53 protein-coding genes and 2 pseudogenes (1 of these 55 running past the window's edge) are annotated in these 55,728 nt (G+C 65.5%); 25 read left to right on the top strand and 30 right to left on the bottom strand.

What is annotated here, in order from left to right:
* Positions 1-182 precede the first annotated feature (182 nt).
* Positions 183-1,493 (bottom strand): lytic murein transglycosylase, encoded by a 1,311-nt coding sequence (locus HAP54_RS03285; RefSeq protein ID WP_166307364.1) that lies wholly within the window; start codon positions 1,491-1,493, stop codon positions 183-185.
* Positions 1,494-1,671: 178 nt separating this feature from the next.
* On the opposite strand from HAP54_RS03285, the gene HAP54_RS03280 reads away from it, so the two are divergent.
* The 3 genes from HAP54_RS03280 to htpX all read left to right on the top strand — a co-directional run bounded on the left by HAP54_RS03280 (position 1,672) and on the right by htpX (position 3,549).
* Positions 1,672-2,004 carry a hypothetical protein gene (locus HAP54_RS03280; RefSeq protein ID WP_414646181.1) on the top strand — a complete coding sequence of 111 codons (333 nt, stop codon included), beginning with the start codon at positions 1,672-1,674 and terminating at the stop codon, positions 2,002-2,004.
* Positions 1,959-2,351, top strand: a complete 393-nt coding sequence (locus HAP54_RS03275) for a response regulator (protein WP_312022752.1) — start codon at positions 1,959-1,961, stop codon at positions 2,349-2,351. The genes HAP54_RS03280 and HAP54_RS03275 overlap by 46 nt, the downstream gene beginning before the upstream one ends.
* Before the next feature lie 265 nt (positions 2,352-2,616).
* Positions 2,617-3,549: a zinc metalloprotease HtpX gene (gene htpX, locus HAP54_RS03270; RefSeq protein WP_166298742.1), complete on the top strand. Its 933-nt coding sequence runs from the start codon at positions 2,617-2,619 to the stop codon at positions 3,547-3,549.
* A gap of 58 nt (positions 3,550-3,607) precedes the next feature.
* On the opposite strand, the gene HAP54_RS03265 is transcribed toward htpX, so the two are convergent.
* Positions 3,608-5,428, bottom strand: a complete 1,821-nt coding sequence (locus tag HAP54_RS03265) for a carbamoyltransferase family protein (RefSeq protein ID WP_224741395.1) — start codon at positions 5,426-5,428, stop codon at positions 3,608-3,610.
* A 78-nt stretch (positions 5,429-5,506) separates the two neighbouring features.
* Positions 5,507-6,457, bottom strand: a complete 951-nt coding sequence (locus HAP54_RS03260) for an aldo/keto reductase (RefSeq protein WP_166298741.1) — start codon at positions 6,455-6,457, stop codon at positions 5,507-5,509.
* Positions 6,458-6,738: 281 nt separating this feature from the next.
* On the opposite strand from HAP54_RS03260, the gene HAP54_RS03255 reads away from it, so the two are divergent.
* Positions 6,739-7,182: a GYD domain-containing protein gene (locus HAP54_RS03255; protein WP_224741396.1), complete on the top strand. Its 444-nt coding sequence runs from the start codon at positions 6,739-6,741 to the stop codon at positions 7,180-7,182.
* Positions 7,183-7,439: 257 nt separating this feature from the next.
* Here HAP54_RS03255 and HAP54_RS03250 read toward each other — a convergent pair whose 3' ends face one another.
* Positions 7,440-7,853: a nuclear transport factor 2 family protein gene (locus tag HAP54_RS03250; RefSeq protein WP_166298740.1), complete on the bottom strand. Its 414-nt coding sequence runs from the start codon at positions 7,851-7,853 to the stop codon at positions 7,440-7,442.
* Between the two features lie 386 nt (positions 7,854-8,239).
* On the opposite strand from HAP54_RS03250, the gene HAP54_RS03245 reads away from it, so the two are divergent.
* A complete protein-coding gene (locus tag HAP54_RS03245; RefSeq protein ID WP_166298739.1) occupies positions 8,240-8,494 on the top strand; it encodes an iron oxidase in 255 nt (84 codons plus the stop codon).
* Positions 8,495-8,496: 2 nt separating this feature from the next.
* Here HAP54_RS03245 and HAP54_RS03240 read toward each other — a convergent pair whose 3' ends face one another.
* Positions 8,497-9,939: a helix-turn-helix domain-containing protein gene (locus tag HAP54_RS03240; protein WP_166298738.1), complete on the bottom strand. Its 1,443-nt coding sequence runs from the start codon at positions 9,937-9,939 to the stop codon at positions 8,497-8,499.
* A gap of 480 nt (positions 9,940-10,419) precedes the next feature.
* Between HAP54_RS03240 and HAP54_RS03235 the strand changes: the two genes are divergently transcribed.
* The 3 genes from HAP54_RS03235 (at position 10,420) to HAP54_RS03225 (ending at position 12,273) form a co-directional block, all read left to right on the top strand.
* Positions 10,420-10,629 carry a DUF4170 domain-containing protein gene (locus HAP54_RS03235; RefSeq protein WP_029083693.1) on the top strand — a complete coding sequence of 70 codons (210 nt, stop codon included), beginning with the start codon at positions 10,420-10,422 and terminating at the stop codon, positions 10,627-10,629.
* A gap of 213 nt (positions 10,630-10,842) precedes the next feature.
* A complete protein-coding gene (locus tag HAP54_RS03230) occupies positions 10,843-11,415 on the top strand; it encodes a hypothetical protein (protein ID WP_166298737.1) in 573 nt (190 codons plus the stop codon).
* A gap of 99 nt (positions 11,416-11,514) precedes the next feature.
* Positions 11,515-12,273, top strand: a complete 759-nt coding sequence (locus HAP54_RS03225) for a glycine-rich domain-containing protein (RefSeq protein WP_166298736.1) — start codon at positions 11,515-11,517, stop codon at positions 12,271-12,273.
* Between the two features lie 2 nt (positions 12,274-12,275).
* Here the strand turns inward: HAP54_RS03225 and HAP54_RS03220 are convergent, their stop codons facing one another.
* On the bottom strand, positions 12,276-13,163 hold the full coding sequence (locus tag HAP54_RS03220; RefSeq protein ID WP_166307354.1) for a metallophosphoesterase family protein: 888 nt from the start codon (positions 13,161-13,163) through the stop codon (positions 12,276-12,278).
* A gap of 232 nt (positions 13,164-13,395) precedes the next feature.
* On the opposite strand from HAP54_RS03220, the gene HAP54_RS03215 reads away from it, so the two are divergent.
* The 3 genes from HAP54_RS03215 (at position 13,396) to HAP54_RS03205 (ending at position 14,783) form a co-directional block, all read left to right on the top strand.
* Positions 13,396-13,800, top strand: a complete 405-nt coding sequence (locus tag HAP54_RS03215) for an NUDIX domain-containing protein (RefSeq protein WP_249817843.1) — start codon at positions 13,396-13,398, stop codon at positions 13,798-13,800.
* 39 nt (positions 13,801-13,839) lie between these two features.
* Positions 13,840-14,352 (top strand): GNAT family N-acetyltransferase, encoded by a 513-nt coding sequence (locus HAP54_RS03210; protein WP_029083698.1) that lies wholly within the window; start codon positions 13,840-13,842, stop codon positions 14,350-14,352.
* A gap of 113 nt (positions 14,353-14,465) precedes the next feature.
* Complete coding sequence (locus tag HAP54_RS03205) at positions 14,466-14,783, top strand: EthD family reductase (RefSeq protein ID WP_029083699.1); 318 nt, start codon at positions 14,466-14,468, stop codon at positions 14,781-14,783.
* Between the two features lie 59 nt (positions 14,784-14,842).
* Here HAP54_RS03205 and HAP54_RS03200 read toward each other — a convergent pair whose 3' ends face one another.
* From HAP54_RS03200 to HAP54_RS03175, 6 genes are all read right to left on the bottom strand, one after another.
* Positions 14,843-17,221, bottom strand: coding sequence for a TonB-dependent receptor (locus HAP54_RS03200; protein WP_166298735.1), 2,379 nt, complete (start codon positions 17,219-17,221; stop codon positions 14,843-14,845).
* Positions 17,222-17,332: 111 nt separating this feature from the next.
* Positions 17,333-17,755: a DUF2946 family protein gene (locus HAP54_RS03195; RefSeq protein ID WP_166298734.1), complete on the bottom strand. Its 423-nt coding sequence runs from the start codon at positions 17,753-17,755 to the stop codon at positions 17,333-17,335.
* 160 nt (positions 17,756-17,915) lie between these two features.
* A complete protein-coding gene (locus HAP54_RS03190; RefSeq protein WP_166298733.1) occupies positions 17,916-19,973 on the bottom strand; it encodes a hypothetical protein in 2,058 nt (685 codons plus the stop codon).
* Positions 19,974-20,049: 76 nt separating this feature from the next.
* The gene (locus tag HAP54_RS03185) at positions 20,050-22,851 is read right to left on the bottom strand and encodes a DUF4159 domain-containing protein (protein WP_166307351.1); all 2,802 of its coding nucleotides are present in this window, start codon (positions 22,849-22,851) and stop codon (positions 20,050-20,052) included.
* The gene (locus tag HAP54_RS03180; RefSeq protein ID WP_166298732.1) at positions 22,851-23,792 is read right to left on the bottom strand and encodes a DUF58 domain-containing protein; all 942 of its coding nucleotides are present in this window, start codon (positions 23,790-23,792) and stop codon (positions 22,851-22,853) included. The genes HAP54_RS03185 and HAP54_RS03180 overlap by 1 nt, the downstream gene beginning before the upstream one ends.
* Positions 23,792-24,796, bottom strand: a complete 1,005-nt coding sequence (locus HAP54_RS03175) for an AAA family ATPase (RefSeq protein WP_166298731.1) — start codon at positions 24,794-24,796, stop codon at positions 23,792-23,794. Before HAP54_RS03175 ends, HAP54_RS03180 begins: the two co-directional genes overlap by 1 nt.
* 239 nt (positions 24,797-25,035) lie before the next feature.
* Here HAP54_RS03175 and HAP54_RS03170 point away from each other — a divergent pair, with 239 nt between their 5' ends.
* From HAP54_RS03170 to HAP54_RS03150, 5 genes are read left to right on the top strand one after another with little or no spacing between them, the layout of a single operon-like run.
* Positions 25,036-25,677: a DUF1285 domain-containing protein gene (locus HAP54_RS03170; protein WP_166298730.1), complete on the top strand. Its 642-nt coding sequence runs from the start codon at positions 25,036-25,038 to the stop codon at positions 25,675-25,677.
* 32 nt (positions 25,678-25,709) lie between these two features.
* Positions 25,710-26,345 (top strand): CoA pyrophosphatase, encoded by a 636-nt coding sequence (locus HAP54_RS03165; protein WP_371261233.1) that lies wholly within the window; start codon positions 25,710-25,712, stop codon positions 26,343-26,345.
* Positions 26,342-26,605 (top strand): DUF6111 family protein, encoded by a 264-nt coding sequence (locus tag HAP54_RS03160; RefSeq protein ID WP_166298729.1) that lies wholly within the window; start codon positions 26,342-26,344, stop codon positions 26,603-26,605. The genes HAP54_RS03165 and HAP54_RS03160 overlap by 4 nt, the downstream gene beginning before the upstream one ends.
* Positions 26,602-27,858, top strand: a complete 1,257-nt coding sequence (locus HAP54_RS03155) for a CCA tRNA nucleotidyltransferase (protein WP_166298728.1) — start codon at positions 26,602-26,604, stop codon at positions 27,856-27,858. Before HAP54_RS03160 ends, HAP54_RS03155 begins: the two co-directional genes overlap by 4 nt.
* The gene (locus HAP54_RS03150; protein WP_166298727.1) at positions 27,855-28,619 is read left to right on the top strand and encodes a sulfite exporter TauE/SafE family protein; all 765 of its coding nucleotides are present in this window, start codon (positions 27,855-27,857) and stop codon (positions 28,617-28,619) included. The genes HAP54_RS03155 and HAP54_RS03150 overlap by 4 nt, the downstream gene beginning before the upstream one ends.
* Before the next feature lie 71 nt (positions 28,620-28,690).
* Here the strand turns inward: HAP54_RS03150 and HAP54_RS03145 are convergent, their stop codons facing one another.
* The 6 genes from HAP54_RS03145 to HAP54_RS03120 form a co-directional block, all read right to left on the bottom strand.
* Positions 28,691-28,960, bottom strand: coding sequence for a YodC family protein (locus tag HAP54_RS03145; protein ID WP_166214382.1), 270 nt, complete (start codon positions 28,958-28,960; stop codon positions 28,691-28,693).
* Between the two features lie 115 nt (positions 28,961-29,075).
* Positions 29,076-29,813, bottom strand: a complete 738-nt coding sequence (locus HAP54_RS03140; RefSeq protein WP_166298726.1) for an HAD family hydrolase — start codon at positions 29,811-29,813, stop codon at positions 29,076-29,078.
* The gene (gene hemF, locus HAP54_RS03135) at positions 29,804-30,700 is read right to left on the bottom strand and encodes an oxygen-dependent coproporphyrinogen oxidase (RefSeq protein WP_175619357.1); all 897 of its coding nucleotides are present in this window, start codon (positions 30,698-30,700) and stop codon (positions 29,804-29,806) included. Before hemF ends, HAP54_RS03140 begins: the two co-directional genes overlap by 10 nt.
* 2 nt (positions 30,701-30,702) lie before the next feature.
* The gene (locus tag HAP54_RS03130) at positions 30,703-31,068 is read right to left on the bottom strand and encodes a 6-pyruvoyl trahydropterin synthase family protein (RefSeq protein ID WP_166216830.1); all 366 of its coding nucleotides are present in this window, start codon (positions 31,066-31,068) and stop codon (positions 30,703-30,705) included.
* 31 nt (positions 31,069-31,099) lie between these two features.
* Positions 31,100-31,732 carry a 7-carboxy-7-deazaguanine synthase gene (gene queE / locus HAP54_RS03125; protein WP_166298725.1) on the bottom strand — a complete coding sequence of 211 codons (633 nt, stop codon included), beginning with the start codon at positions 31,730-31,732 and terminating at the stop codon, positions 31,100-31,102.
* 10 nt (positions 31,733-31,742) lie between these two features.
* Positions 31,743-32,213: a tRNA (cytidine(34)-2'-O)-methyltransferase gene (locus HAP54_RS03120; RefSeq protein WP_166298724.1), complete on the bottom strand. Its 471-nt coding sequence runs from the start codon at positions 32,211-32,213 to the stop codon at positions 31,743-31,745.
* A gap of 277 nt (positions 32,214-32,490) precedes the next feature.
* Here HAP54_RS03120 and petA point away from each other — a divergent pair, with 277 nt between their 5' ends.
* The 4 genes from petA to HAP54_RS03100 all read left to right on the top strand — a co-directional run bounded on the left by petA (position 32,491) and on the right by HAP54_RS03100 (position 37,159).
* Positions 32,491-33,021 (top strand): ubiquinol-cytochrome c reductase iron-sulfur subunit, encoded by a 531-nt coding sequence (gene petA / locus HAP54_RS03115; protein ID WP_029083716.1) that lies wholly within the window; start codon positions 32,491-32,493, stop codon positions 33,019-33,021.
* A 72-nt stretch (positions 33,022-33,093) separates the two neighbouring features.
* Positions 33,094-35,166, top strand: a complete 2,073-nt coding sequence (locus HAP54_RS03110; protein ID WP_166298723.1) for a cytochrome c1 — start codon at positions 33,094-33,096, stop codon at positions 35,164-35,166.
* Positions 35,167-35,346: 180 nt separating this feature from the next.
* Positions 35,347-36,021 carry a dienelactone hydrolase family protein gene (locus HAP54_RS03105; protein ID WP_166298722.1) on the top strand — a complete coding sequence of 225 codons (675 nt, stop codon included), beginning with the start codon at positions 35,347-35,349 and terminating at the stop codon, positions 36,019-36,021.
* 191 nt (positions 36,022-36,212) lie between these two features.
* Positions 36,213-37,159 (top strand): IS630 family transposase gene (locus HAP54_RS03100; protein WP_166293531.1). Its coding sequence is split into 2 segments (ribosomal slippage): positions 36,213-36,552 and positions 36,552-37,159, totalling 948 coding nucleotides; the frame shifts between segments, so codons are not numbered across the junction.
* Positions 37,160-37,245: 86 nt separating this feature from the next.
* Here the strand turns inward: HAP54_RS03100 and HAP54_RS03095 are convergent.
* The gene (locus tag HAP54_RS03095) at positions 37,246-38,244 is read right to left on the bottom strand and encodes a VOC family protein (protein ID WP_224741398.1); all 999 of its coding nucleotides are present in this window, start codon (positions 38,242-38,244) and stop codon (positions 37,246-37,248) included.
* A gap of 339 nt (positions 38,245-38,583) precedes the next feature.
* Between HAP54_RS03095 and HAP54_RS03090 the strand changes: the two genes are divergently transcribed.
* Together HAP54_RS03090 and HAP54_RS03085 are read left to right on the top strand one after the other, a co-directional pair.
* Positions 38,584-40,749, top strand: a complete 2,166-nt coding sequence (locus HAP54_RS03090; RefSeq protein WP_166298720.1) for an anthranilate synthase component I — start codon at positions 38,584-38,586, stop codon at positions 40,747-40,749.
* 14 nt (positions 40,750-40,763) lie between these two features.
* Positions 40,764-41,303: an adenine phosphoribosyltransferase gene (locus HAP54_RS03085; protein WP_029083721.1), complete on the top strand. Its 540-nt coding sequence runs from the start codon at positions 40,764-40,766 to the stop codon at positions 41,301-41,303.
* Between the two features lie 147 nt (positions 41,304-41,450).
* Here HAP54_RS03085 and HAP54_RS03080 read toward each other — a convergent pair whose 3' ends face one another.
* Both HAP54_RS03080 and HAP54_RS03075 read right to left on the bottom strand, forming a co-directional pair.
* Positions 41,451-42,119, bottom strand: a complete 669-nt coding sequence (locus HAP54_RS03080) for a hypothetical protein (protein ID WP_166298719.1) — start codon at positions 42,117-42,119, stop codon at positions 41,451-41,453.
* Between the two features lie 150 nt (positions 42,120-42,269).
* Positions 42,270-43,033, bottom strand: a pseudogene (locus tag HAP54_RS03075) (hypothetical protein).
* A 198-nt stretch (positions 43,034-43,231) separates the two neighbouring features.
* On the opposite strand from HAP54_RS03075, the gene HAP54_RS03070 reads away from it, so the two are divergent.
* Positions 43,232-44,296: an IS630 family transposase gene (locus HAP54_RS03070; protein WP_166204319.1), complete on the top strand. Its 1,065-nt coding sequence runs from the start codon at positions 43,232-43,234 to the stop codon at positions 44,294-44,296.
* An 82-nt stretch (positions 44,297-44,378) separates the two neighbouring features.
* On the opposite strand, the gene HAP54_RS03065 is transcribed toward HAP54_RS03070, so the two are convergent.
* The 8 genes and pseudogenes from HAP54_RS03065 to HAP54_RS03030 all read right to left on the bottom strand — a co-directional run bounded on the left by HAP54_RS03065 (position 44,379) and on the right by HAP54_RS03030 (position 53,313).
* Positions 44,379-45,614: a M48 family metallopeptidase gene (locus HAP54_RS03065; protein WP_166298718.1), complete on the bottom strand. Its 1,236-nt coding sequence runs from the start codon at positions 45,612-45,614 to the stop codon at positions 44,379-44,381.
* A gap of 152 nt (positions 45,615-45,766) precedes the next feature.
* Positions 45,767-46,327 carry a LemA family protein gene (locus HAP54_RS03060; protein WP_166298717.1) on the bottom strand — a complete coding sequence of 187 codons (561 nt, stop codon included), beginning with the start codon at positions 46,325-46,327 and terminating at the stop codon, positions 45,767-45,769.
* 259 nt (positions 46,328-46,586) lie between these two features.
* Positions 46,587-47,555 (bottom strand): small ribosomal subunit Rsm22 family protein, encoded by a 969-nt coding sequence (locus HAP54_RS03055; protein ID WP_166298716.1) that lies wholly within the window; start codon positions 47,553-47,555, stop codon positions 46,587-46,589.
* A 122-nt stretch (positions 47,556-47,677) separates the two neighbouring features.
* Entirely contained in the window at positions 47,678-51,142 is a 3,465-nt protein-coding gene (gene smc, locus HAP54_RS03050; protein WP_166298715.1) for a chromosome segregation protein SMC, read from the bottom strand.
* A 334-nt stretch (positions 51,143-51,476) separates the two neighbouring features.
* The gene (locus HAP54_RS03045; RefSeq protein ID WP_166298714.1) at positions 51,477-52,133 is read right to left on the bottom strand and encodes a DsbA family protein; all 657 of its coding nucleotides are present in this window, start codon (positions 52,131-52,133) and stop codon (positions 51,477-51,479) included.
* Positions 52,134-52,254: 121 nt separating this feature from the next.
* Entirely contained in the window at positions 52,255-52,734 is a 480-nt protein-coding gene (locus HAP54_RS03040; RefSeq protein WP_166298713.1) for a DUF721 domain-containing protein, read from the bottom strand.
* Positions 52,735-52,767: 33 nt separating this feature from the next.
* Positions 52,768-53,091: a HigA family addiction module antitoxin gene (locus HAP54_RS03035; protein WP_166298712.1), complete on the bottom strand. Its 324-nt coding sequence runs from the start codon at positions 53,089-53,091 to the stop codon at positions 52,768-52,770.
* A pseudogene (locus tag HAP54_RS03030) lies at positions 53,063-53,313 on the bottom strand (type II toxin-antitoxin system RelE/ParE family toxin). The gene HAP54_RS03035 and the pseudogene HAP54_RS03030 overlap by 29 nt, the downstream one beginning before the upstream one ends.
* A 95-nt stretch (positions 53,314-53,408) precedes the next feature.
* On the opposite strand from HAP54_RS03030, the gene mutY reads away from it, so the two are divergent.
* Together mutY and HAP54_RS03020 are read left to right on the top strand one after the other, a co-directional pair.
* Positions 53,409-54,503, top strand: coding sequence for an A/G-specific adenine glycosylase (mutY, locus tag HAP54_RS03025; protein WP_166298711.1), 1,095 nt, complete (start codon positions 53,409-53,411; stop codon positions 54,501-54,503).
* A 71-nt stretch (positions 54,504-54,574) separates the two neighbouring features.
* Positions 54,575-54,994 carry a PaaI family thioesterase gene (locus HAP54_RS03020; RefSeq protein WP_166298710.1) on the top strand — a complete coding sequence of 140 codons (420 nt, stop codon included), beginning with the start codon at positions 54,575-54,577 and terminating at the stop codon, positions 54,992-54,994.
* A 142-nt stretch (positions 54,995-55,136) separates the two neighbouring features.
* On the opposite strand, the gene HAP54_RS03015 is transcribed toward HAP54_RS03020, so the two are convergent.
* Positions 55,137-55,728, bottom strand: partial view of a flavin-dependent oxidoreductase gene (locus tag HAP54_RS03015; RefSeq protein WP_166298709.1) — the final stretch only. It continues 674 nt past the right edge of the window; the window shows 592 of its 1,266 coding nt (coding positions 675-1,266); its start codon lies beyond the right edge, outside the window; its stop codon occupies positions 55,137-55,139.

The following is a 55,728-nucleotide window of genomic DNA, read 5'->3' as shown; positions in this document are numbered from 1 at the left end:
TAACACTTGGTCAAATATTTCCCGAGGGGCCCTCGTAATCCGTCATCCTGAGGAGCCGCGAAGCGGCGTCTCGAAGGATGCACGGCCCCACTGGTGGCCGTCGACCCTTCGAGACGCGCTGCGCGCTCCTCAGGGTGACGGTTCAAGCGCACTGCTCGCTACGCAGAAAGCTCAAGGACGTCCTACCGCATCCCCGGCATCGCGGCTTCCGCCGGCTGCGCCCGCGGTCCGCGTATCCGGGCCAAGAGCTCCGTGGTCGGCCAGGAATCCGCGGGCAGGCCATACTTCATCTGCATCGCCTTGACCGCGCTGCGGCTCGCCTGTCCGAGCACGCCGTCGACCTTGCCGACGTCGTAGCCGGCGCGCGCCAGCAGCGACTGCAGCTCCTTGATCTCGTTGAACGGCAGCTGCGCGACCGGCGCGTGCGGGCGCTGCATCGGCGGCGCGCCCGCGATGCGGCCGGCGAGATAGCCGGCGGTGGTCGAATAGATCAGCGAGTTGTTCCACTCGGTGTAGGCGGCGAAATTCGCGTAGGCGAGGAATGCCGGGCCCATCCGGCCCATCGGCAGCAACAGCGAGGCCGGCATCTCGTCATTGGCAAGCGGCTTGCCGTCGGTGGTGGTGACGCCGAGCGCAGCCCATTTCGAGCGCGGCAGCTTGATGGTGAGGTCGGCCTGGTCCCAAGGGAAGTTCGTTGCCTGCGGCACGCGCACCTCCTGCAGCCACGGCTCGCCGCGCCGCCACTTCAATCCGTTGGCGATGTAGTTCGCGGTCGAGCCGATCACGTCGGGGCCGCTGGCAAGCAGATTGCGATGGCCGTCGCCGTCATAGTCGACGGCGTAGTTGAAATAGTGCGTCGGCAAGAATTGCGTCTGGCCGAGCTCGCCGGCCCACGAGCCGATCATCTCGTCGGGCGTCAGGTCGCCGCGCTCGATGATCTTCAGCGCCGCGATGGTCTCGCCCTGGAACATCTCCGAGCGGCGGCAATCATAGGCCAGCGACACCAGCGATTTCAGCGTCGGCAGATTGCCCATCTGGACGCCGAAGTCGCTCTCCAGTCCCCAGAACGCGGCGATCACCGCCGGCGGCACGCCATACTCCTTCTCGGCGCGCGCGAACGCGGCCGCATATGTCTTGATGTATTGCTGGCCCTGCTGCATCCGATAGTTCGCGGCCATGCGGCCGGCGAACTGGGTGAAGATCTGCCCGAACACGCGCTGGCCGCGGTCGCGGTTGACGATGCCCTGGTCGTAGATCAGGTACGGCGCGGCCTCCGCGATCGTGCGTTGCGAGACGCCGGCGGCCACCGCCTTCTGCTTCAGCTCAGTGAGGAAGCGATCGAAGCTCTGCCCGGCATGGCAGGACGCAGCCCGCGGCGAGGCGGCGACCACCGGGCGCGGCCTGACGGGCGCGGGACCCGCAGGGTTGGGCAGCGGCTGCTGCGCCGAGGCGGCCGTCGAGAGCGCCAGCGCCGCCGCTGCTACAGCGATCATGATCGGGGCGCGGAGGGAAGATGCTGGCATCGATGTCACCGGCTGGATCGGGGATAGGGCCCGCCCTGCATACACCAGGGCGACACCGGGCAACAACGGGGGTGCCGCCGTTAGACCAATTGGCCTTCGGCAGTGTGAATAGCCGCCGCTATGATCGGCGGGTGATTCGCGGGCAGGGGTGTCGGCGGATCGATCACGCCCGGAGGGAGCCATGTGGAGTTTTCTCGAGCGTCTTTTGGATTCGTCGACGTTTTCGCCGCACGGCATCTGCCTGCTGTGGGAGCCGGAGCTGATCTGGCTCCACGTGATTTCCGACGCACTGATTGCCGCTTCGTATTTCTCGGTCCCGTTTGCGCTGGCGATCCTCGTCTCCAAGCGGCGCGATTTCCAGTTCGGCTGGATGGCCTGGCCGTTCGCCGCCTGCCTGAGCGGCGGCAGCCGGATGTCCGCGGCGCACAGGAAATCGTGCTCGTCGTCGAGGACGACAGACTGGTGCGCTCCTATGTGCTGACCCAGATCGAGAGCCTCGGCTACACCACGCTGTCGGCCAACAACGGCTCTGAAGCGCTCGTCGTGCTCGACGGCGGCGCGCCGGTCGATTTGCTGTTCACCGACGTCATCATGCCCGGCGCGATGAACGGGCGCGAACTCGCCACCGAGGCGCAGAAGCGGCGGCCCGGCCTGCGCGTGCTGTTCACGTCGGGCTATACCGAGAATGTCATAGACCAGGACGGCAAGCTCGAGCAGGGCATCCTGTTCCTCGGAAAACCCTACAGCCGGGCCCAGCTCGCCCGCATGCTGCGGTGGCGCTGCGCGAGGGGCGAGCGGCAGCTCGCGCGGCGGGAGCCGGCGGAGTAGACGCGATCCCGTAGACGTAGTTCCGTTGCCCGAATGAGCCAACGGGTCGCGCGAACGCGCACCCGATGACAGGCTCCGCGATATCCGGGGCGGGGGTCCCGCATGTCGCTTCGCTCATGCGGGCTACAATCTGCCGCAGATGACCGATCGCTAATCCGCGCCGCGTCGCTGCGACGCACTGGTTCCCCTTGCGGCACGCGCAGCAAAATCCCTACCTCTGCGGCGTCAGTTGTGGCAGCATTCCGCTCGCCGTGAGGGAACCACGATGAACTATTTCCGCACCGCGCTCCTGCTTGCCGGCCTCACCGCCCTGTTCATGGGCGTCGGCTATTTGATCGGCGGCGGCACCGGCGCCGTGATCGCGCTGATCGTCGCGGCTGCGACAAACCTGTTCGCCTACTGGAATTCCGATCGCATGGTGCTGTCAATGTACGGCGCCCATCAGGTCGATGCGCGTTCCGCGCCCGAGCTTTACAATCTCGTCGCCGAACTCGCGCAGCGCGCAAGCCTGCCGATGCCGCGCGTGTTCCTGATGGACGAAGCGCAGCCCAATGCATTTGCGACCGGCCGCAATCCGGAGAACGCCGCGGTCGCGGTCACCACGGGTCTGATGCAGCAGCTCAGCCGCGAGGAGCTCGCCGGCGTGATCGCCCACGAGCTTGCGCATATCAAGCATCACGACACGCTGACCATGACGATCACGGCGACGATCGCCGGCGCAATCTCGATGCTGGCGCAGTTCGGCATGTTCTTCGGCGGCAACCGCAACAACAACGGCCCCGGCATCATCGGCTCGATCGCGATGATGATCCTGGCGCCGCTCGGCGCTGCGCTGGTGCAGATGGCGATCAGCCGCACCCGCGAATATGCCGCCGACAATTATGGCGCGCGGATCGTCGGGCAGCCGATGTGGCTGGCGTCCGCGCTTGCGAAGATCGAGAACGCCGCGCATCAGATGCCGAACATGGAGGCCGAGCGCAATCCGGCCACCGCGCATATGTTCATCATCAACCCGCTGTCGGGCCACGGCGTCGACAATCTGTTCGCCACCCACCCCTCGACCGCGAACCGCATCGCGGCGCTGCAGCAACTCGCCGCCGAGCTCGGTACCCAGACCGCGCCGCTTTCCACCGGCGAAAGCTATCCGCCGCGCAGCCCGTGGGGCGGATCACAGGGCCAGCGCGGCCCGTGGGGCTGAAGGTTCTGGGCTGAATATCCTGGCGCTGAAGATTCTGGGCTGAAGATGGCAGGCGAGGTCACGCCTTTGCCGTCAGCACCACATCGTCCATGAACAGCGCGTCGATGCCGGACTTGCGGAACGTGACGATTGCGTCGGTCGGGGCGCAGACGATCGGCTCGCTGTCATTGAAGGACGTGTTGACGACAAGGGGCACGCCGGTCTTGGCAAAGAAGCAGGAGATCAGCTCGTGAAAGCGCGGATTTGATCTGCGGCTGACGATCTGGACCCGGGCGCTGCCGTCGCGGTGCAAAACCGCCGGGATGAGATCGCGCCGATCAGGCTTGACGGGACATGCAAACAGCATGAAGGCGTGACTCGCCGTCGGCGCGCCGACCTCGAACCATTCCTCGGCGTGCTCGGCCAGTACGCTCGGCGCAAAGGGGCGGAAATCTTCCCGGTGCTTGACTTTCTGATTGAGGATATCGCGCATGTCGGGCCGCCGCGGGTCGGCGAGCAGGGAACGGTTGCCCAGCGCGCGCGGCCCGAACTCCATGCGGCGCTGGAACCAGGCGACGATTTTGCCGCCGGCGATCATGTCGGCGGCATCGCGCGCCGGCGATGTGCTGCGCCGTGCCTTGAGCCCGGCCGACTTGACCGCCGCCAGAATCTCGCGCCGCTTGAATGCGGGCCCGAGATACGGCGTGTCGTTGCCGCGCTCGGGGGAACGCTTGTGCTTTGCGCAATGCACGGCGAAGGCGGCGCCGATCGCCGTGCCCGCGTCGTGCGGCGCGGAAGGGATGAACACGTTGGTGAATTCGCCGGATCGCCGGACCAGTTCATTGGTCACGCAATTGAGCGCGACGCCTCCGGCAAGACACAGATTGTCCGATGGCACCCTGCGCTTGAGGCGGCGGACGGCCGCGACGACCGCGGCATCCGTCGCCGCCTGCAACGCGGCCGCCATGTCGGCATGCCGCGGCAGGATTTCGCCGTCCTCGTAGCGCCCCGGGCCGAACACGGCTTCCATTCTGGCGTGACGCTCCGGGCTGTTGCCGAGATACTCCGGCGACACCCCGTAGTTCACCTCATCGGCACGCATGATCGACTGGAATTGCTGACGGAAAACCTCGGGATCGCCGTAAGCCGCGAGGCCCATGACTTTCGACGCGTCGTAATGCGAGAAGCCGAGATAGCCGCTGAACACCTCCCACAGGAAACCGATCGAATGCGGATATTCGAATGTCTCGACGGTCTGGATGCGGGTGCCGGCGGCCTTCGCCAGCGAGGTGCCCGCGGTCTCGCCGATTCCATCGATGGTGAGGATGGCCGCGTGATCGAAGCCCGACGGGAAGTAGGCGGATGCGGCGTGCGCCATATGGTGAGGCACGAAATGCAGCCGCTGCCGCAGTGAGCGTCCGAGCAGGTCGTCGATGGCGCCGGGCACCTGACCAAGCCGGAGCCGAAAGGTCTCCTCCAGCCGCGGATCCCACCACTCGGCGCGATATCGCTTGCGGCGCTGCCTCGGATCGAACGAGTATGCGACGTGATCGATATCGCGCGCGGTGAGCCCGGCATGGTTCAGGCAAAAGCGGATTGCGCGTTCGGGGAGTTGATGCGGGTTGTCGAACTCGGCTGGCTTGCCGTGCTTGATGCGGTTGAACCGCTCCTCCTCGGCGGCCACCACGAGCCGGCCGTCAACCAGCAGCGCGGCGGCGGACTCGTGATACACCGAGTTGATCCCAAGGATATTCACCTGCGTCCCCCCATACGCCTGACCGTCACGGCAGACTAGAGCGTTCTCGAGCGAAGTGGATACCGGTTCGCGTGAAGAAAACGCGTCAAACAAAAATCTAGAGCCCCGTTCCGATTTTATCGGAACGGAAATGGCTCTAGTCAAGCTGTCCGGAACAGTAAGGCAGCATCGAGGCTGCGCACTGAAGACCAAAAGCCGCAGTTCGCGCCGCTTGAAAACGCGCTATGTGCTCGCTGCGTCGAGCCGCTCGACCTGGCCCTTGGTCAGCTCGAGTTTGGTTGCAGCGACCAGCGTCGCGACCTGCTCGGGCCTGGTTGCGCTGGCAATCGGCGCGGTGATCGAGGGCTTTGCCATCAGCCAGGCCAGCGCGACCGCGGCCGGCTCGGCGCGGGTTTCCGCGGCGACCTCATCGAGGCCGGCCAGGATGCGCATGCCGCGCGGGTTCATGTATTTTGGAATGCTGCGCGAGCCGCGCGGGCTCTTGGCGAAGTCGCTCTCCGAGCGGTACTTGCCGGTCAAAAATCCCGCGGCGAGCGAGAAGAACGTGATCACGCCGACGTCGTTCTCTTCGCACACCCGTTGCAGCGCGCCTTCGTAGCTCGAGCGCTCCATCAGGCTGTATTCAGGCTGCATGCTCTCGTAGCGCGGAAGCCCGTTCGCCTTGGAGATATCGAGGGCGTTCTTGAGCCGCTCCGCCGAGAAATTCGAGGCGCCGATCGCCCGGACCTTGCCCGCCTTGATCAGTTTGTCGTAGGCCGCCAGCGTCTCTTCCTGCGGGGTCGTCTCGTCGTCCTTGTGGGACTGGTAGAGATCGATGAAATCGGTCTGCAGCCGCCGCAGCGAGTCCTCGACGGCGCGCGCGATATAGTCCGGCTTCAGCCCGACATTGTCGTTGCCCATGTCCATACCGACCTTGGTGGCGAGGATGACGCGGTTGCGGTTGCCGCGCGCCTTCATCCATTTGCCGATGATCGTCTCGGATTCGCCGCCGCTATGGCCCGGCGCCCAGCGCGAATAGACATCCGCCGTATCCAGGAACGTCAGCCCGTGCTCCAGCACGGTGTCGAGCAGGCGGAACGACGACGTCTCGTCGACGGTCCAGCCGAACACATTGCAGCCGAAGCACAGGGAGGGGACAGTGAGGCCGGAGCGGCCGAGCGCGCGATGCTTCATGAGTTTTCTTTCGCTTGTTCTTGAGGGCAGGCACCGGACACTGAGGCAGATCGCTTTTGTTTGCAAGGCGCTGAGCGACGCCAAGACCGCTCTGGTTGCATCACAAACGCCGTGCTCGCTCGTGCGTCAGGTCAGGCAGGCTGCCCCTCGGCGCCGCGTCGATCACGGCGCGACTTTCGCAACGCGCAGGAACGCGATTTCATTTGTCGGGCGCTTGATGTAGATTGCCCGGCGAGCTGCCACCGGTCGCGCCGAATTCCGGAGAATGAGCGGCAGCGCACATGGCCATCGGCAGGCCACCACTTCTCATTTCAGTACGAAATCCGCTGCTGCCCGGGTCACGCCCGGGTGAAATGCTTTTTTCATTTCAGCCAAATGGAGCGATTGCCATGCATTTCTGCTTCTCAGGTGAATACACCCCGCGTGCTCTCAACAACATCATGGAGAACCCGGCGACCAATCGCTATGAGGCCGCCAGGAAGTTGATCGAAGCGGCCGGCGGCAAACTGATTTCGATGTACAGCACGTCGGTCGATGGCCCCGGCGTGATGGTGATCTTCGACGTGCCGGATCCGACCGTCGCGCCTGCCATCAGCGGCGTGGTCGTGGCAGCCGGCACCATGCAGAATGTGAAGCTCGTCCGGCTGTTTACCCAGGACGAGATCAAGGTGGTGCGGCAGCACGCGAGCAAGTTGAAGGCTGCCTACACCCCGCCCGGCGGCTAGCGGGCCGGAGGATCAAGCACCGCTGATGTCTGACGTCCGGTGTCACTCTCGCGCGGCGGCGCTACCCGGCGCTCCGCGCGAAGGCGAGGGCCGTTGCGCGCGTCGCTGATCCGGGGCGCGTCAACGGACGGGCAACACGCTCAGGCGGATGTCGCGGGCACGTGCATGCCGGTTCGCAAGCCCCGGCCGGTTGTGCCGTCGCCTGACGTCCGCCGCCTCGTTCAGCATTTTCTTCAGCACCAGCGCCGCAGCCGCCCTCAAGCAGGCGGCGCGTCCAGGTAGACGTAGAGCGCCGCGATCTTGCCGTCCCGCACGATGATGAAATCCACGCCGGTGTACGCAGGCTTCTCGCCTTGCGGCCCGGAGCCCCATGCCAGGCGTCCCGAATTGTGCAGGACCTGCGGCGCGCCATGAGGCGTGTAAGCAACGTGCGTATGCGTCGCCCGGAGATCGCCGGCGAACTTGTCGAGTGCATCGTGGCCTACCAGAATGCCTGATGGCGCGTAGAGCACACAATCCTCAGTGTAGAGCTGTTGAATTGCGGCCCTTCGGCGCACCGGATCGCCTTCGCCGAAAACCTCCGGAAGGTTGCGGGTGAGCAGCGTTTCGATGCCGCTCACATCTGCGCCCACCGAGGGCGGTGCGCCTGTCTTGCTGGCATGCTGGTTCATTGGGGACCTCCTTGCCTGTCCCTACATCATGTGGTCGCAGCCGCCGTTGCGGAACGGCAATGGCGGAAAGTCATCGTTTCCCGTTTTGATGCATCGGCATGGCGGACGCGGGTGCTCTAGCTAGCGCGCCTCGTGCCGATCGCACCCATGCGCGTCCCCACCACATCTGTCATCGCCCGGCTTGACCGGGCGATCCAGTACGCCGCGGCCTCTCGGCTCAACAACGGGTGTCTCTGGAATACTGGATCACCCGCATGCGCGGGTGATGACAGCGGTGGCGATGGCGAAAACAATCCATTGTTGTGCAGGCGGCGAAATGGATTGCTTCGCGTCGCTTGCAATGACGGCTACTATGACGATAGGCAACAAATGGAGAAACAACTCCAATGACCAACCAAGGCCGCCGTTCGCGCCGTACCTTCATCAGCGCCGCCACCGCAGGACTTCCCGCAGCGTTCTTCCTGCGGCCCGCCTCTGCGTCCGACAAGATGACCAAACCCCAAGCCGAATATCAGGACACGCCGAACGGCATCTACTCCTGCGGCGCGTGCACGCTGTTCGTCGAACCCGACGGCTGCAAGGTGGTTGAGGGCGCCATCAGCAAGGACGGCTGGTGCAAGGCCTTTGCGGCAGTGGATTGAGCTCACAGCTCCCGCGCATTCGAGAATGCGAACGACGACACCCGCCGCGTGGTCTCGTCGAGGATCAGGGTGCGCGTGATCGGCGGCTCGGCGCGCTGGCTGCAGTTCTCGCGCTCGCAGAGCCGGCAGTTGACGCCGATCGGGGTGCCTTCGACCTTCTCCAGATCCATGCCGGTCGCATAGACGAGTTTTGCCGCATGACGGATTTCGCAGCCGAGCCCGATCGCAAAGCGCGGCTGCGGCTGCGGATAGGGCGCCACCGGCCGGCGCACCGTCTGCGCGATCGAGAAGTAGCGCGTGCCGTCGGGCAGCTCGATCACCTGGCTGAGCAGGCGGTCCGGCATGTCGAAGGTCGAATGCACGTTCCAGAGCGGGCAGGTGCCGCCGAATTTGGAGAACGGGAAGGTGCCGGAGGAAAACCGCTTCGACACGTTGCCGGCATTGTCGACGCGCAGCAGGAAGAACGGCACGCCGCGCGCATTTGGCCGCTGCAAGGTGGTGAGGCGGTGGCAGACCTGCTCGAAACCGGCGTTGAAGCGCTGCGCCAGCACGTGGACGTCGTAGCTCAAGGCTTCGGCTGCGGAATGAAACGCCTGATAGGGCATCATCGCGGCCGCCGCGAAGTAATTGGCGAGCGTGATGCGGTAAAGCCTGCGCGCGGTGTCGTCGAGCGGACCGGCGCGGCCGACGATCGCGTCGATCGCTGTGCCGCACTCGACAAAGCCGATCTGCAGCGCGAGCTGGAAGCTGCGGCCGGCACTGTCGACCAGTTCGGAGATCAGGAGCTGCCGGCGATGCCGGTCGAAGCGGCGCAGCGTCTCGCGCATCACGTCGACCGGCATCACGCGGGTGACGGTCGAATGCTTTTCGCGCAAGCGTGCGCTGAGCGCAGTGAACAGGCCTTCGGTGGGTACGTTGAGCTCGTCGCGCAGAGTTTCCGCGGCGGTCTCGAGCTCCGGAAAATAGTTGCGGTTGGCCTCGATCAGGTCGCGCACCCGCTCGATCGGGTTGGCGTCGAACTGCGAGCCCTCGCGATCGGCCATCTGCGCCGCCACCAGCGTCTCGCCGCGGCGCGCCTCGGTATAGGCGGCGTAGAGCCGCTGCAGCGCGTGCGTCACGCCGGGGCAGAGCTCGGCGAGGTCGCGCAGTTCCTGCTTCGGCAGGTCGATCTGGCGGAACAAGGGATCGGAGAAGATCTCGTTGAGCTCCGCGAAGAAGCGGTCCTCGTCGGCGGTGGCGAGATCGCGCAGATCGAGATCATAGGTCTCGGCCAGCCGCAGCAGGATCTGCGCCGTCACCGGGCGCTGGTTGCGCTCGATCAGGTTGATGTAGGAGGGCGAAATGCCGAGCCCCTCGGCGATCTGGGTCTGCGACAGCCCCAATTGCTGGCGGATCCGCCGGAACCGCGGGCCGACAAACAGTTTCTTTCCGGATTCAGACGGCATGGGGTGCTCCGTGGCGGCCGCCTTTTGCCTCTCCCCGCCTGCGGGGAGAGGCCGACGCGCACCGGGCGATGCGAAGCATCGCGCGGAGTGCGGCGGGTGAGGGGGCCCTCCACGAGTCCTGTTGTGGAGAGAGGCCCCTCACCCCAACCCTCTCCCCGTAAGAACGGGGAGAGGGAGAAGAAGAAGCAAGCATGACAGCCTTCTTGACCCATTATGTGACAAAATTTACAATTCGACATTTATTACAAGTTCAGATGTTACATGACATCACCAATAAAAAACAAGGCATCTATACGAGCTTCCTGTTTTCGCGTTTAGCTCTTGGCAGGCGGTTCGCAACACGCTGTCAAGAATGTCGATTGGAGGGAGAGCAGGCAGCACGCCGGCCTGCCCATGATCGACCTCTCTGACGGCAGGGTGCGGCGATCAAGGTTTCGGCGGCTCGGCAAAGGCAGGCCGATTTTTTAGAGGAGACTGACGATGAGCAAGGGCAGCAATTTCTGGGTGATCGGCGGCGAGTTCGGCTCGATGAACTTCCACAAGCTCGTCGAAGGCTCGGCCCAGGTGCAGGGTCCGTTCAAGACCCGCAAGGAAGCCGAGGATGCGTGGCGCGTGGTCTCGGAAGAGAACCGCCACAAGGCCGGCGTGCGCTTCTCCATCGTCGAGGAGCCGTCGCGGGTTTCGGCCTGACGGCTTCCTTTATCAACGAGCTAAGAAACGTCCAAGGACGGCAGCCCCATCCGGTTCATCCGGGTGGGGCTGTCCGCTTTCGGAACACTGCCGGGGTCTTTGATCTGGGGATAAGTGGCCGCCTAAGTGCTTGGGAACCAACGTGCTTTGCGGACGGCATGGTTGCTGATAGGTTAATGGATAAGGCAACCCGTCACTACGAGGCCGCAAGGCATGTCCGATCCGCACAACACCGGCAGCGAGGCGCGCGAGATGCGGCCGACGCTGCGAGAGGCGCTGCGGCGGGCGCGGATCGAGGCGGCCGATCGCACCGGCGTCGTCGTCGAGTTACGCGACGCCGAGGTGGCGCGGCTCGAGATCCTCAACGATGCGCTCGATCCCTTGTTCGCGCAGGTGCCGGAGAAGGTCGATCTGTTCGACCGCGGCATCAGCCAGGGCGAGACGCCGCGGCTGTGGATCGACGTCGTCGCCCATGTGCTGATGGGGCGCGACAAGCGCATCTACCGCTTCGTGCAGGACACCCGCTTCGGCCGCATCGTGCTCGCCGAATCGCACGACGTGCCCGCGATCGTCGACGCCGTCACCGATTATGTGGCGCGCCGCATGATCGAGCGCGAGCATGCGATGGTGGCAACGCCGCTTCCGGCTGCCGAGCCCGCACCGCCGCCCGTGCCGGTGGTGGCGCCGAAGCGCCGCGGGGGGTTCGGCATGTTCGTGTTCGGCTTCATCATGGGCGCGCTCGCGCTGTTCGGCTACGCGCTGTTTGCGAGCTGGCAGAATTTCTGAAGCATGATCCGGAAAAGTGCGAAGCGGTTTTCCCTCGCGACAAACGCGGAACGCGTTTGCGCGGAGATCATGCTCAAATAAGGGAAGGGCGGGGGCATCGTGGTTGTGACACCCGCCTCGGCATTTTTGGGCGTGCTGGCGGCGGCCGCAGTGGTCGGCAGCGCCGTGCTGTTCGGCAAATGGCAGAGGCTGCGGCGCGCCGAATATATCCGCACCTTCAAATGGCCGGCGGGCCTGCTGGCGCGGCTCGAGAAGCGTCACCCGGGTTTCATGCGCAAGGACAGCGCGCTGGTTTCGCGCGGCCTGCGGCAGTTTTTCCTCGCCTATCTGATGAGCGGCAAGCGCTACGTCTCGATGCCGTCGCAGGCCGCCGACGATCTCTGGCACGAATTCATTCTCTACACCCGCGAATACGATGCGTTCTGCCGCCGCGCCTTCGGCGGCTTCCTGCATCACACGCCGGCCGTCGTGCTGGTGAAAGAGCGGCGCCGGAGCAATGAGGGGCTGCGGCGGGTCTGGTGGTACTGCTGCAAATACGAGAACATCGATCCGGTCAGGCCGACGCGGCTGCCGCTGTTGTTCGCGCTCGACGCCAAGCTGAACATCGCCAACGGCTTCGTCTATCACACCGATTGCGAGGCGCTGCGCCGCAGCGGCATTGCCGGCGATAGCCCCTATTGCGGCGGCGATTTCTCCGACTCTTCGATCGATGGATCGTCTGCCGGCTTCGGCGATGCCGGCAGCGATGGAGGTGGCGGCGGGGATGGTGGCGACGCTGGCGGCGGCGATGGTGGAGGTGGTGGCGACAGCGGAGGCGGCTGCGGCGGTGGTTGTGGTGGCGGCGGAGGTGGGGATTAACGTCAGGACAATCGCGTTTGCTTCAACTCGTGAATGCCATCGTGCTTGCCGAAGCCGCGCACGGTCTGCTCGCAGCGCCAGGCGTTGCCGTCGCGCTCGATCGAGAACAGGTTGTAGGCCGCCGCCGGATAATGCTTGCGCGCCAGCGCCGATGCCGACGGCACGCCGATCGCGGGAATCTTGCGCTCGGGGCCGTCGAACCACATCGTCGAGTGGATGTGGTCGTGGCCATGCAGCACCAGCTCGACGCCGTGCCGCTTGAGCAGCGCCAGCAGCTGATGCGAATCGGTCAGCCGCTTGGCGCGCCCGTCGGAGTGCAGCGGATGATGCACCAGCAGCACGCGGAAGGCGTCCTCCCGCGACAGCTGCGCGAGGATCGTCTCCAACGCGCCAAGCTGGGCATGGCCGAGCCAGCCAGTTGCCATCAGCGGCGGCGTCGGCACCGCCGAGGAGACGCCGATCAGCGCCACCGGCCCGCGGCGGCGCACGAACGGAAAATGCGTCGCTGCACCATCGGCGTCGCCGCGCAGATAGTCGCCGAAGTGACCAACGAAGCGATGCCGCGTCGCGCGCACATAGGCATCATGATTGCCGGGGACCACGGTCACACCGGAAGGATCGCCGACGCCCTCCAGCCATTGCCGCGCCGGATTGAACTCGGCATCCAGCGCCAGATTGACGAGATCGCCGGTCACGGCGACATGGTCCGGCTGCTGCGCCTGCATGTCGGACACCAGCGCATCGAGCACGTCGCGGCGGTGATATTTGTGACGGTTGCGCGTCCAGTTCAAATAGCCGAAGGCGCGCTTGCCGGCGAGATCGCGCAGCCGCGCCGCCGGCAGCGGCGGCAGATGCGGATCCGACAAATGCGCGAGGCGGAATGCCGCCATCATGCGATTCCCCTAGGATTGTCCGTGAAAAGTGGGCCGGCAACCGGTCATGTCGTGCTATCCCGAACGTCCTGCCCTGTATTGGCAAGAGCTGCGCGGGCGCGCAAGGATCAAAGCACGGATCAAACACCATGATGTCGAGGGTTTAGTGACGATCCTTGAGGATTTACGCAAGCGCTATGAGCCGCAGATCAGGTGGGTGTTTCATTTCTACTGGCGGTTGGCCCGCAGCATGACGCTCGGCGTCCGCGCCGTCGTGCTCGACGCCGACAACAAGGTGTTCCTGGTCAAGCACAGCTATGTCCATGGCTGGTATCTGCCGGGCGGCGGGGTCGAGGTCGGCGAGAGCTTTCTCGAGGCGCTGCGGCGCGAGCTGGAGGAGGAGGGCCGGATCGAGCTCGCCGGCGAGCCGGTGCTGCACGGCATCTTCCACAACAGCCACGTCTCGCCGCGCGATCATGTCGCGGTCTATGTCGTCAGAAACTACCGGCAGGACCGGCTGCCGGAACCGAATCGCGAGATCGTCGCCTGCGGCTTCTTCGACCCGGCTGATCTGCCCGAGGAGGCCACCCCCGGGACGCGGCTGCGCATCGCGGAGGTGCTCGACGGCAAGCCGGCGACGGCCACATGGCGGTGATGGACCGCGCCCGCGCCAGATGCTATCCCGCGCTCCACAATGACTGAACTGTCCCTGACCATCCTGCCCGAGACCCCGAAAGACGCCCAGGCGATCGAGCGCCTGCACGAGCGCACCTTCGGGCCCGGCCGCTTCGTGCTCAGCGCCTACCGGCTGCGCGAGCATGTCGATCATCTGCTCGACGTCTCCTTCACGGCGCGGATCGGCACGCTGCTGGTCGGCTCGGTGCGCCAGCTGCCGATCTGTATCGGCGATACGCCGGCCCTGATGCTCGGGCCGTTGACTGTCGAGCCGCCATTCCGCAGCCGCGGCGTCGGCCGCGCGCTGCTCGAGCGTGCGATCAACGACGCCCGCGCCAAGGGCCACCGGCTCATCGTGCTGGTCGGCGACGAACCGTACTATGCGCGCGTCGGCTTCAAGCCGGTCCCGAAGGGGCGGATGACGATGCCCGGACCGGTCGACTACAGTCGCGTGCTTGTCATGGAACTGGTCGATGGCGCGTTCGAGGGCGTGTCGGGGCCGATCCAGCCGGATTGGAGCAAGGCGATCTGACATTCCCGCGAGCATCGCCGGAACGGTTGCGCACCTTCGGAAACTGAAGCACAGTTGAGCCAAGCGCCGGGACAAGACCGGCGCATGTCAGATCAACAGGGAGAGTGTGCGCCATGATCAAGGTCAGTGTGATGTATCCGAACAATCCAGGCGCACGCTTTGATCACGATTATTATCGCGACAAGCACATGCCGCTGGTGAAGGCGCGGCTGGGCGACGCCTGCAAATATTACACCGTCGACAAAGGCCTCGCCGGCGGCGCACCGGGGACGCCCGCAACCTATGTCGGGATGTGCCACATCTTCTGCGACTCGGTTGAGGCCTTCGCGGCCGGCATGGGGAAGCACGCTCAGGAGATCATGGGCGACATTCCGAACTACACCGATCTGCAACCAGTGATCCAGATCAGCGAAGTCGTCGTCGGCCACTGACGACGTGGGTTCTCGAGGCATGATCCCTCTGCCGCGAGCGGCAGAGGGATACGCTTGTCTCAGAACTTCAAATTGGCGAACGCCCGCACGCCGATGCCCGGCATCAGCACCTCGTCCTTGGTGTAGGAGACCGAGTTGCGGATGTTCTGGTTGAGCAGATTGTTGCCGACCAGGCCAAGCGTCATCTCGCGCGCCCCGATCCATGATTGATTGAGCTTGGTGTTGTAGGTGATCTCCGCGTTCAAGAGATTGTAGCCCGCGGTCGGGGTCTCGCCGATCACAGCGATGTCGTTCTGCGCGAAGGCGTGCACCAGATTGATGCGGGTGAACCAGTTGCTGTCGCGCCAGTACACGCCGCCGCCGAGCCGCACCGGCGGAATCCGCGGCACGTTGGTGCCGTCGGTGAAGGTGGCGCGCACCACATCGAACTGGTCCTCGATACCCCAGATGCCGCCGTTGAGCGGGCCGATGTCGAGCTGGCTCTGGAACTCGGCGCCGCGGAAGGTGGCGTCGCGCTGCGCGTATCTCGCCTGGTTCAGCTCAAGCTGGTCCGGATTGGCTATATCCACGCAAGCCGCACTGTCGCACGTGTTGCCAGTCAATTGGCGGTAGATAAAGCCGTTGAACTTCGTGTAGTAGCCGGTGAGTTCGAATCGCAACGGCCCCGTTGCCCGCCTTAATCCCACCTCGATCGATTTTGCCGTCTCGATGCCGAGATTGGGATTGCCGATGTCGAAGGTGGCGGTCGCATCATGGGCGCCGCGCGAAAACAGCTCTGCCGGTTTCGGCGCGCGTTCGACGTATTGACCGGTAATGCTCGCAACCAGATCCCACGGCAGGTTCTGGATCAGGCCAATGCTCGCACTTTTCGGCGTGAAGTGCAGATTGCGCGGCGTGGCGGGACCAATACTGGCAGGGTCGATGTTGACGTCGAACACGTCAGGTATGAATGCCGGCGTTGTCCCGGAGAGGTTGATGTGTTCGATGCGTCCGGCGATCTGCGCCTTGGTGGTCTCGCTGAATTTCAGCTCGTTGAAGACGTAACCGGCGACCCTGTTGTTGTTGTTAGGGTCCCACAATCCGTTGAGCGGGCTGCCTGGATCGTCCGGACTCGGAGCCGTTAATTCCTGATGGCCGGCCTGCAGGCCGAACGCCGTCGTCACGGCCGCGAAGCGCGCGTTGAACGGCATCATTTGCACTTCGAGCCGGGCTTCTTGCTCCTTGTTGGTAAAAGTCTGCCGCACGCCGTCGCTTGAGAGATCAACCGGATCGGCAAGACCGATTTCGTTGTGGCGATAGTCGGTCGCGCCGACCCAGAACCGCACGGCGTCGATCGCCGCAGCATCGGGCCGGTACTCGCCCTTGACGGCGATCTTGGTCTGGTGCGCGTCGATCCGGGTCTGGTGATCGGCACCGTCGATGCCGGGGATATGGTAGAGCGAGTCGTTCTGGGTGATCGATGCGCCGATATAGCCGCCCTGGAAGAAATACGAGCCACCGACAGAGGCGCCGTCCGACTGCGTCGCGGAGTTCGGCTGGCGGCTGCCCACCGGCCGCGTCTGGTCGAACAGATACGGATAGCTCGGGATGCTGTAGTCGCTGGTGGTGCGGCCATAGACGTCGGCGTGCACGGCGACATTGTTGCCGCCAGCGTCCAGCAGCATGCCGCCCTCGACGCCGCGATTGACCGAACTGACCGATGTGCGGGTCTCGACGTTGAGGCAGCCCGGCGAACCGGCATCGGCCAGCGGCGCCTTCACCGGCAAACCGTAGGTCTGGAACGGCGCTGCCGCGCAGGTCGGCATCGCGTCGGGAATTCGATTGTTGCTGGCGCTGACGACGCCACCGATCGAGGTCGAGCCGTAGCGCAGCGCGGCAGGTCCCCGCACCACCTCGATCTGGTTGGTCGAAAGCGGATCGATCGGCACGAAATGATCCTCGCCGAGATCCGACACGCCGCCGCCGCCGAGACCGTTCTCGACGATGCCGACGCGGTTGACGTCGAGGCCGCGGATGATCGGCCGGCTCGATGCGCCGGGCGCGAAGCTCGAACCGGTGATGCCGGGCTTCGAGAACAAGAGATCGCCAAGCGTGGCGCCGCCGGAGCGCCGCAGCTCCTCGTTCGGTATCACGGTGACGGTCGCGAACTGGTCGGTGACGACGGGCAGCACGCCTTGCTGCGGTGCCGGCGCTGGCGCCGCGGGCGCCGGCTGCACTGCTGTGGCGCGTTCGCGGTTCCGGCTCGGCGCAGCCCGGACAACGTGTATCGGGGTGCGTGCTGGCGCTGTGCGGTGCCGCTGGATCGGGCTTGGTGCCGTCACGGTGATGTCAGGGAGTTGCGTCGGCGTGTCATCTGCGAGCGCGCCGCTATTCATTGCGCCCAGCAACAGCCAGCTCGCGCCCCCGATGTGGAGTGCTCGTTTCTTCTGAAGTGTCATTGTCCCGATCCAGCCCCGTCGAAAATGACGGATCGATTCCGATTTGCCCCGCTGGCGCAGCCGCAAATGTGACGCGGCTGTCCGCTCAGGGCGTGCGGCAATCAGTCGATGTCAGGACAGGGGAGGTGCGCGGGAGTGAAACGCGGCAGGCGCCGACTTCAGATGGACGAATTCGGCATTGGTGGTGCGGAACAGAAGCTCGACGGCTTCCGGCAGCAACAGCACCGGCGGGGCCGTGAACAGCATGCTGCTCGCGAGCGAGATGACGGCGCAGATCGCGCAATTATCGGCCGGATGCCGGTCGTTGTCGTGCCTGGCGGGCGGCTCGGTCCCGGTCACCTGGACCGCGAGGTCCGGGGTTGCGGAGGTCCCGATATAGGCGAGATCGACCAGCGACAGGCCGGTCCGGGACGCGGGCGCGGCTTGCGCGGCCGCTATCGGATGGAAGTGCCCGAACGACAGCACGAACTGGACGGCGAGCGCGAACAGCGCCAGCCGCGAGCCAGTCTTGATGTGTCTCCGGAACCACTTCATGCGATAACGCCCACCCCATCGGGAGCGCGCCATCACCCCAGCGGCCCGATGTTACATTATAACATCGGACGGCAATCGCGGTGTCAACCACAGTTGGGGCGAACTGTGTCGATCCGTTGCCGGTGTGTGTTTGAAGCAACGGAGCGCCGAGCCACCAGGCTCAGCGTCCCTCGCGCAGCCAGGTTGCCGCGAATGCGCCGAGCAGCAGCAGCAGGCCGACCAGGCCGGCGAACATCGGCAGCACGCCGACGCCCTTCACGACACTGGCGTCGCGCATCTTGACGCCGAGCCAGCCGTCGCCGCGGAAGATCGAGGAGGCGCGGATCGGCACGATGCGCGGCATGTCGAGGCTCGAGCCGTCGACGATGCGCCGCGCGTCGCCGCCGGTCGCCTGCGCCAGCGGCTTCAGCGTGTCGGTGGTCGAGGTGACCTCCGAGAATTCCTTCGGATTGGTCGGGCCGACATTGATCAGCGCCTTCAGCGTGCCGTCGGTGGCCTGCCACAGGCCGAGCTCGCTCGCGGGCAGCGTGGCGCGCCACTCGCCGGGATCGCCGGCGGCGAGCGTCAGTTCGCGCGTGGTGCCGCTCGGCGACGTCACGGTAACAGGCGCGACGGTATCGGCCATGGTCTGCCGCACCACGATCAGGTCCTTGCCCTGCACCTGCATGCGCAGCGCCTCTTCGTCGAGGTCGGGCTGCTTCATCAGCCAGTGCGACACCCGCCGCAACAAATCGAGATGCGGGCCGCCGCCCTCATAGCCGCGCGCCCAGAGCCAGATGTGGTCGGAGAGCAAGAGCGCGACGCGGCCTTCGCCGAAGCGCGACAGCAGCAGCAGCGGCTTGCCGTCGGCGCCGGTCATGACCGGCGGGTTGATCGCGTTGCGGGTGTCGACGGTGCGGAAGAACCGGCTCCAATGCGGCGGCTCGGCATTCGAGCCTTCCAGCCCGCGCGTCACCGGATGGCGTTTCCCGGCATCGCTTAAGTGCGCATAGAACGGCTTCTCGGTGACGCCGACCGGCTCGGCCGGCAGCACCGAATCCAGCGGCGTGCGCCAGATGCTGGTGGTCGAGGCGTAGTCGGGACCGGCGGAGACCAGCACCGCGCCGCCGGAGCGGACATAGCGCGCGATGTTGTCGAAATAGGCGATCGGCAGCACGCCCTGGCGGGCGTAGCGGTCGAAGATGATCAGCTGGAATTCGTTGATCTTCTGCTGGAACAGCTCGCGGGTCGGAAACGCGATCAGCGACAGCTCGTTGATCGGCGTGCCATCCTGCTTCTCCGGTGGACGCAGGATGGTGAAGTGCACGAGATCGACGCTGGGATCTGACTTCAACAGGTTGCGCCAGGTGCGCTCGCCGGCATGCGGCTCGCCGGACACCAGCAGCACGCGCAGCTTGTCGCGCACGCCGTCGATCGCGACCACGGCGCGGTTGTTGACCGGGGTCAGCTCGTTCTCGAGCGGCGAGGCCTCGATCTCGACGATATTGGGCCCGGCATGCTTGATGTCGATGTCGACGCTGGAGGTCTGGCCGCTGCTCAGCGTGCGCTCGTTGATCACCTCGCCGTCGCGGCGGATCGTGACCTTGGCGCGCTCGCCGGTGACGCCCTGGTCGTCGAGCCGGTAGGTGATGGTCTGGGTCTGGCCGACGATGCCGAAGCGCGGCGCGGCTGTGATCGCGATGCGGCGGTCGCGCTCGTCCTTGCGACCGGTGATCAACGCATGCAGCGGTGCCTGGAAGCCGAGCGCCTGGGCGTTGGCGGGAATATCGTGTACGCGGCCGTCGGTGATCATGAACGCGCCGGCGACGCGCTCGACCGGAACGTCCGACAGTGCCGATGTCAGCGCGCCGAACAGCTTTGTGCCGTCGGTTTCGCCGTCGGCCTGGCCGGCCTCGACGACGCGGACCTCGAGGCCCTTGACCTGCTTCAGGCTGTCGACCAGCGCCTGCCGCGCCTTGTCGGTCTCCTGGTTGCGCGTGCCAAAGTTCTGGCTTGGGCTCTTGTCGACCACGACGGCGGCGACCGAGGACAACGGCTCGCGGTCCTCGCGGGTGAAGGAGGGGTTGGCCAGCGCCAGCAGGATCAGCGCCAGCGCGGCGACGCGCACCGCGGCGCCGCGCGCGCGCGACAGCAACGCCGCGATGACGACGATCGCGCCGAGCCCGATCCACAGCACGAGCGAAGGAACCAGCGGTGTGAACGCGATACCGTAGTTCATAGCGCGGACCTATCCGTGTCGTCATGCCCGGCCATGACGGCGTTGGTGCGGAGGGCGTTCATGTCCATGATGTGGATCATTGTCCCAGCCGCTCGATCAAAGCAGGCGCGTGCACCTGGTCGGCCTTGTAGTTGCCGGTCAGGGTGTACATCACGATGTTGACGCCGGCGCGGAACGCGAATTCGCGTTGCCGCGGTTCGCCGGGTGTCAGTGGCAGCATCGGTTGGCCGTCGGGGCGGATCGCCCAGGCGCCGGCAAGGTCGTTCGACGTGATGATGATCGGCGAGACGCCGTCGCCGCCGCGCGCCGGGCGCTGTGCGGTCTCCTCGTCGTCCTCGCGCGGCAACGTCTCGACCCAGGTCTGGCCGGAGTTGAAGCGGCCGGGGAAGTCGCGCAGCAGATAGAACGTCTTGGTCAGCACGTGCTCGCGCGGCACCGGCTCGAGCTCGGGCACGTCGAGGGTCGACAGCAATTCGCGCAGCGTCTGCATGCCCGGCGTCTGCGAGGCGCCATTGTCGCCCGGCGGCGCCTCGACGGCGTCGCGGGTGTCGAAAATCACGGTGCCGCCCTGCTTCATGTAGGCGTCGATCTTGTTGATGGCGTCCTGCGGCGGCTTCGGCGCGCCCGGCACGATCGGCCAGTAGATCAGCGGGAAGAACGCCAGCTCGTCGCGCGCAGGGTCGATGCCGACGGGATCGCCGGCTTCGAGCGCAGTGCGCTGCCCGAGGAACAGCGTCAGACCGGACATCCCGGCCTTGACGATGGAATCGACGTCGGCATTGCCGGTGACGACATAGGCCAGCCGCGTCTGCGACACCGACTTGATGGCGAAATCGTCGTTGCTTTCGGCGCGTGTCGATGACGGCGCGAACGTCAGGAGGATGAAGGCGAAGGCGAGCACGGCCGGCGCAGCGCGCCGCCGGATCAGCGCGGCGAGGCCGCCACCGAGCATCGCGACCACGATCGCATCGAGCAGGAACAGCGCCAGCGCCGTCGACAGCATGATGCCGCGCAGGTCACGCGGTTCGGTGTTGGTGAAGCTCGCATGCTTGGCGCGCAGGCCGGAAGTGTCGAGCGGCGCGATGCGGTCGGCGGAGGCAAGCGTGTTGACCGCGATCGGGCTCTCGGCGGTGCCGTAGAAACCGGGCGGATGATCCGCGGTGCCGCGGTCGCGATAGTCCGCCGACATCGGCTTGGCGGTCGCAGGCGGCGGGCCGAAGGCGCCGAAGCCGTCGAGCGTGCGCAGCGGCGCGACCGTCTCGGCGTTGGGATCGCTGGCAACGCCGGGGCCGGGCTTCGAGGTGTAGCCGGACATGTCGATCAGCCGGCGCAGCATCTCGACGAAGGTGCCGGACATCGGCAGGTCCGACCAGCGCATGTCGGCGCCGACATGGAACAGGCTGACCACGCCCTTGCCGCGATGCTCGCCGGTGACGAGCGGGGTGCCGTCTTCAAGAGATGCCCAGCTCTTGGTCGCGAGCACGGCGTCGGGCTCGGCCAGCACCTGGCGGCTGACGGTGATGTCCTTTGGCACGGTGAGGCTTGCGAACGGACCGTCGGCGGCGAACGAGGCCATGTGCTGCGGCTTCTCCCAGGTCAGGCTGCCGCCGAGCGTGCGGCCGCCGCGGCGCAGCTTGACCGGAACGAGGTCGTCGTCGGCCTGCGCGAGGCGCGGGCCGGCGAAGCGCACCAGCACGCCACCCTGCTCGATCCAGGCGTTGAGCCGATCGCGGATCTCCGGCGACAGCGTGCCGACATCGGCCATCACGATCATCGGCAGCCGCTGGTCGAGAAATTGCCCGATCACCTGCTGCGGCGCGCCGCGATCGCCGAGCCGGACATCGGCGAACGGCGACAGCGCGCGGGACAGATAGAAGGTCGATGCCAAGAGCGGCTGCGCGGTGTCGTTGCTCGCACCCGAGACCACACCGATGGCGCGGCGGCGCCAGCGCCGGTCGAGCAGTTGCACGGCGCCGGCCGAATGCTCGCCGGAGATTTCGAGCCGCGAGATGTCGTTGCGCAGTTCGACCGGAAGATCGAAGGCGGCTTCGGTCTCGCGCTCCTGCGGGCCGAACGTGTAGCGGGCCTCGCCGATCGGCGAGCCCTTGGCATCGACCGCGCGCACCGTGCCGGCCGCGAGGCCGCTTTCGGTGCGCAACACTTTCACGGTCATCTTGGCGGCGGCGTTCTCGGCCGCGACCAGCGCCTGCGCGGACTGCGCGCCGCCCGAATAGATCGTCAGATTGCGGCTCTCGATCACCTTGCCGAGACCTTCGGTGAACTCGCTGCCGCGGCCGGTGTCGACGCCGTCGGACAGCCAGGCGATGTCGCAGTCGCCGGTCGATTTGAGGAAACGTCCAAGCGAGGTCAGGGTTTCAACGCGATCGATCGAGTAGGGTTTTGGCGCGAGCTGGCGCAACGCGACGCGCGCGGTGCCGGCCGGCATCAGCGTGATGTCACGCGTGGGCTCGGACAGCGGCACCAGCGCGACGCCGCGGCGGTCGCTGTCGGCATCGGCGATCAATTCGTCCGCGGCCTTGACCCGCGCATCCCAGCTCGAGGCCGCGCTCCAGCCGTCGTCGAGCAGGATCACCAGCGGGAATTTGCCCGCGGCGACGCCGGTCTGCGGATTCCAGATCGGGCCGGCGGCGGCAAGGATGACGAGCGCGGCGGCAGCGAGCCGCAGCAGCGTCAGCCACCACGGCGTGCGCGCCGGCGTCTCTTCCTTGGGCGCAATGTCGAACAACAACCGCGTCGGCGGGAATTCGATGCGCCGCGGCCGCGGCGGCATCACGCGCAACAGCCACCACAGCACCGGCAGGCTGACCAGCCCCAGCAGCAGCAGCGGTTCGGCAAAGGAGAGCGGGAGGCCTGCGATCATGCGCTGCGTCCCGCCTTGACTGTTGAGCGGCCGCCGCCCTTGCTCACCATCATGCCGGCATGCAGGAACAGCAGCAGCTCGGCCGCGGAGCGGCTGGTGGTGTGGGTCGAGAACAGCCAGTCGAGCCGGTTGGTCTCGGCGCGGATCTGGTCGCGATGCAACGCGACGCGGGCGACGTAATCGGTGGCCCAGTTTTCGGCGCGGCCGGCGGTGATGACGCTGCCGGCCTCCGGCTCGACGAACTCGACGCGGCCGGAATAGGGGAAAGTCTCCTCGGCCGGATCGACGACCTGGATCATGGTGCCGTGCGCGCCCGACGAGGCGAGCCCGGCCAGCATGGTCGTGATCTCGGCCATTGGCGACCAGAAGTCCGACAGCACCACGATCTCGGCGAGCGACGACGGCACGAAGGAGGTCGGCAGGCTGGCGCGCGTCGCCTCGTCATGCAGCATCGCCTGCGCCATCTTGTCGATCACGGCGCGGCTGCCGGTCGGGTTCATCAGGCCGGGAACGCCGACGCGCTCGCCGCCGGCAACCAGCAGCTCGGCCAGCGCAAAGGCAACAATCAGTCCGCGCTCGAGCTTAGAGTCGCGCGCCTCGCGTGAGGCAAAGGCCATCGACGGCGAGCGATCGGGCCATATCCACACGGTGTGCGCGGCCTCCCACTCCTGCTCGCGGACATAGAGATGGTCGTCGCGTCCCGAGCGGCGCCAGTCGACGCGCTGCGACGGTTCGCCCGACACGAAGCGGCGATATTGCCAGAAGCTCTCGCCGGTGCCGGCGCGACGGCGACCATGCATGCCATGGATGACGTTGGCAGCGATTCGGCGAGCCTCAAGCACCAGGCGCGGCAGCGATGCGGCGAGCGTTCGGCTTTCGCCATCTGCACGTCGAACCGCAAGGAGCTCCTCGTTCTGGTGCCTGTTGTCAGCCGCCATCAACCGATCCGGGTTTTCAGTTGCTTGATCACGTCGGGAATGGTGCGGCCCTCGGCGCGTGCCGAGAAGGTCAGCGCCATGCGGTGCTTGAGCACGGGCTCGGCGAGATCGAGCACGTCGTCGATCGACGGCGCCAGCCTTCCGTCGAGCAGCGCGCGGGCGCGGACCGCGAGCATCAGCGACTGGCTGGCGCGGGGACCCGGTCCCCAGGCGATCAGCTTGCCGGCCTCGCCACCCTCGGGGCCGGGACGCGCGGCGCGCACCAGCGTCAGGATCGCCTCGACCACGGAATCGCCGACCGGCAGCCGCCGCACCAGCCGTTGCGCGGTGATCAGCGTCTCTGCGTCCATCGACGCCTTGGCAAGCGTCTCTTCGGCACCGGTGGTTTCGAACAGGATGCGCCGCTCGGCGTCGCGATCGGGATAGTCGACGTCGATTTCCATCAGGAAGCGGTCGAGCTGCGCCTCGGGCAGCGGGTAGGTGCCTTCCTGCTCGAGCGGGTTCTGCGTCGCGAGCACGTGGAACGGCTTCGGCAGGTCATGCCGCGCGCCGGCAATGGTGATGTGCTGCTCCTGCATGGCTTGCAGCAGCGCCGACTGGGTGCGCGGGCTGGCGCGGTTGATCTCGTCGGCCATCAAGAGCTGCGCGAACACCGGACCCGAGATGAAGCGGAACGAGCGCTTGCCGGCCGAGCTCTCGTCGAGCACTTCGGCGCCGAGAATGTCCGACGGCATCAGATCGGGTGTGAACTGGATGCGCTTGGCGTCGAGCCCGAGCGTGACGCCGAGCGTTTCGACCAGCTTGGTCTTGGCGAGGCCGGGCACGCCGATCAACAGCGCGTGGCCGCCGGACAGGATCGTCACCAAAGTGTTTTCGATCACCTGGTCCTGGCCGAAAATGACAGTGGAGACCGCTTCCTTGGCGGCCTTGATCTGGCCCACGACCTGCTCGGCCGAGCGGACGATCACATCCTCCATTTTCTCGACGCTGTCTGCACCAGCCATTCGGTCCGCTCCTTCTCGACGATCCCGGTGATTCCCGCGTCGTCATCTGTCGTCAGCTCTTGGCCCTCATGCTAAACCTGCGCGAAAGCCATGTATTCGTTGAATTAAACTATCCCCACCTTATCGGTATTTCAGGGTATGAACGGCATCACGATGTGGCGAGAAAGACACCCCGACCACATCTCAGGATACGTGCACCAAATGTGCCAGATTGAGGGTCGGAAGCTTTAAGGTAAACAATGGCGAAGCAAGGGCAGAGCGAATCCGGCAGTGAAACTACGGGCCTAGGGAGCAAGGGCCTCGAAGGGCTGACCACCGCCGCCAATCGAGCTGCGACATCAGGGCCGGCCGGACGCAAGGGCCTGCCGCCGGTTCACCTCTGGAATCCGCCATTCTGCGGCGATCTCGACATGCGAATCGCCCCCGACGGCACCTGGTTCTACATGGGAACGCCGATCGGCCGTCCGGCGCTGGTGCGGCTGTTCTCCACCATCCTGAAGCGCGAGGACGGCAAGCACTTTCTCGTGACACCGGTGGAGAAGGTCGGCATCCGCGTCGATGACGCGCCGTTCCTTGCCGTGGAAATGCAGACCGACGAAGACGTGCGCGGCCGCTTGCTCAGGTTCCGCACCAATGTCGACGATTGGGTCGATTGCGAGAAGGGCCACGGTCTCAGATTCGAGGCCGCCGAGGACGGCGGATTGACGCCCTATCTGCATGTCCGCGCCGACCTGTGGGCCAAGGTCACCCGCGCGCTCTACTACGATCTGGTTGACATGGGCGAGGCGCGGATGGTCGATGGTCAGGAGATGTTCGGCATCGAGTCCGGCGGCGAGTTCTTCGCGATGGCCGACGCCAGCCAGGTGAGGGACGCACTTTGAACGAGCCGCTGCTGAAGGTGAGGCCGGCGACGATCAGTTCGACGGAATTCTTCGCGCGGGCCCGCACGCGGCTCGATTTCGAAGTGCCGCCAGGGCTGGTCGATCCGCACATCATTCCGCGCACCGGAGACTCCGGCAACGATCGCATGCTGGAGATCGTGGCGCAGGAGCAGCCGGTGCGGCCGGCCGCGGTGCTGATCCCGGTGGTCGATCATCCCGAGCCGACCGTGCTCTTGACGCAGCGTTCGCCCAATCTGTCGAGCCACGCCGGTCAGATCTCGTTCCCCGGCGGCAAGATCGACGCCACCGATGCCTCGCCGCTCGATGCCGCGTTGCGCGAGGCCTGCGAAGAAGTCGGGCTGAAGCGGGAATTCATCGACCCGGTCGGCTATCTCGACCTCTATGGCACCGCATTCGGCTTCCGTATCCTGCCGACGGTCGCCAAGGTGAAGCCGGGATTCACACTTGAGATCAATGAAGCCGAGGTCGTCGATGCGTTCGAAGTGCCGCTCGCTTTCCTGATGAATCCCGAGAATCATCAGATCCACGTCAAGGAATTCCGCGGCATCGACCGGCACTATTATGCGATGCCGTTCGCCGAGCGCTACATCTGGGGCGCGACCGCGGGCATCCTGCGTGTGCTGTATGAGCGGATCTATCTGTCATGATCCGCACGGTGTTGACCGAGTTCGGAATCTTTCTTGTTCCTTTCGCGGTCTATGCCATCTTCCTCATCGCGACGCGGTCCGGCGTGACGCTGCCGGCGTCATGGCCGCTCGACATGCTGGCGAAGCTGACGCTGGTGGCGCTGGTGCTGGTCATCGTGAGTTTCGTGCTGCTCGCCGAACTGACCGGCGCGCCGCCGAACTCGACCTACGTTCCCGCCCATATCGAGGACGGCAGGCTGGTGCCGGGAGTTGAGAGATGAGCGAGGTGCGCCTGTTGTCCGACGCGCCATGGCTCACTGAGGGGCCAGCGGCACGGGTGCTCGGCCTGCTCAATGCCGACGGCGAGCAAGCGCGGGTGATCGGCGGCGCGGTGCGCAACGCGTTGATGAAAATTCCGCTCGCCGACATCGACATCGCCACGACGGCGTTGCCCGACGAGGTGGTGCGCCGCGCCAGGCGGGCGAGCATCAAGAGCGTGCCGACCGGCATCGAACACGGCACCGTAACCCTGGTCGTCGACAGCCAGCCCTTCGAGGTGACGACGCTGCGCGAGGACACCGAGACCTATGGCCGCAAGGCCAAGGTCGCGTTCGGGCGCGACTGGGTGCGCGACGCCGAGCGGCGCGACTTCACCATCAACGGCCTGTCGGTCGATGCCGACGGCATCGTGCATGATCACGTCGGCGGCCTCGCCGATATCGCGGCGCGGCGGGTGCGCTTCATCGGCGATCCGGCGCAGCGGATTGCCGAGGATTATTTGCGCATCCTGCGCTTCTTCCGTTTCCACGCCGCCTACGCCGCAGGCGAGGTCGATCGCGCCGGCCATCTCGCTTGCATCTCCGGACGCGCTGGACTTGCCGGCCTGTCGGCCGAACGGATCCGCATGGAGATGCTCAAACTCGTGGTCGCGAACGGCGCCGCGGGCGCGGTGGTCGCGATGGGGGAGGGCGGACTGCTGCTGCCGTTGTTCGGCGGCGTCGCCTATACCGGACCGTTCGCGGCGATGATCGAGATCGAGAGGCTGATGGAGCTTAAGGCGAGCGCGACGCGCCGGCTCGCCGCGTTGACGGTTGCCGTGACCGAGGATGCGCGGCGCATCGCGAGCCGGCTGCGGCTCTCCAATGCCGAGGCCAAGGCGCTCGACTCGATGGGCCATCGCTGGTGGCGCTTGCCCGGCATGGACGAGGCTCGTGCCAAGCGCAGGCTCTACCGGCTCGATGAGGAGCCCTATCGCGACCGGCTGCTGCTGGCCTGGGCGCGAACCGGCGCGAACCGTGATGTCGATCAGTGGCGCGCACTCGCCACGCTGCCGCAACGCTGGCGCGCGCCTCACTTTCCCTTGAGGGCGTCGGATTTCATCGCGCGCGGGATTGCCGAGGGACCGGCGTTGGGGCATGTACTGACCCTGGCCGAGGATGCTTGGCTTGCCGCGGATTTTCCGCTCGATCCGCAGGTGTTGTCTGGCATCGCCGACCAGACCGTTTCCCGTTTCACCCGCGACCATCGGCTGTGAATTTTCTCTCCGGCTTCTCCGACATCTCGCTCCTTCAAATTTGTCTCGTCGCCGGCGTTGCCCTGTTTGCGTCCGTGATCGGCGGCCTTGCCGGCTATGGCACCGGCGCCTTGATGCCGCTGGTGCTGGTGCCGATGGTCGGCGCCGAGCCGGTCGTGCCGATCATCGCGATCTCGTCGATCTTCACCAATTCCAGCCGCTTCATCGCCTTTGTCAGGTTTGCCGACCGCCGCAAGGCAATCATCGTGATTGCGGCGGCGCTGCTCTCCACCGCGCTCGGCGCCTACGGCTACACGCGGCTGACCAGCGCCGGCGCTTCGCTGGTGATCGGGAGCATGCTGATCCTGAGCGTGCCGCTCAGGCGGCTGTTGCGCAAGCACAGCGTCAGGATCGGTGAACGCGGGCTTGCGGCAGGCGCTGTCGGCTATGGCGTGCTGGTCGGCGGCACCGCGGGCTCCGGCGTCATCCTGCTCTCGCTGTTGATGGCGGCGGGGCTTGAAGGCGCTGCGGTGGTCGCAACCGATGCGGTGATTTCGCTCACGAGTGCCGCGGTCAAGATTTCGGTGTTTGGTCTCGCCGGCGTCATCACTGCGCAGGTGCTGGCCCTTGCGCTGCTGATCGGCCTGGTCGCCATTCCCGGCGCGTTCCTGGCCAAGGCCTTTGTTGAGCGGATGCCGGTGCACATCCACACCGCGATCCTCGATGCCGCGGTGATCGTCGGCGGCGCGGTCATGATCGTCACCGCGATGCGCGCCTTCTGACGCGAAGCGGAGGCGATGCTGCCGGCGGCTCGCCGGGCAGCATCGCCTGAGAAAACTTATGCAGCCTCTTCTTACGCAGCCTTGCGCTTCTTGCGGCTGCCGTGCTCCTTGTCGTCGTCCTCTTCTTCTTCCTCGTCATCCTCTTCTTCGTCGTCGTCTTCCTCGTCATCTTCCGGATCGATTTCGGTCGATTCGAGCGCGACGAGCGGCAAGGTTTCGCGAAACAAATCGCCGTCCGTGCCCATCCACAGGCACTCGACCTTGTCCTCGTCGACTTCAACGACCGTGATCGGATGGCCGCCGGATTTCAGCATGACGACATCGCCTGGCTTCAGTTCCATGATTTTCCCTCCGCGCTTGATGACGCGGACGGCAGGCTAGCGACCTGTGATGACAGTCAAATCACGGCCGACGCTCGGTGCTGTGGATTTGCTGTGAAAACAGCCGTTGCGGCTATTAGCGCGCTGCAGGAACCAGTTCGGTCAGCGAACGGATGATGCGGTCGGGCTTGATTGTCGATCCCGGCGGCAGTCCGACACCATGCACGTCCATCCAGATCGCATAGATGCCAAGCCGCTGTGGCGCCACGACTTCCCACTCGAGATTGTCGCCGATCATCCAGGTATCAGGTGCGCTGACGCCGAGCGCTTCCATCGCGTGCAGATAGGCGCGCTCCTCCGGCTTGCCGAAGCCGTGCTCGCCCTCGATCTGGATGTGATCGAAGCGATGGCCCAGCGCGAAGCGCTCGACCTTGGCGCGCTGCATGTCGGCGGCGCCGTTGGTGACCAGCGCGAGCTTGATGCCGAGCGCCTTGAACGCATCGATCGCCTCATGCGCGCCGGGGAAGACGAACATCTCCTCTTCGCGATAGGCGGTGAAACGATCTGCGATGCGGTCCGCGAGATCGTCCGGCAGCGCGCGGTGGCCGGCCGCCGCGAGCGCCGCGAAGCCGCCCTTCACGGTCAGCCGCCGCGCCTCGCCGAGCTTGATCCGCCAGATCGGCTCGGCGGTCGACCAGAATTGCCGTGCATAGGCCAAGAGCGCGGTCGCGACCATGTCCGAGGGCAGGGGAGCCAGCTCATCGGCGAATTCGGCGGTGATCGTGTTCCAGGCGATCTCGGGGCGGCCATAGGCCGACAGGATGGTGTCATCCATGTCGATCAGCATTGCACGCGGCAGTTTGGTCACGGCCATTTCACCTCCGGCGGCAGTGACGACAGGATCGAATCCACATTGCCGCCGGTCTTCAGGCCGAAGATGGTGCCGCGATCGTAGAGCAGGTTGAACTCGACATAGCGTCCGCGGCGGATCAGCTGCTCGTCGCGATCCTCCGCGCTCCAGGCGGCTGCGAAATTGCGCCGCACCAGGTCGGGATAGATTTTCAGGAAGCTGCGCCCGACGTCCTGGGTGAAGGCGAGGTCGGCATCCCAGTCGCCGCTGTCGTGCCAGTCGTAGAAGATGCCGCCGATGCCGCGGGCTTCCTTGCGGTGTGGCAGATAGAAATAGTCGTCGCACCATTTCTTGTACTTGTCGTAGTCGGCGACGCCGTTCGGCCCGCTGCACGCCTCTTTCATCGCGGTATGGAAGGCGACCGTATCGGGGTCCTCCTGGGTGCGCCGCCGGTTCAGCACCGGCGTCAAATCGGCGCCGCCGCCGAACCAGGCCTTGGTGGTGACGACGAAGCGGGTGTTCATATGCACGGCGGGCACGTTCGGATTGCGCAAATGTGCGATCAGCGAAATGCCCGAAGCCCAAAACCTGGGATCATCGGCGGCACCGGGAATCTGCGCGCGGAATTCGGGGGCGAACTCGCCATGCACGGTCGAGCAGTGCACGCCGACCTTCTCGAACAGCCGGCCCTTCATGATCGACATCACGCCTCCGCCGCCGGGCTTGCCGGTGTGGTCGGTGCGGTCCCAGGGGGTGCGCACGAACCGGCCGGCGTCGCCGGGATAGAGCGCTGCGGGGGCATCGTCCTCGAGCGTCTCGAAGGACGCGCAGATGTCGTTGCGCAGCGCCTCGAACCAGCCGCGCGCACGCGCCTTGCGGTCCTCGATGATGGCGGGGTCTGTGGGCAGCATGATTAGCCTTGCGGTCCGAAATAGGTGCAGCTCTCGTTGCAGCTGTCGCGATGGACAGCGACGCGCGTCAGCTTGCCGGTATGTTGCAGCCGCTCCCAAATGAAGCGCGAGAGATTTTCCAGCGTCGGTACGCCGATGGCCTCGATCTTGTTCAGGAACTTGTGGTCGAGCGTTTTCTGCACCTCGGCCATGGCGCGCTCCAGCAGGCCGAGATCGATCACCATCCCGGTTTTCGGATCGGGCGTGCCGCGCACCGTGACTTCGGCGCGGAAGGAGTGACCGTGAATCTCCTCGCTGTTCACGCCAAACGTCGTTCCGGAAAGCGCATGCGCAGCCTCGAACCGAAACGCTTTCGTCAATTCCCACATCTCGTTCAACAATCCAGTTCTGCCAGAGTAGTTATCTGATACCGAGCGTCTTGTGCGTCTGCACGCTGAGCCGCCATTGCGGGTGCTTCAGGCAGTAGTCGATCGCCCGCTCGGTATTCGCGATCACGTCGGGGCCGTCCATCGGCTGCAGCGAGAAGCGCTCGAAGGCGAGCCCGGCGAAATCCTCCGGTGCGTTTTCCACCTGCGGATAGACCAGCTTGAGCTCATGCCCCCTGCGCACCACGAGCTCGGTCGCGGCCTTCGGGCTGACGCAGATCCAGTCGAGCCCGTCGGGCGGGGCGATGGTGCCGTTGGTCTCGATCGCGATCGCAAAGCCGTGCCCGTGTAGGGCCTCGATTAGGGCGGTGTCGACCTGCAGCAGCGGCTCGCCGCCGGTCAAGACCACGTAGCGGTCGGCCGCGCCCCCGGTCCATTGCGCGGCGATGGTGCCGGCGAGCTCGGCCGCGTCGGCATAGCGGCCGCCAAGCGTGCCGTCGGTGCCAACGAAATCGGTGTCGCAGAACCGGCAGACGGCGCCGGCGCGGTCCTGTTCGCGGCCGCTCCAGAGGTTGCAGCCGGCGAAGCGGCAGAACACGGAGGCGCGGCCTGCATGGGCGCCTTCGCCCTGCAGGGTGAGAAATATCTCCTTGACCGCGTAGCTCACCAAAAATCCCTTAAGTTACCGAACCGGCAGTGACAAAACCGGTCTGCCGCAGCGCCTCGCCGACGGCCATGGCCGCCGTGACCGCCACATTGAGCGAGCGCAGGGGCGGCTTGATCGGAATCACCAGCCGCGCGTCCGCGGCGGCCACCACCGCGTCGGTTACCCCCGCCGTCTCGCGCCCGAACAGCAGGACATCGGAGGCCGTGTACTCGAAATCAAGATAGGATTTCGCTGCCCTGGTCGTGAACACGACCAGCCGGCAGGCGGCCTCAGCCCGCCATTCCTCGAATTTCGACCATGAGTCGTGACGCTTCAACCGCACATGGTCGAGATAGTCCATACCCGCCCGGCGGAAATTCCGGTCCGAGGCGTCGAATCCCGCCGGTTCGATGATATGGGCTGCCACGTCCAGGCAGGCGCAGAGGCGCAGTATAGTCCCCGTATTCTGGGGAATGTCGGGCTGGAACAGCGCGATCTGCATGGTGCTGACGACCTGTGAAAACCGGATGAAATTGTCTCAATAAAACATCGCGCGGCGCGGATTTCGTGCATTGCACGTTTGCGAGCCGATAGCGGGCTTGCGCTCGTCCGGCAAGGGTGCCAATAGAACGATTCTGGACTGCTGTTCCGCCATTTGGGGTGGGGAATAGCGGTTTTCTGCCGCCGCGGGGGCCGCGGGCGCCGGCAGCCTTTCTCGGGACGCGTTCCGCGTCTTTGGGGCGGTTCCACCGGCTGCAGAAAAGAAAGGGCTAGGAATCGTGACGACAGCGTCTTCGGCGGACCATCCGACACGCCGTGATTTTCTTTTTGTTGCAACCGGAGCTGCCGCCGTGGTCGGCGCAGCCGCCACCGTGTGGCCGATGGTTGCCCAGATGAACCCGGATGCCGCGACGATCGCGGCCGGCGCGCCGATCCAGGTCGACCTGGCGCCGATCGCCGAGGGCCAGGACATCAAGGTGTTCTGGCGCGGCAAGCCGATCTACATCAGCCACCGGACCAAGAAGCAGATTCAGGAGGCCCAGAGCGTGCCGCTCTCGAGCCTGCCCGATCCGCAGCCCGACTCGGCCCGCGTCAAGGCCGGCCACGACCAGTGGCTGGTCGTGATCGGCATCTGCACCCATCTCGGCTGTATCCCGATCGCCCATGAGGGCAATTACGACGGCTTCTTCTGCCCCTGCCACGGCTCGCAGTACGACTCCTCCGGTCGTATCCGCCAGGGGCCGGCGCCCGCCAACCTGGCGGTGCCGCCCTACGCCTTCCTTTCCGACACCAAAATCCAGATCGGCTAAGTCCCGGACCCTCCGGGACTTCGGCTTCCCCTTGGACCCATCGCGTCGTTTTTCTTCTTCAGGATCGCATCAATGAGCGGACCATCTGATTTTCAACCGAGCAACCCCGCCTTGAAGTGGATCGAACGGCGCCTTCCGATCTTCGGCCTGGTCCACTCTTCGTTCGTGGCCTACCCGACGCCGCGCAACCTGAACTACTGGTGGACCTTCGGCGCCATCCTTTCGCTGATGCTGGGTCTACAGATCCTGACCGGTGTGATCCTGGCGATGCACTACACGCCGCACGCCGACCTCGCCTTCAAGTCGGTTGAACTGATCGTCCGCGACGTCAACTACGGCTGGCTGCTGCGCAACATGCATGCCTGCGGCGCGTCGATGTTCTTCTTCGCGGTCTACATCCACATGTTCCGCGGTCTCTATTACGGGTCGTACAAGGAGCCGCGCGAGGTGCTGTGGATCCTCGGCGTCATCATCTACCTCTTGATGATGGCGACCGGCTTCATGGGCTACGTGCTGCCGTGGGGCCAGATGAGCTTCTGGGGCGCGACCGTCATCACCAATTTGTTCTCGGCCGTGCCCTATTTCGGCGAGAGCATCGTGACCCTGCTGTGGGGCGGCTATTCGGTCGGCAACCCGACGCTGAACCGCTTCTTCTCGCTGCACTATCTGCTGCCGTTCGTGATCGCCGGCGTGGTCGTGCTGCACGTCTGGGCGTTGCACGTCGCGGGCCAGAACAACCCGGCCGGCGTCGAGGCCAAGACCGAGAAGGACACCGTCCCGTTCACGCCCTATGCGACGATCAAGGACGCGTTCGGCGTGTCCTGCTTCCTGATCTTCTTCGCCTGGTTCATTTTCTACATGCCGAACTATCTCGGCGACGCCGACAACTACATTCCGGCGAACCCCGGCGTGACCCCGGCGCACATCGTGCCTGAATGGTACTACCTGCCGTTCTACGCGATCCTGCGCTCGATCCCGAACAAGCTCGCCGGCGTGGTGGCAATGTTCGGTGCGATCGTCATCCTGGCGTTCCTGCCCTGGCTCGACAACGCGCGGACCCGTTCGTCGAAGTATCGTCCGCTGGCCAAGCAGTTCTTCTGGATCTTCGTGGTGGTCTGCATCCTGCTCGGCTATCTCGGTTCGCAGCCGCCGGAAGGCATCTATGTGATCGCCGGCCGCATCCTGACGGTTTGCTACTTCGCCTACTTCCTGATCGTGCTGCCGCTGCTCTCGCGCATCGAGACGCCGCGTCCGGTGCCGAACTCGATCGCCGACGACGTGCTGGCAAAGAGCAAGGGCAGGGTCGTGACCGCAGCCTCCGTGATGCTTGCGCTGGTGTTGGCTGGCGGCCTGTTCGCCGGCAGCACCCAGAACGCCAGGGCCGAGGAGGGTGGCAATGCGCCGCCGGCACAGAGCTGGTCGTTCTCCGGCCCTTTCGGCAAGTATGACCGCGGCTCGCTGCAGCGTGGCCTCAAGGTCTACAAGGAAGTCTGCTCGGCCTGCCACGGCCTGTCCTATGTCGCGTTCCGCAACCTCGCCGATGCCGGCGGCCCCGGCTATTCGGTGGCGCAGGCGGCGGCGTTCGCGTCGGAGTACAAGATCAAGGACGGCCCGAACGATCAGGGCGAGATGTTCGAACGTCCGGGCCGCCCGGCGGATTACTTCCCGTCGCCGTTCCCGAACGAGCAGGCCGCTCGCGTGGCCAATGGCGGCGCGGCGCCGCCCGATCTCTCGCTGATCACCAAGGCGCGGTCCTACAAGCGCGGCTTCCCGCAGTTCGTGATCGACTTCTTCAGCCAGTACCAGGAGCAGGGCCCCGACTACGTCGATGCCATCCTGCAGGGCTTCGAGGACAAGGCCCCGGCCGGCGTCACGATCCCGGAAGGCTCGTACTACAACAAGTATTTCCCGGGCCACTCGATCAAGATGCCGAAGCCGCTGTCCGACGGTCAGGTGACCTTCGATGACGGTTCGCCGGCGACGGTGAAGCAGTATGCGCACGACGTCACCACGTTCCTGATGTGGGCCGCCGAGCCGCACATGGAGGAGCGCAAGCGGATCGGCATGCAGGTGTTCTTCTTCCTGATCGTGTTCGCGATCCTGATGTACTTCACCAAGCGCAAGGTCTGGGCCGACGCCCACTGATCGCGGCTACGGCAGCGAGTTTGAAGAAGCCCCTTCGGGGGCTTTTTTGTTGTGCGGGACGCACGCGGCGCCAATTCGCGGAGATGACGAGTGCGCGAGCCCGCCGCAGGGCGATTGCGTCCGTCACCGAGTGCGGACAAGATGCCGGTCAATCAGCCGGCAAACATTGCGGAGGAACTCATGGGTACCAGCGTCAGCTTCAAGCGTCCGGACGGCAAGGAAGCGTCGGGCTATCTCGCCAATGCCGCGCGCGGCAACGCGCCGGGCGTCGTCGTGATCCAGGAATGGTGGGGCCTTCAGGACCAGATCAAGGGCATGTGCGACCGCTTCGCGCTGGCCGGCTTCGATGCGCTGGCGCCCGATCTCTACAAGGGCAAGGTGGTGCCGTATCACGACACCGACGCGGCCGGCAAAGAGATGAACTCGCTCGACTTCATGGATGCCACCACGCAGACCGTGCGCGGCGCCGCGCAATACCTTGCCAAGAGCGGCACCAAGGTCGGCCTGACCGGCTTCTGCCTCGGCGGCGCGGTGACCATCATCGGCGCCACCAAGATCCCGGAGCTGACGGCCGGTGTGGTGTTCTACGGCATTCCGCCGGAGCAGGCGGCCAAGCCGGCGGACGTCAAGATTCCGCTGCAGGGGCACTTTGCGACCAAGGACGACTGGTGCACGCCGGCGCTGGTCGATGGTTTTGAGAAAGCGATGAAGGCCGCCGGCAAATCGCTGGAGCTGTTCCGCTATGACGCCGAGCACGGTTTCGGCAACGAGCAGCGCCTGTCGGTGCACGACCGGCAGTGTGCAGAACTGGCCTGGGGCCGGGCGACGGAGTTTTTCAGGAAGCATCTGGGGTAGCGCGTTTGCGAAAACCACCGGCGTCGTCCCGGCCTAGTGCGCAATTGCGCACGGGGGCCGGGACCCATACGCCGCGGCAGTCGTGATTAGAGGAAGCTAGAGCATTTTCCGACCGGAATGAATCGGGTGGGGATTCCCAAAACGGCGCGAGTCAGATTCAAGCTGCATGCTGGCGAGGGAGGCCAGCATGTATGGCCAGGGCGCTTTCGGTTGATCTTCGTCAAAGGGTGATAGCCGCGATTGACGGTGGCATGTCCTGTCGACAGGCTGCTGAGCGCTTTGGTGTCAGCGCGGCCAGTGCGATCCGCTGGCGCGGTCGCCTCAAGGAAGTTGGCGACATCGTTCCTAAACGCCAGGGCGGTGACCGCAAATCGCAGCGCATCGAAGCGCATTCGCAATTGATTCTGGAGGCAGTGACAGCGAAGCCGGATATCACGCTCGCCGAGTTGCGAGAACTGTTGAAACGTCGTGGAATATCGACTGGCATCGCGTCGCTCTGGCGTTTTTTCCAGCGCAGAAAGATCACACTTAAAAAAAGACAGCGCACGCCGCCGAGCAACGGCGCGGCGATATAAATGCCGCGCGTGAGGAGTGGTTCGAAGGGCAAATCGATCTTGACCCTGAGCGTCTCGTCTTCATCGACGAAACCAGCGCCAACACCAAAATGGCGCGGCTTTACGGCCGCTCGCCACGCGGCGAGCGATGTCGTGCAGCTATCCCACACGGACATTGGAAGACGACGACATTCACCGCTGGATTGCGCTCCGACGGTCTGATCGCGCCGCTTGTTCTGGACGGTCCAATGGATGGCGACGCTTTCCTGGCCTACGTCGAGCAATTGCTCGCCCCATCGCTGCGGCCGGGCGATACCGTTATCATGGACAACTTGCCCGCTCACAAGGTCCATGGCGTTCGAGAGGCCATCCGGGCGGTCGGAGCAAGCCTGCTCTATCTTCCGCCCTACAGTCCAGACTTCAACCCGATCGAAATGGCCTTCTCTAAACTGAAAGCCCTGTTGCGGGCCGCCGCAGCGCGCACCATGCCCGATCTCTGGCAAGCAATCGCCAACGCTCTCAAGCGCTTCTCACCCGAGGAATGCCAAAATTATCTCGTCGCGGCTGGTTACGACGCAACGTGATCGGAAAATGCTCTAGGCGACGGCTTTGCCAAACAACTACGCCCTGTGGTTATGGGTCCCGGCCTTCGCCGGGACGACGGCGAGCCTTAACTCTCCGCCTTCACTCCGTCCCACCACGGGCAGGTCCCCGACATCAGCTTGAAATTGCCTTCCAGCACCTGCACCGGTGCGCGCTTGCCCTCGGCGGCGGCGCGCATGCGCATCTCGCGCGCAACGGCGCGGTTCTTGGCTGACAGCCAGACGCGCTCGTGGCCCCACAAGCTCGGACCATCAACCATCTCGAACGGCGTCCAGTTTGCTGGGTCGATCTCGCGGCCGCCCCAGCCGCACTCGACCATGAAGGCCGACGGCGACTTGGCGTAGAACGACGTCATCAAATCGTTGGTGTGACGGCCGAGCGTGACGTTGACGCGGTCTTCCTTCATCGCGACGTCGTAGGCCTGGCCGACATCGTCGAGCGAGAACAGCTCGACCATCAGATGGTGCATGCCGTTCGTCCCGGTCTCGATCAGCGCGAGCGAGTGGTGGCGAGCATTGACGTGGAAGAAATACGCGCGGAACGGTTTTTCGATGTAGTCGCTCAGGGCGAAGCCGAGCACGTCGACATAGAAGCTCATGACCGGCGCGATGTTCTCGACGGTCAGCACCGCGTGGCCGAGGCCGAGCGCGCCGGTGCGGAAGCCGGAGATCGAGCGCCCCGGCTTGAACGGCGTGTCGTCGATCTCCGGGCCGTGGAACGCTTCGAGCCGGTTGCCGGCCGGGTCCTGGAACGAGATCAGGCCGCGTACCCGCCTGGCATCGGCGAGCGCCTGCGGCTCGGCGGTCACGGCAACGCCGGCATGCTCCAGCCGCGCCGCCAGCGCGTCGAGCGTTGCGGCGTCCGCCACCTCCCAGCCGAAGAACCTGGTGCCTTCGCCCTGCGCGCGGTCGATCACAATGCGTTGCTTGCGGTCGTCCATCCGGAACGCGAGCAGCGAATTGCCGCGCTCGATTGCCTGCAGCCCGACCAGGCCGGTGCCGAATTGCCGCCAGTCGTCGAGCGCGTCGGAGCCGAAGCCGGCATATCCGAGACCCAAAATCGCCATCTGCGCCTCCGCCATCTGTCTGTTTTTTGGGCGGCCGATCGGCCGCCATTCCACAAATCCTACGCGGATTCCCCGCCGTGCGAACTGGAAAAAGGCCGTCCCGCCTTGGGGCAGGGGCAGGAGCAAGGGGACCGGCCATCCCTTGACACGGCCCGCGCCGGGTGGTGTGTAACGGCCATGCGCACCGTTGCCAGCCCATCCCGTCGTTGGTGGCCCACCTTCTCATAGGTGGCCGGTGCGATTTCATTTCCAAAAGTCGTCGAAGGTCGCCATCGCAGTGCGACGGCCCTTCGTTTGTCCTGTGTGGCGCTCTCTTCCCAAGTCTCGTAAGAGGATCACATGAACAGGACAGTCTTCTCCCTGCCGGCCAAGAGCGAATACCTGACCAATGGCGGCCTTGCCGTCGCACGCGTGGTCGAGCAGTTCACCGGCGGCGCCAACCGCCTCGACGATCTGATCGCGCTGTTGGACCGCCGCCGCGGCGTGGTGCTGTCCTCGGGCACGACCGTGCCGGGCCGCTACGAGAGGTTTGACCTCGGCTTCGCCGACCCGCCGCTGGTGCTGGAAACGTCGGGCACCGATTTCTCATTGCAGGCGCTGAACCCGCGCGGCGAGGTCTTGATCGCCTTCCTCGGCGACGTCCTGCGCGAGCCCTGCGTCGTGATCTCCGAGCGGAGCACAACGCGACTCGCCGGCCATATCATCCGTGGGGACGCGCCGGTCGAGGAAGACCAGCGCACCCGCCGCGCCAGCGTGATGTCGCTGGTGCGCGACATGGTGGCGGCGTTGTCATCCAATGCCGATCCGCTGCTCGGTCTGTTCGGCGCCTTCGCCTACGACCTCGTGTTCCAGATCGAGGATATCGTGCAGAAGCGCGCCCGCGAGGCCGACCAGCGCGACATCGTGCTCTACGTGCCGGATCGCCTGCTGGCCTACGACCGCGCCACCGGCCGCGGCGTGGCGCTGAACTACGAATTCTCCTGGAAGGGCAAATCCACCGCCGGCCAGTCGCACGAGACCGCGCCGAGCCTTTACGCCAAGGCCGGGCGGCAGGGCTTTGCCGATCACGCCCTGGGCGAATACCAGGCCACGGTCGAAGTCGCGCGTGCTGCGTTCGCCCGCGGTGACCTGTTCGAGGCGGTGCCCGGGCAACTGTTCGCCGAGCCCTGCGAGCGTTCGCCGGCGGAAGTGTTCCAGCGGCTCTGCCGCATCAACCCGTCGCCCTATGGCGCGCTGATGAATCTCGGCGACGGCGAATTCCTGGTCTCCGCCTCGCCGGAGATGTTCGTGCGCTCCGACGGCCGCCGGGTCGAGACCTGCCCGATCTCGGGTACAATCGCGCGCGGCTCGGACTCGATCGGCGATGCCGAGCAGATCCGCAAGCTCCTGAACTCGGAGAAGGACGAGTTCGAGCTCAACATGTGCACCGACGTCGACCGCAACGACAAGGCGCGCGTCTGCGTGCCCGGCACCATCAAGGTGCTGGCGCGGCGTCAGATCGAGACCTACTCAAAGCTGTTCCACACCGTCGATCACGTCGAGGGCATGCTGCGGCCTGGCTTTGACTCGCTCGACGCCTTCCTGACCCACGCCTGGGCCGTCACGGTGACCGGCGCGCCGAAATTGTGGGCGATGCAGTTCGTCGAGGACCACGAGCGCTCGCCGCGGCGCTGGTATGCCGGCGCGATCGGCTGCGTCAATTTCGACGGCAGCATCAACACCGGGCTCACCATCCGCACCATCCGCATGAAGGATGGTCTCGCCGAGGTGCGGGTCGGTGCGACCTGCCTGTTCGACTCGGACCCGGCCGCCGAGGACCGCGAGTGCCAGGTCAAGGCGGCGGCGCTGTTCCAGGCGCTGCGCGGCGATCCGCCGAAGCCGCTGTCCGACTTCGCGCCTGATGCCACAGGCTCCGGCAAGAACGTGCTTCTGATCGATCACGACGACAGCTTCGTGCACATGCTGGCCGATTATTTCCGCCAGGTCGGCGCCAACGTCACCGTGGTCAGGCATATCCATGCCCAGGACATGCTGAAGCAGCGGGGCTGGGACCTGCTGGTGCTGTCGCCCGGGCCGGGTCGCCCTGAGGATTTCGGCATCGCGAAAACCATCCGCACTGCGCTCGAGAAGAAGCTGCCGATCTTCGGCGTCTGCCTCGGCGTGCAGGCGATCGGCGAATACTTCGGCGGCCAGCTCGGCCAGCTCGGCCAGCCCGCGCATGGCCGTCCCTCGCGCGTCCAGGTGCGCGGCGGGCGGTTGATGCATAATCTGCCCAATGAGATCGTGATCGGCCGCTATCACTCGCTCTATGTCGAGCGCGACAGCGTGCCCGAGGTGCTGGCGGTGACCGCGACCACCGAGGACGGCGTCGCGATGGTGATCGAGCACAAGACCCTGCCGGTCGGTGGCGTGCAATTCCATCCGGAGTCGCTGATGTCGCTCGGCAATGAGGTGGGCCTGCGCATCGTCGAGAATGTATTCCGGCTTAATCCGCCGGCCAAATGAGGATTGCGAGACCAATGACCTTCGACCACGACATCAAGGCGACCGTTCGCAACATCCCGGACTACCCGAAGAAGGGCATCCTGTTTCACGACATCACGACGCTGCTCGCGGATGCCCGTGCCTTCCGCCGGGCGGTCGATGAACTGGTGCATCCCTGGGCGGGGGCGAAGGTCGACAAGGTCGCAGGCATCGAGGCCCGCGGCTTCATCCTCGGCGGCGCGGTGGCGCACCAGCTCTCGGCCGGCTTCGTGCCGATCCGCAAGAAGGGCAAGCTGCCGCACACCACGGTGCGGATCGCCTATTCGCTGGAATACGGCATCGACGAGATGGAGATGCATGCCGACGCCGTGCTGCCCGGCGAGCGCGTGATCCTGGTCGACGATCTGATCGCGACCGGCGGCACCGCGGAGGGCGCGGTGAAGCTGCTGCGCCAGATCGGCGCCAATGTGGTCGCCGCCTGCTTCATCATCGACCTGCCCGATCTCGGCGGCGCCGCAAAACTGCGCGCGATGGACGTCCCGGTGCGCACGCTGATGGCGTTCGAGGGGCATTAAGAGTCACCTCGCCCCGCTCTTCGCGGGGAGAGGTCGGCGCGAAGCGCCGGGTGAGGGGAGTCTCCGTGCACTCCAATCCCGATTGAATTTGCGGAGAAAGCCCCTCACCCCAACCCTCTCCCCGTAAGAACGGGGAGAGGGGGGCAGCTACATCCGCTGCAGCAGCATGCTCAGTTCGAGATCGCGGAAGGTGGTGTAGTTCTTCCGGATCCATTGATGCAGCTCGGTCGATGAGTCCCTCTCCTGGCGCAGATAGCCGGTGAAAGAGAAATTCAGCCGGTCGATATAGGTCTTCAGGAACACCGGCAGCGCACGGAAGCGCAGCACCCGGCTGGCGGTCATCACAGGCGGCAGCTCGCCACGCACCACGAACTCATTGTCGATGACGACGAGCCCGTTCGGCGGGATCTGGCCCTGGAGCATCTGGTAGCCGCGCACCGAGGCGCGGTCGGTATCCGCCACGTAGAGGATGACGGGCGCGACGCGGCGGCGCAGCGCCTCCTTCATCAGCCCGATCTGGTCGGCCATTTTGAAGAATTCGTCGAAGGCGTGGTAGCCGAGGTCGATCACCTTGGCGATGCCGTCATTGACGATGACGCGGTCCATCAGCTGCATCTTGCCGTAGGTGTCGATCACGTCGGCGGTTTCCATGATCCGCGGCAGATAATCGAGCAGTGACGGCTCCTTCAGATTGATGTCGAAGCAGACCACGTCGCCGTTCTTGAGCAGCAGGAATTCGCCGAGCAGCCGTGCGATCAGCGTCTTGCCGACCTGCGGGCGGGGCGAGCAGATGATGTAAACGGGCGTGGACGACATCGCCCGCTATATCAGGCCAAATTTTCGCCTAATCCAGCCCCATCGCCGCCCCGGGCGCGACTTTTTTCGCTGCCCCGGGCGCGATCTTTCGCTGCCCCTGGCGCGATCTTTCGCTGCCCCTGGCGCGACCTTTCGCTGCCTTGGACGCGACTATTTTTCGCCCTTGCCCGACTTGGCGCCGACCAGGTCGGTCAGCTTGATCCGGTCGAACTCGCTCCAGACATTGGCCAGCCAATGCCGGACATAGCCGCGCAGCACGAAGGAGTAGTTCGCGGCGTCGTCGTTGATGCCCTTGTTGGCGACGAATTTCAGGAACGGAACCGAGGAGACCTCGACCTGCTCATAGGCCATCTCGTTGAGCTTCGGGATGGTGAGGTCGACGGCATCCTTGATGCGGTGGAAGTAGGAATTGTAGGTCGCCTGGTCCCACTGGAAGAACTGGGTGTCGTTGATGAAGTTTTTCACCAGGAAATATTTCGCGCCGCTCATGAAGTTGGCGGTCTCGGCGATCTCGTCCAGCGAGGCGATCGAGGGTCCCAGGATATGGAACACGGCGAAGGTGATCTGGCCGGACCGCGCCGCGTCGAGGAAGCCGATGTCGCGCAGCGAGGCCAGCGCGGGCGACAACAGGCCGGCGCGGGCGACAACAGGCCGGCGCGGACGTCGATCACGGTGACCGAGGAACCGGCGTTGAGCGTATCGAAAATCTTCATCTGGTCCGCGGTCGTCGTCATGTCGACGATCTCGGTGATGTCGGGGTGGAAGCGCTTCAGCGTGCCGCGCGGCGACTCGGTGTCGAACGCCCGGGTCTGCACATTGTTGGCACTGAAATAGTCCAGGAGCGTCCGCGAGACGGTGGTCTTGCCGACCCCGCCCTTGTCGGCGCCCACCACGATCACAACCGGCTTTGCCATGGAAATCCCTTGAAGCGCGCTCCCGACCGCGATGGCGATCGGCAAGTCCCCACACTGCTTTGGGCGCGAACATGGCAGAAACGAGGGAGAATTCAATTCCTTAAGGTGCCCGCTATCGGTTTGGTGGGGATTTCCTTAATGGACTGAGTAAGCTAGTACCTACTGTTCTTAAAGCGTGAGTCGTGATTCAAGGTCGGGATGATACCCGAAGCAAGAGAAGTCCACCTTTCGAGGAAAGATCGCAAGGTGCTTGAGGCGTGTTGCCGCTCCCCGGTGACGTTGCAGCGCGATTTGAAGCGGGCGCGGATAGTTCTGTTGGCGGCGGATGGACGCAGCACTCGGTCGATCGCCAAGGAAGTTGGGGTCCAGCCGCGGATTGTCAGCCTTTGGCGGCATCGCTATGCCGACCAAGGCCTTGAAGGGCTGCAAGACAAGCCGCGACCGGGCAAGCAGCCAATCTATACGAAGGCCACCGACAAGCGGATTCTGAAGCTGCTGGACAAGCCGCCGCCGGACGGGTTCGCACGCTGGACCGGGCCCCTGCTGGCCGGGGCGCTGGGCGATGTTGACGTCCAATATGTCTGGCGGTTCCTGCGCAGCCACAAGATTGACCTCGCGGCTCGTAAGTCCTGGTGTGAGAGCAACGACCCGAACTTTACGGCCAAAGCCGCCGATGTTGTCGGCCTCTATGTCGCCCCGCCCGCGAAGGCCATTGTGCTGTGCGTGGACGAGAAGCCCTCGATCCAGGCTTTGGAGCGAGCGCAGGGTTATCTGAAGTTGCCCAATGGCCGCGCCTTGACCGGCCAGAGCCACGATTACAAGCGGCATGGCACCACAACATTGTTTGCGGCGCTCGAAGTCGCCACCGGAAAGATCATCGCGGCGCATTCAAAACGCCGACGCCGCGTCGAGTTTCTCGACTTCATGAACAGCGTCACCGCGGCTTTTCCGAACCGGAAGCTTCACGTCATCCTCGACAACCTCAACACCCACAAGAAGAACGAGCATTGGCTCAAGGCCCACCCCAACGTGCAATTTCATTTCACGCCGACAAGTGCGTCTTGGCTCAATCAGGTCGAGGTATGGTTTTCGATCTTGCAGGGGCAGTCGCTCAGCGGCACCTCCTTCACAAGCCTCACGCAGCTTCAGGAGCACATCGATGCCTACGTCAACGCATACAACGACAGAGCCGAGCCCTTCGTCTGGACCAAGAAAAAGGTCCGTCAACGCCGTTTCAAAGGCCGCCGTATCACTCAGCTCTGATTCTGGGTACTAGGGGCATGATCCGGAAAAGTGCGAAGCGGTTTTCCGAAGAGATCATGCCCAAATCAAAGAGCTGGCGGGATCAGCGGTGCCGGCCCCAAGGTCCCTGAAGAGGTCCCTGGAGCGGGCCCAATGGTCCCTGCGCGGGGCTGGCGCCCGGCAGGGCCGGCGGGTTGTTCGCCGGTGCCGGCGGCGTATCGCCCCACGGGCCGTGGGTGACCGGCGGCGGGTCGCCAGCCGCGGACGGCTCATCCTGCGTCTCCGTCTGTTCCGATGTCTCGTCCGGCAGCGCCGGCGGCCCGGGGTCGTGGCCGCCGGCATATTTCACCAGCGCATCGACCCGGGACTTCACCGACGGGTGGGTGGCGAACAGGTCGGCAAAACCCTCGCGCGGATTGTCGACGCAGAGTTCCATCACCGCCGAGGTGGCGTCGGGCAGCTCGCCGCGGTTCTCGATCTTGCGCAGCGCGGTGATCATCGCATCGGGATTCTTGGTCAGCTCGACCGAGCCGGCATCGGCCAAGAATTCGCGCGAGCGCGACAGCGCGAGCTTGACCACCTGCGACAGCAGCCAGGCCAGCACGATCAGCGCGACCGCGATGATGATCACGACGATCGCGCCGCCGCCCGAGCCCTTGCTGTCACGGTCAGAGGACGAAGATCGAGAGGATGACGAGGACGACCAGCCGCCTCCGCCGCCGCTCGAGTTCCACGACAGGTTCGTGAACAGGCGGAAGAACAGCTCGCCGAAGAAGCCGACCGCGCCGGCGATGATCACGGCGACCACCATCAGCTGCACGTCGCCGTTCTTGATATGGGTGAGCTCGTGGCCGAGCACTGCCTCGATCTCCTGGTCATCAAGCGCGTTCAGCAGACCCGTGGTGACGGTGATGGCGTATTGGCGCGGGTTCAATCCGGTCGCAAACGCATTCAGCGCCGGGCTGTCCATCACCTTCAGCTTCGGCATCGGGATGCCGCGCGAGATGCAGAGATTTTCCAGGAGATTATAGAGCCGCGGCTGTTGCTGCCGTGTCACGCTTTCGCCGCCGGTGACGGCGTCGATCATCCTCTGGTGGAAGAAATAGGCGATCACGATCCAGGCCACTGCAGCGATCGTCGCCCATGGGAAGGCGGAGACGAGATCGCGCGAGGCGTGGGTCAGGTAATAGTCGACCGAGCGGCCGCTATCGATCATCACTTCCGCAACCAGCGCGCCGGCATAGACCAGCACGTAGATCAGCAGGAAGAGCCCGCCAAGCAACAGCATCGAACGAAACTTGTTCGATGCGATATGCGTGTAGAGACCGTAGGCGGCCATGATGCGCTTCCGCTAACCACTGTCATTCCGGGGCGCGCGACACGCGCGAACCCGGAATCTCGAGATGAGTGTCCGTAACGAGATTCCGGGTTCGATGCTTCGCATCGCCCCGGAATGACAGGGAAAGCGGAGCGCGACCACGGCGGGAGCTGTCAGAACTTCACGCTCGGTGCCGCCTCGACCTCCGTGCGGCTCGCGCCGAGGTCGAAGAAATCCTTGCGGGTGAAGCCGAACATGCCGGCGAACAAGGCGGCCGGCATCTGCTGGATGCCGGCGTTGTATTCCTGGACCGCGTTGTTGAAGAAGCGGCGGCTGGCGGCGATCTTGTTCTCGAGATCGGAAAGCTCGGAGGCGAGCTGCTGGAAATTGGCGTTGGCCTTGAGGTCCGGATAGGCCTCCGACAGCGCGATCAGCGGGCCGAGCGCGCCGGAAAGCTGGTTCTCGGCCGCCGACACCTGGGACGGTCCCTGCGCCGACATCGCCGAATTGCGCGCCTTGATGACGTCATCGAGCGTGCCGCGCTCATGGGAGGCGTAGCCCTTCACGGTCTCGACCAGGTTCGGGATCAGGTCGTGGCGCTGCTTGAGCTGCACGTCGATGTCGGCAAAGGCCTGGCCGACCCGCTGGCTGAGCGCAACGAGGCGGTTGTAGGCGCCGAACGCAAACAGCACGAGAAGAACGATGACGCCGATAACGATCCAGCTGGTCGACATGACGAGGCGGCTCCTGATGGGACGAAACGGCGGCAGCGTAGCCCAAGATCGGGGCGCAGGGCAGCCCGCCGCGGAAAGGTGGGCAAGCGTTGGTCGGTGGCGGACGCGAATTGGTTCAACATCGTCGATGCCGTCGTCCCGGCGAAGGCCGGGACCCATACGCCGCGGCCCGCGGAAGCGGCACGTGGGGCGTCGGCTTCGCTTCACAACCGGGATCGGTGGTTATGGGTCCCGGCCTTCGCCGGGACGACGCAAGGATCTAGATTGCATCACCCCAGCGCCATCGCCGGGCGCTGGCGTAATCGGCCTTGGCGCGGCGGGGCACCTTCGTGACAACGACCCCATCGGGCGTGCAGAGCTTGGCCGCAATCTCGACCTTGCCGACGTCAGGCTGCGCCAGCACGCGGGACGGGCGCGCCGCGACCTTCGCGCGGCTCAGCGCGACATAGGCGAAACGCTCGTCCTCGAACGGCAGTTCGGCGCCTTTGACCTGCTTGTGCGCACGCGAGCGCTGCAGGCGCTGCGAGAAGTGGCACCAGTCCGGCGCCACCAGCGGGCAGCCGCCGTCATGCGGGCAGGGGGCTGCGACATGGGCACCGGCGGCGATCAAGCGTGCGCGGAGCGCGATGATCCGCGCGTAGCCCGCAGGTGTGCCGGGTTCGACGACCAGCAGCGTATCCCTGGTCTTGTCCCACATCGCATCGGTGAGCGCGGCGCGCTCGGCATCGCCGATCTCGTTGATCACGTAGCTTGCGATCACGAGGTCGGCTGTATCGGCATGCGTGACGTAGGTGCGCGCCTGTCCGAGCTCGTATCTGACGCCGCGCAGCCGGCTGCTCTTGCGGGTGAGGTCCAGTGCCAGTGTACGTAGGGCCTCATTGGCATCCAGCAGGGCGAAATCCTGGAGCGACGGGAATGTCTCAGCCGCGGCCCAGCTAGCCGTACCCGGCCCGGCGCCGACATCGAGCAGGCTTGTGGGCGCGAAGTCCGGTCGGATCTCGGTCAGCGCGTTGAGGCTCGCGACAACGGCCGCATAGGTCGCCGGCATCCGCGCCAGCGCGTAGGCCAGCGCATCGCTCTCGGACTTGATTGTGCCGCCCGAGCCGCCGCCGGCGCGATAGGTCTCGGAAATCGCGGCGGCGCGGCCGGCCGCCTCGTTGCGCGACAGGCCTTCGAGTTTGGCGTTGAGTGCCGTTCTGAGCTCGGCGGGGAGGTCGGGCGAGGTCATCGTCTGCCGTCATCCTGAGGTGCGAGCGTTTGCGAGCCTCGAAGGATGACGATCGCATATTGTGGCCTATCCTTCGAGACGCCGCGCGAACGCGCGGCTCCTCAAGATGACGCCAAGATACCCTACGCCACGTTCTGGTCGAGGATATCAACCGCGCCCTGCAGGTCGACCGAGACCAGCTGCGAGACGCCGCGCTCGGCCATGGTGACGCCGAACAGCCGGTTCATCCGCGCCATCGTGATCGGGTTGTGCGTGATGATGATGAAGCGCGTCTCGGTCGAAGCGGTCATCTCGTTCAGCAGGGTGCAGAACCGTTCGACGTTGTGGTCGTCGAGCGGCGCGTCGACTTCGTCCAGCACGCAGATCGGCGACGGGTTGGTGAGGAATACCGCGAAGATCAGCGCGAGCGCCGTCAGCGCCTGCTCGCCGCCCGACAGCAGCGACAGCGTCTGCGGCTTCTTGCCGGGCGGCTTGGCGATGATCTCGAGACCGGCTTCGAGCGGATCGTCGCTCTCGATCAGATGCAGCGCCGCCTCGCCGCCGCCGAACAGCTCGGTGAACAGCCGCTTGAAGTGAGCGTTCACGGTCTCGAACGAGGTCAGCAGGCGCTCGCGCGCTTCGCGGTTGAGGCTCTGGATGCCCTGCCGCAGCCGCTTGATCGCCTCGACCAGGTCGTCGCGCTCGGTGGTCAGCGCGGTGTGCTGCGTCTCGACTTCCTTTAATTCTTCCTCGGCGCGCAAATTGACGGCGCCGAGCCGCTCGCGGTCGCGGCGCAGCTTTTCGAGCTCCTCCTCGACCTGCGCGACCGGCGGCAGCTCCGCGCCGGGCTCGATCTCGGCCATGCCGACGACCGCGCTCGGCTCGACCTCGAGCATGTCATGGATCTCGCGCTCGATGTCGGCGAGGCGGCGGCGGGTGCCTTCCATGCGCTCTTCGGCGCGCGCGGTGGCTTCACGGGATGACGACAGCGCTTCGAGCGAGGCCTTGGCGAGGCGATCGGTTTCCGCCATCGCGGCCTCCGCGGTCGCCAGCGCATCGGCGGCGATCTGGCGATCACCCTCGCCGTGCTCGATCTCCGTGATCAGCGCGCTGCGCTTCTCGGCGAACACTTCCGGCGCGTTGGCGAGTTCCTCGCGCTCGATCGACACCTCGGCGATGCGCGCCTCGATGGTCTCGACCTGCGAGGAGGCGCTGGTCTTGCGGTTCTGCCATTCGTTGCGCTCGGCAAGGATCGCCTGCACGCGGCGGTCGGCGAGCTCGGCCTCGCGGGCGAGCGCCTGCGCCTCGGCGCGAACTTGCGCAGCGGCACGGCGATGATTGTCGATCTCGGAACGAACGGCGGCGAGCTGGGCCTCGGTCTCGACGCCCGGCGGCAGTTCGGCGAGCGCCGCAGCGGCGCTCTCATGCGAGGCTTCGGCCTCGGCGCGGTCGGCGGCGACGCGGCTGTGCGCCTCGGTCAGTGCCGATTTGCGCGCGGCATGGCGGTTGATCTCGCGCTCGGTCGCGGCGTGACGCTCGCGCGCGGCATCGGTCTCGCGGCGGGCGGCACGCACGGCCTCGCGCGAGGCGCCTTCGGCGGCGGATGCCGAGCGCAGTTCTTCTTCGGCGGTCTCCAGCGCCTGGCGCTTGGCGGCGGCATCGATGCGGGCCTGTTCCAGCTCGTGCTCGATATCGACCAAGCGGGCGCGTTCGGCGAGACGGCGCGCCGCGCCGGTCGGGGCATGCGCGTCGGCGACGAAGCCGTCCCAGCGCCAGACGTCGCCTTCGAGCGACACCAGCCGCTGGCCGGTCTTGAGCTGCGACACCAGTGCGGCGCCGCGGTCCTTCGCCACCACGCCGATCTGGGCGAGACGGCGCGCCAGTTCCGGCGGCGCCTGCACGTGATCGGCCAGCCGCTCGACGCCGTCGGGCAGGGCAGGGTCGCCGGCGGCTTCACCGACATTGGTCCAGCGCATCGGCGCGGACGAATCCACGGGCGCGTCGAGGTCGTCGCCAAGCACGGCGCCGATCGCCTTCTCATAGCCCTTGGCGACGGTGATGCCGTCGATGATCGGCGGCCACAGATTCTTGGTCTCGCTGGTGACGAGCTTGGAGATGGTACGGGCTTCGGTCTCAAGCCGCTGCACGCGCTTCTCGGCTTCGGCAAGCGGATTGCGGGAGGCTTCCAGCGTTTGCCGCGCGGCAGCGTGATGCGCCTCGCTGGATTGCACCGCGGCCTCGGATTCGGCGAGCGCCTGCTGCGCCATCTCCATGGCGGCGGCGAGCGCGTCGATGTCGCCGAGATTGCCGGTCTCCTGCGCGAGCTTGGTTTCCTCGGCCTGGACGTTGGCGATTTCGTGATCGAGCCGCGCCAAGCGGTCGCGATGCGTGCGGACGCCGGCCTCGAGCTGGTTGCGCTTGGCGGTGAGGTCGGCGAGCTGCGTGGTCAGCTCGGAGAACTGGCGCTCGGTCGCAGCCAGGATCTCCTCGGCCTCGGAGACGCGCTCGTCGACGCCAGAGCGCTTCTCGACCCGCGACTTGATCTCTTCCTTCAGCTCGGCGTCTTCGGTGTCGAGCCGCTGCAATGCGACGTCGGCATCCGAGGTCTGCTGCTGCTCGCGCGCGATGTCCTGGGCGAACTGGGTGAGACGCCGATCGAGCTCGCCGACGCGCTCCTTGGCGCGCTGCTCCTCGCGGTCGAGCATCTCGCGCGCATTGGTCAGGCGCTGCAGGCCGGCGGCGGCGCGAGCCTCGGCATCGCGCAGCGCCGGCAATTCGGCGGCGCGGATCGCCTGGATGCGGGCGGATTCGGCCTGCTCGCGGGTGCGCTCGGCCATCTCGCGCACGGACAGATCATGGTTATGCGCGGCGTCGTTGACGTCGGCATTGGCCTCGATCCAGCGCAGATGGAACAGCATGGCCTCGGACTTGCGCACCTTGGCCGCGACCTCGCGGTAGCGGATCGCCTGGCGCGCCTGCTTCTTCAGGCCTTCCATCTGGCCGCTGAGCTGGCCGATCACGTCCTCGACGCGGGTGAGGTTGGTTTCGGCCGCCTTGAGCCGCAGTTCCGCCTCGTGACGGCGGGCATGCAGGCCGGCGACGCCGGCGGCGTCTTCCAGCACGCGGCGGCGCTGCTCGGGCTTGGCCTGGATGATCTCGCCGATCTTGCCCTGGTGGACCAGCGCCGGCGAACGCGCGCCGGTGGCGGCGTCGGCGAACAGGATCTGCACGTCGCGGGCACGCACGTCGCGGCCGTTGATGCGGTAGACCGAGCCGGCCTCGCGCTCGATGCGGCGGGAGATTTCGAGCAGCTGGCTGTCGTTCACCGCGGCCGGCGCCGAGCGATCGGAATTGTCGATCGTCATCACGACTTCGGCGTGATTGCGCGCCGGACGGTTGCCGGAACCGGCGAAGATCACCGCATCCATGTCGGCCGCGCGCAGCGACTTGTGCGAGGTCTCGCCCATCGCCCAGCGCAGCGCTTCGACGAGATTGGATTTGCCGCAGCCGTTCGGTCCGACGACGCCGGTCAGGCCCGGCTCGATCATGAAATCGGTGGGTTCAACGAACGACTTGAAACCGTGCAGGCGGAGGCGCGTGAGCTTCATGTACACAAATCTCGTTTGGCCGGGCGCGAATCTCCCTGCCATGACAGTACCATGGAAGGCAATGTCGTGTTTGGGGCGAATAGCTGCGTGCAGCTCTCATGAGTGGCGACAATGGCGATGCCCGCGCGTCAGGGCAACCGCTTGACCTAGCTTTTCCCAAGGGATTTGCAGGGTTTTATGACCTCTGCATGTCCTGGAAGATTCGCATCACGCGAATCAGGTTTTCAACAAGCAAATATTGCGACGGCTGCGCGCCGTGATCGCAAATCATCCACAATTATCGTGCCCGGCGCGTGATGCGGGCACGAACGACGTCAGGTTTGTCGACTCGCGATCAGCTCTTCAGCAGCGGATCGATGCGCTTGCTGAACTCCTCGAACGAGGTCTCGCCCTTCACCATCTCGCCATTGACGAAGAAGGTCGGCGTCGAGTTCACCTTCAGCACTTCGTTGGCGTATTTCTGGTCGGCGGCGATCTTGTCGAGCAGCTTCTGATCCTTCAGGCAGTCCTCGACCTGCTGCTGGCTGAGGCCGGCCTGCTTGCCGATCCGCGTCAGCGTCTCGGTGGTGTTCTTGACCACCCAGTCGTTCTGTTGGCGGAACAGCAGGTCGATCACGGCGAAGAACTTCGGCGCGTCATCCTTGGCGATGCAGCGCGCCAGCATCGAGCCGGCGGCGGCCTTGATGTCGAGCGGGAATTCGCGGAACACGTAGCGGACCTTGCCGGAGTCGATGTAGGTCGACTTGATCTTCGGGAACACGGTCTCGTTGAAATTGGCGCAATGCGGGCAGGTCATCGAGGCGTATTCGACGATCGTGACCTTGGCGTCCTGCGGGCCCAGCCCCATGTCCGGCAGCGACTGCGGCTTGGCGACCTCGGCAGCGGACTGCGCGAACGCCTCCGTGATCAGGCGCAGCGGCGACAGGCCGGCGAGGGCGGCGAGCCCGGTCAGCGAGAGAGCGGTGGTGAAAGCGCGGCGCGTGATGATCAAGGTCAGCTCCCGGATTGGCGCATTCACGCCAGCATGAAGGGGTCCCGAAAAGAAGCCTTCGCTAGCTTGAAACGACCATTGTGGCAATGCCGGGGTCTCGCGGCCGACCCCGCGAAAAGCGTCAATTTCGCTTGATCGTGGCACCCAGCCGGGCCAGCGCCGCGCGCAGATCATCGTCCTCGACGGCGGCGAGGTTTGCCGCCTCTCGGGCCACGGTTTTGGGGTCGGGCGGGCGCGGCCGCGCCGGGCGGCTGCGACGCGAGAGGGGCGCCTGCCGGATGGTCAGGCGGCCGACCGCATGCCAGCCGAAGAAGCGGTTCACCCGTTCCAGGATGACATCGGAGGAATGCTGGATCTCCAGCGCCATCGGTCCTTCGACCCGCAGCACCAGCGTCGCCGGCTCCTGCGGCTGCCCCTCCACCGGCCGCGGCCACTGCATCTTCAGCGGCTCGCAATAGGCCGCGATCCGCTCGCCCGCGATTTCGGTCCAGCGCGTCACCAATTCGCGCGCGGCAAAGCCCTGCTTGGCATAGGCTTCGGTGAAGACGTCGCTGAGCAGGATCGACAGGGGTTTTGCACTGATCGGACCGGGTTTTGCCATGGGAGGGGTTATAGCACGGGTGCCCGGCCGCTATCAGGCCGCCGCGCGCGGCCGGATGGTCTTGAGATCGCGGTCAATCTCTCGGCGCCGTTGCATCAGGTCATAATCCATCTGCAATCCGAGAAAGAACCCCTCCGAAACGCCAAAATAGCGCGCGAGCCGCAGATCGGTATCAGCCGTGATGTCGCGCTTGCCGAGCACGATCTCGTTGATGCGACGGGGAGCCACATGAACGGCCCGCGCCAGGCCGTTCTGACTGAGGCCCATCGGCGTCAGGAACTCCTCAAGCAGGACTTCGCCGGGGTGGGGGTTGCGGAGCAGTCCGCCTTTAGTCGTGGTAGTCGACGATTTCGACATGTGCCGGTCCTCCCTCATCCCAAACGAAACATATCCGCCACTGATCATTGATACGGATCGAGTGCTGGCCCAACCGATCAGCCTTGAGCGCCTCCAGGCGATTGCCCGGGGAACGCGCAGGTCGTTCAGTATCCTGGCCTGATTCAGCAGACGAAGTTTTCTGAGTGCAACGTTCTGGATATCGGACGGCAATCTCTTGCTGCGCCGCCCGGACCAGATCAATGCTGTCTCAGGATCGGCAAAGCCCTAAATCATAGCATCCTATAACGCGATGCGTCATAGGATGCAATTACGACCCGATCCTTGCAGGGGAACACGTGTCCGTATCGCGAGCAGCCAAGCAGAAGATTGCGTCTCCCGACAGCGCCGACCGCCCGGCACGGCTGCTGGCCTGGTATGACCGGCATTGCCGCAAGCTGCCGTGGCGCACGGCGGCAGGGGAGCAGGCTGATCCATACCGTGTGTGGCTGTCGGAGATCATGCTGCAGCAGACCACGGTGCGGGCGGTCGGACCTTATTTCGAAAAGTTCCTGTCGCGCTGGCCTGATGTGACGGCGCTCGGCCGCGCCTCGCTCGACGACGTCCTGAGGATGTGGGCCGGGCTCGGCTATTATTCGCGCGCGCGCAACCTGCATGCCTGCGCGGTCGCGGTGCTCAATGACCATGGTGGGGTGTTTCCGGACACCGAGGACGGCCTGCGCGCGCTGCCCGGCGTCGGGCCCTACACCGCCGCGGCGATCGCCGCGATCGCGTTCGACCGCCGCACCATGCCGGTGGACGGCAACATCGAGCGCGTGGTCACGCGGCTCTACGCCATCGAGGCGGCGCTGCCGCAGGCCAAGCCGCTGATCCAGCAAATGGCCGCGACGCTGCTTGGCCCGTCCCGCGCGGGTGACAGCGCGCAGGCCCTGATGGACCTCGGTGCCACGATCTGCACGCCGAAGAAGCCGGCCTGTGCGCTGTGTCCCCTGAACGACGATTGCGCGGCCCGCGTCCGCGGCGACCAGGAAACCTTCCCGCGCAAGGCGCCGAAGAAGAGTGGCACCTTGCGCCGCGGCGCCGCCTTCGTGGTGACGCGCGGCGGCGAACTCCTGGTGCGCTCGCGCCCCGAAAAGGGCCTGCTCGGCGGCATGACCGAAGTGCCGGGATCGCAATGGCTTGCCGGGCAGGAGGATGCGGCCGCGCTCGCGCAGGCGCCGGAACTCAAGGGCGTCACGCGCTGGCACCGCAAGGCCGGAATCGTCAACCACGTGTTCACGCACTTTCCGCTCGAGCTCGTGGTCTACACCGCCAGCGTTCCGCCGCGCGCCCGCGCGCCGGAGGGCATGCGCTGGGTGCCGGTCGCGACCCTGGATGGCGAGGCGTTCCCCAATGTGATGCGCAAGGTCATCGCGCACGGGCTGGATCTCTAGAAGGTGACGGCCTGCTGACACCACGCTGGCAGCAGCGCTTCGTTATCACCTCCGTCAAACCGGAGGCCGCCATGATCGCAACCGCGCTCGACCGCATCCCGATGCCGCCAGTCGCAAAGCTGCTGGGATGGCGCGTGGTTGATGCACGCCCGCAGGAGGGCTGGATCAGGATCGTGTTCGACGGCAAGCAGGAGTTCTGCAATCCGGCCGGCTTCATCCAGGGCGGTATGCTCTCGGCGATGCTCGACGACACGATGGGACCTGCGGTGTTCGTGATGACCGAGGGCAGGCTGTTCACCACCACCATCACGATGAATGTGAATTTCCTGGCGCCCGCAAAGCCCGGGCCGATCACCGGCGAGGCCACCGTGACGCAGCTCGGCAAAACCATCGCCTTCGTCGAGGGCCGGCTGACTGCCGCCGACGGCACGCTGCTCGCTACGGCGACGAGCAGCATCCGCCTGGTGGAGGCGGCGCGGGCGCTGCGGTAGCGCCGCGCGCACCACTGTTGGAGCCGTCACCCTGAGGTGCGAGCAGAGCGAGCCTCGAAGGGTCGACGGCCACTGGCGTTCCGCGCTCTCCAGCGACAACGGCAAAGCCGTTGCGCGGGCATGACGGGGATAGGCCTCGCGTTCAGCCCGTCCGCTGCACGATCGGCGGCTTGGCGTTCAGCCCTTCGACCTGGAAGCCGGCGACGCGCTTGTAGTTGGCGGCGATGTCTTCCAGCTCCTGCTGCGACAGCACGTCGGTGACGACCTTGAAGCCATCGGGCGCGCGCTCCTCGACCAGCTGCATCACCTGCTCCGGCCCGTTGCGGCGGTTCAGCATTACGAGATCCGTTGTCGCCGGCCGCCGCTCGGCCTCATAGGCACTGAGCGCAGCCTGCGTCGCGCCATGCGCCAAAATCTCGCGCGTCAGCACGCGCGCATCCAAAATCGCCTGCGACGCGCCATTGGAGCCGATCGGGTACATCGGATGCGCGGCGTCGCCCATCAGCGTGACGCGGCCGAAGGTCCATTGCGCGATCGGATCGCGGTCGACCAGCGGATATTCATAGGCGTGCGGGCAGTTGCGGATCAGGCCCGGCGCGTCGAGCCAGTCGAAATTCCAGCTCTCGAACCACGGCAGGAACTCATCGAGCTTGGCGGTGCGGTTATAATCCTCGCGGCGCCACTGATAGGTCGGCGGCATGTGCCGCTCGGCGACCCAGTTGATGTCGAACTTG

It is taken from the genome of Bradyrhizobium sp. 2S1 (assembly GCF_011516625.5).
In the GTDB taxonomy this organism is placed as follows: domain Bacteria; phylum Pseudomonadota; class Alphaproteobacteria; order Rhizobiales; family Xanthobacteraceae; genus Bradyrhizobium; species Bradyrhizobium septentrionale.
The sequence above is the reverse complement of the archived record's forward strand: the minus strand, read 5'-3'. Positions and strand labels throughout refer to the sequence as shown.

Excerpts from the sequence above, each read along its gene's own strand:
- HAP54_RS03060 (WP_166298717.1), bottom strand. The coding sequence starts at position 46,327 with ATGTCGACCAGCTGGATCGTTATCGGCGTCATCGTTCTTCTCGTGCTG.
- HAP54_RS03210 (WP_029083698.1), top strand. The coding sequence starts at position 13,840 with ATGACTGAACTGTCCCTGACCATCCTGCCCGAGACCCCGAAAGACGCC.
- HAP54_RS03095 (WP_224741398.1), bottom strand. The coding sequence starts at position 38,244 with ATGGCGATTTTGGGTCTCGGATATGCCGGCTTCGGCTCCGACGCGCTC.
- HAP54_RS03080 (WP_166298719.1), bottom strand. The coding sequence starts at position 42,119 with ATGTCGTCCACGCCCGTTTACATCATCTGCTCGCCCCGCCCGCAGGTC.
- htpX (WP_166298742.1), top strand. The coding sequence starts at position 2,617 with ATGAACTATTTCCGCACCGCGCTCCTGCTTGCCGGCCTCACCGCCCTG.
- HAP54_RS03105 (WP_166298722.1), top strand. The coding sequence starts at position 35,347 with ATGGGTACCAGCGTCAGCTTCAAGCGTCCGGACGGCAAGGAAGCGTCG.
- hemF (WP_175619357.1), bottom strand. The coding sequence starts at position 30,700 with ATGCTGCCCACAGACCCCGCCATCATCGAGGACCGCAAGGCGCGTGCG.
- HAP54_RS03160 (WP_166298729.1), top strand. The coding sequence starts at position 26,342 with ATGATCCGCACGGTGTTGACCGAGTTCGGAATCTTTCTTGTTCCTTTC.
- HAP54_RS03035 (WP_166298712.1), bottom strand. The coding sequence starts at position 53,091 with ATGTCGAAATCGTCGACTACCACGACTAAAGGCGGACTGCTCCGCAAC.
- HAP54_RS03070 (WP_166204319.1), top strand. The coding sequence starts at position 43,232 with ATGATACCCGAAGCAAGAGAAGTCCACCTTTCGAGGAAAGATCGCAAG.
- HAP54_RS03220 (WP_166307354.1), bottom strand. The coding sequence starts at position 13,163 with ATGGCGGCATTCCGCCTCGCGCATTTGTCGGATCCGCATCTGCCGCCG.
- HAP54_RS03245 (WP_166298739.1), top strand. The coding sequence starts at position 8,240 with ATGACCAACCAAGGCCGCCGTTCGCGCCGTACCTTCATCAGCGCCGCC.
- HAP54_RS03195 (WP_166298734.1), bottom strand. The coding sequence starts at position 17,755 with ATGAAGTGGTTCCGGAGACACATCAAGACTGGCTCGCGGCTGGCGCTG.
- HAP54_RS03190 (WP_166298733.1), bottom strand. The coding sequence starts at position 19,973 with ATGAACTACGGTATCGCGTTCACACCGCTGGTTCCTTCGCTCGTGCTG.
- HAP54_RS03110 (WP_166298723.1), top strand. The coding sequence starts at position 33,094 with ATGAGCGGACCATCTGATTTTCAACCGAGCAACCCCGCCTTGAAGTGG.
- HAP54_RS03130 (WP_166216830.1), bottom strand. The coding sequence starts at position 31,068 with ATGTGGGAATTGACGAAAGCGTTTCGGTTCGAGGCTGCGCATGCGCTT.
- HAP54_RS03175 (WP_166298731.1), bottom strand. The coding sequence starts at position 24,796 with ATGGCTGGTGCAGACAGCGTCGAGAAAATGGAGGATGTGATCGTCCGC.
- HAP54_RS03020 (WP_166298710.1), top strand. The coding sequence starts at position 54,575 with ATGATCGCAACCGCGCTCGACCGCATCCCGATGCCGCCAGTCGCAAAG.
- HAP54_RS03140 (WP_166298726.1), bottom strand. The coding sequence starts at position 29,813 with ATGGCCGTGACCAAACTGCCGCGTGCAATGCTGATCGACATGGATGAC.
- HAP54_RS03215 (WP_249817843.1), top strand. The coding sequence starts at position 13,396 with ATGACGCTCGGCGTCCGCGCCGTCGTGCTCGACGCCGACAACAAGGTG.
- HAP54_RS03155 (WP_166298728.1), top strand. The coding sequence starts at position 26,602 with ATGAGCGAGGTGCGCCTGTTGTCCGACGCGCCATGGCTCACTGAGGGG.
- HAP54_RS03065 (WP_166298718.1), bottom strand. The coding sequence starts at position 45,614 with ATGGCCGCCTACGGTCTCTACACGCATATCGCATCGAACAAGTTTCGT.
- HAP54_RS03240 (WP_166298738.1), bottom strand. The coding sequence starts at position 9,939 with ATGCCGTCTGAATCCGGAAAGAAACTGTTTGTCGGCCCGCGGTTCCGG.
- HAP54_RS03180 (WP_166298732.1), bottom strand. The coding sequence starts at position 23,792 with ATGGCGGCTGACAACAGGCACCAGAACGAGGAGCTCCTTGCGGTTCGA.
- HAP54_RS03170 (WP_166298730.1), top strand. The coding sequence starts at position 25,036 with ATGGCGAAGCAAGGGCAGAGCGAATCCGGCAGTGAAACTACGGGCCTA.
- HAP54_RS03055 (WP_166298716.1), bottom strand. The coding sequence starts at position 47,555 with ATGACCTCGCCCGACCTCCCCGCCGAGCTCAGAACGGCACTCAACGCC.
- HAP54_RS03230 (WP_166298737.1), top strand. The coding sequence starts at position 10,843 with ATGTCCGATCCGCACAACACCGGCAGCGAGGCGCGCGAGATGCGGCCG.
- HAP54_RS03090 (WP_166298720.1), top strand. The coding sequence starts at position 38,584 with ATGAACAGGACAGTCTTCTCCCTGCCGGCCAAGAGCGAATACCTGACC.
- HAP54_RS03235 (WP_029083693.1), top strand. The coding sequence starts at position 10,420 with ATGAGCAAGGGCAGCAATTTCTGGGTGATCGGCGGCGAGTTCGGCTCG.
- HAP54_RS03120 (WP_166298724.1), bottom strand. The coding sequence starts at position 32,213 with ATGCAGATCGCGCTGTTCCAGCCCGACATTCCCCAGAATACGGGGACT.
- HAP54_RS03260 (WP_166298741.1), bottom strand. The coding sequence starts at position 6,457 with ATGAAGCATCGCGCGCTCGGCCGCTCCGGCCTCACTGTCCCCTCCCTG.
- HAP54_RS03085 (WP_029083721.1), top strand. The coding sequence starts at position 40,764 with ATGACCTTCGACCACGACATCAAGGCGACCGTTCGCAACATCCCGGAC.
- HAP54_RS03040 (WP_166298713.1), bottom strand. The coding sequence starts at position 52,734 with ATGGCAAAACCCGGTCCGATCAGTGCAAAACCCCTGTCGATCCTGCTC.
- smc (WP_166298715.1), bottom strand. The coding sequence starts at position 51,142 with ATGAAGCTCACGCGCCTCCGCCTGCACGGTTTCAAGTCGTTCGTTGAA.
- HAP54_RS03250 (WP_166298740.1), bottom strand. The coding sequence starts at position 7,853 with ATGAACCAGCATGCCAGCAAGACAGGCGCACCGCCCTCGGTGGGCGCA.
- HAP54_RS03145 (WP_166214382.1), bottom strand. The coding sequence starts at position 28,960 with ATGGAACTGAAGCCAGGCGATGTCGTCATGCTGAAATCCGGCGGCCAT.
- HAP54_RS03255 (WP_224741396.1), top strand. The coding sequence starts at position 6,739 with ATGGCCATCGGCAGGCCACCACTTCTCATTTCAGTACGAAATCCGCTG.
- HAP54_RS03205 (WP_029083699.1), top strand. The coding sequence starts at position 14,466 with ATGATCAAGGTCAGTGTGATGTATCCGAACAATCCAGGCGCACGCTTT.
- HAP54_RS03200 (WP_166298735.1), bottom strand. The coding sequence starts at position 17,221 with ATGACACTTCAGAAGAAACGAGCACTCCACATCGGGGGCGCGAGCTGG.
- HAP54_RS03285 (WP_166307364.1), bottom strand. The coding sequence starts at position 1,493 with ATGATCGCTGTAGCAGCGGCGGCGCTGGCGCTCTCGACGGCCGCCTCG.